Below are 57671 nucleotides of genomic sequence, written 5' to 3'. Positions count from 1 at the left end.
GCACGCTCTCCTCCAGAACGGGGAGGTAGGGATAGCGGCGGATCAGAGCGGGGTCGCGGTAGAGCTCCGCCCGGACAGGGGGCAGCGCCCCCTTGGTGAGGACCTGTCTCTGGACGCGTTCACTCGTCATGTACGCCAGCAGATCGGCGGCGGTCCGCGGATGCCGCGAGTGAGTGTTGACGGCCAGGTCCGACCCGCCGAGAACGCTGACGCCCGCGCCGTGCGGCCCCGGCAGCGGCACGGCCCCGAAGCGGTGGGCCACCTTGGAGCCGGGCGTCGACATCAGCCCGTACATGTAGGGCCAGTTGCGCAGGAACAGCAATTCGCCGTTCTCGAACGCGCGGCGGGATTCCTCCTCCTTGAAGGTCAGCGCCTCCCGGGGGATCCAGCCGCGGCGGACCCCCCGCGCCAGGAAGCCCAGTGCCTCGCGGGCCGCGGGGCTGTCCACCGTGACCCGGGCTCCCTCCGACGCCAGGACGCTGCCGCCCGCCGATTGCACGGCCTCGACCACATTGGCCGTCAGGCCCTCGTACGGCAGGAACTGTCCCGCATACCCGCCGATGTGGTATTTCGGCGCCAGCCGTTCGGCGTCGCTCTCCAGTTCCGCCCAGGTCCGCGGAGGCTTCAGGCCCTCCCGGTCCAGGATGTCCTTGCGGTAATAGAGCAGACCGGCGTTGGTCACGAACGGCGCGGCGTACAGCCGCCCGTGGAACGTGGCGGTGTCCACCACCGACGGCAGCAATTGGCGCAGCGGCAGCCTGCGGCCGTCTACCGGGGCTATCCAGCCCTCTCCGGCGAACTCGGAGGTCCAGGCGACGTCGATATTGAGCACGTCGAAGCGGTCGCTGCCCGAGTGCAGGCTCTCCACCATCTGCGCGTGGACCTCGTCGGCGGCCTCGGGCAGTTCCACCAGGGTGGCCCGCTCCGCGGGATGCGTGCGGTTCCAGGCGTCCAGCACCGGCTGGAGGTAGCCGGTGAGGTCCCTCCCCGTGGCCAACGTGACCGGCCCTCGGCCCTCCCGCTCGGATCGCGTGCCCTCGGACCGCCCGTTCGCGCCGGCGTTCCCGGCCAGTAACAGGGTGAGCAGGAGCAGCCCCCGGCCTGCGGCCCGAGTCCAGCGCATACGAACCTCCAGCAGCACATCGCAAAGCACGACGCCTGCGTCGGCCCCGATCTGTTACGTATACCCGCTGCTCATGCGTGATACTAGAGCATGCGGCCGGGCGTCCCGCCTGCCGGACCGTGGACTGCTGAGCCGGCTGCCGCAGCACCCACCACCGAGCCTCTGGGACCACTGACCGGGGCGGACAACTGACAGGCGGTAGCCGGGAGGAGGCAAGACCACGTGCGCCTCCCTCTCATGGCACTGCTCGCCAACGGACCGGCTCACGGCTATGAGCTCAAGCAGGCCCTTGAAAGGCTCTTCGGGGCAGCCTATCCGCAACCGAACATCGGCCAGATCTACGTCACCTTGGGGAGACTGGAGAAAACGGGCCTGATCCGGGGCGAGGACGTGACACAGTCCGACCGGCCGAACAAGCGCACCTACGAACTCACCGACTCCGGACGTGAAGCGGTCGCCGCCTGGTTCGAGGACCTGTCCCACGAGCCGCGGGTGCGCGACGAGTTCTTCATGAAACTCGCGCTCGCGCCCCAGACCCGTATGGCCGACCAGATCTCCCTGATCAACAAGCAGCGCCGCCACTACCTCAACCTCATGCGGGCCATGTCACGCCTGGCCGCCGAGGAGGACCAGGGAAATCTGATCTCCCAATTGCTCATCGAGGGAGCGATACTGCATCTTCAGGCCGACCTCGATTGGCTTGAGCGATGCCAGGAGGATCTCGAATGACGCAGGGCGACCGCACCCCCGACCGGGAGTCGCACGTGCTGCGCGTCGAGGGCCTGGCCAAGACGTACCGCGCCGACGCCGGTGAGGTGGCCGCCGTGCGGGGCGTGGACCTGAACGTCCGGCACGGGGAGTTCGTGGCGGTCACCGGCCCGTCAGGAGCGGGCAAGTCCACCCTGCTCCATCTGATCGGAGGTCTGGAGCGTCCGGACCGCGGCCGCATATGGCTCGACGGGCGTCGCGTCGAAGGGCTGAGCGAGGCCCGCTGGGCCATGATCCGGCGTCGGAGCATGGGCATCGTCTTCCAGTACTTCAACCTCGTCTCCACCCTCACCGTCGCGGACAACATCGAGCTGCCCGGCCTGCTGGCGCGCCGCGCACCGCGCGAAGTCCGTGCCGCCCGTGAGGAATTACTGGCCGAGCTGCGCCTGGAAGGCAAGGCCGACAACACACCTGGGGATCTGTCAGGCGGCGAGCAGCAGCGTGTCGCCTTGGCCCGTGCCCTCGTCAACCAGCCGGCCCTGCTGCTGGCCGACGAGCCCACCGGCAGCCTGGACAGCAAGGCCACCCGGGAGGTCATGAGACTGCTGACCCGATGCCACCGCCGGGGCCAGACCATCCTGCTGGTCACGCACGACGCCAGGGTGGCCAGTTCCGCGGACCGCGTGATCAGTGTCTTCGACGGTGAGATCGCCGATGACGTCACCCCCGACGGATCGGAGTGCGGGCGCAGCTCCGCGGCCGACATCGTACGGCTGCGAGGCTGACGCCTGTGCGTGCCACCGCTCGTTGGGCCTTCGCCGATCTGCGCACCCACCGGGGCCAGGCGCTGTCCATCGTGCTGGCAACGGCCGGGATCACCGCGGCCCTGCTGCTGTCGGCAGCCCTGCTGGTCTACGCCGCCAACCCCTGGCAGCGGTTGTTCACCTCCACGCAGGGCGCACATGTGTGGCTGCGCACCACCGCGGCCGCCGATGTCGGCGCCTTGCGGAAGCTGGACGGAGTGAGCGCGCTCTCCGGTCCGTACCTCACGGAGAAGGTCACCCTGCGGCACGGCGCCGACAAGGCGGCAGCCGACATCCGCGCCACAGGTTCTACCCCGCCGCAGGTCGGCCGGCCGCGACTGGCCGCCGGGCACTGGCGGGTCGGGCCCGGCGAGATCGTACTGGAGAAGTCCATGGCGACCGCGCTGTGGGCGCAGCCCGGCGACACCCTGAGCATCGGCGCGGGAGGAGCGGAACAGCGGGTGCGGGTCGTGGGCGTGGCACAGACGGCGGAGACGCGCTACGCCCCCGACTCCGGCCCGGGCATCTCATGGGCCTCGCCGTCCGTGGTGCGGTCATCGGCCGGGGCGTCGTTACCCACCGGACAGACCGTGGGGCTGCGGTTGTCCGACCCGGCCGACACCGCCTTCATGGTCCAGCGGGCTGTCACGGCCGTCGGTTCCGACCAGGTCGTGAGCGTGGCGACGTGGCAGGAGGCCCGTGCGGACGCGGAGGGCGACAACCAGCTGCTCGGGCTGCTGCTCGGGCTGTTCGGGGTAGGAGCCCTGCTCGCCGCGGCGATCGCCGTCACCGGCGGCGTCAGCTCCCGTGTGCAGGCCTATGGCCGGGACATCTCCGTCCTCAAGGCGGTGGGCTTCACGCCCGGGCAGATCGTCCAGATGTTCCTGATCCAGCATGCCGCGCTCGCCACGGCCGGGGTCGTGCTGGGAGCCACCGCGACCGAGACCCTTGCCACCAGGAGCCCCGGCCAGCTCAGCGCGGCCATGACGCTGTGGCAGGGGTTGCCCGAGCATACCTGGGCACTGCCCGGCACAGCCGTCACCACCGTGTTGGCGATCGCCGTGGCGACGGTGCTTGCCGCGTGGCGTGCCGGAAGGGTCCCCGCGATACCCGCTGCCCGCATAGCCGCCCCCGGGCGACGGCGGATGTCCGGGGCGGCCCGAGCGGTGCTGCGGCGGCGCGTGCCGCCCGCCCTCGTACTCGGCTGCCGCGGGGTTCTGCACCGGCCATGGCGCTCGGCCGTGGCGGTGGTCCGCCTCGCTCTGCCGCTCATGATGATCGCGGTGGCGCTGGGCGCTTGGGCCACGCTGGACCGAATCCAGCACCACCCCGCCCAGGTGGGCCTCGCCGGACAGCTCACCATCCGGCCCAGCGGGCTGCCGGACGACCGGATCCGCGAGCTGCTGTCCCGCCAGCCGGGGATCGCCGCCGTCGAACCCGGCATCGAACTCGCCGCCCTGGCCCCCGGCCAGACGGAAACAGTCACCCTCCGCGGTATGGGCACCGCTGCCCGCCCCTATCCCTTCGCCGTGGCAGAAGGACGTGCGCCCTCGGGCCCTGCCGAGGCGGTGGCGGGGCAAGGGCTGCTCGATGCCCTCCACGTGACGGTGGGGAGCTGGGTGCGGGTCACCGTCGGCGGCACTCCGCACGTCCTCCACATCGTCGGCCGCAGCATCGAGATGGAGGACGGCGGCCGGGTCCTGTCGACCTCCTACGACACCCTTCGGGTGCAGGACGCCTCGGTCCGGCCCTCCTACTACGCCCCGGTGCTGCGCCCCGGCGCACGTTCCGACGCCGTGCGCCAAGCCCTGACGCACGCCTCGCACGGCACCCTGGAGGTGAGGGACAGCGCCGCCCCGGCTGAGCAATTCACCCCGATGCGCGGGGTCATCGCCGGACTCGTCGCCGTCCTGGCGCTGATCACGCTGGCCGAACTGTCGACGGAGATCGCGGCGGGAATCCGCAACCACGCCGCCGACTTCCGTGCCTACCGGTCCATCGGTCTCTCACCCCGGCAGTCGGTCGCGACGATGGTGACGAGCATCGGTATCCTCGCTTCGGCCGCGGCCGTCACCGGCGCGGCTCTGGGGGCCTGGGCCTCCCGATGGCTCATCGATCTGCAAGCCCGCCACAGCGGTGTGGGCTCGGGTCTCGCCGTTCCTCCCTCCTGGGCCGCGCTCACGCTCCTGGTCGGTACCTGTCTGGCAGCCGCGGTGGCCGCCTGTGTCCTGCCGGTCAGACGAGCCATTCAGGAACAGAGCATGCGGGTCCTGCGCACCGTGCAGTGACACTGGAGCCGGTCCGGCCGGGGATGCGGCGCGCCCCCGACCGGAGTCCGTGAGGGCCAGGTGCCCACGATCCAAGGGGAAGCTTCGGTCGGCAAGGGCCGCTTGCCGGGCGGGCTGCTGTCGCCCGGACGTTGCGAAACCCCCGGCGGACGCGTGCGGGGGTGAGGCGGCGGGGTTCCGCGGGCCGTTCCCAGGGGCGACGGAGGTCCTCGACGAGGGGCCGGGCGAGGCGGAGCTGGCTGTGGGCGGCGATGTGCGGATCGAGTGAGAGGGGTACGGCCGAGTCGATGGTCAGTTTTCGCGTGATGACGATCCGGGCCTACTGTGTTGGTGTTCGATCAGACGGAGGATTTCGTCGCGCAGTTGACGCGTTCTCGCTTCGGTCCGGGACTCCACGTTGAGCCTGACGACCGGCTCGGTGTTGGCGACGCGCAGGCTGAACCAGGACTCGTCCTCGAAGTAGAGGCTTAGCCCGTCCACCCAGTCGCAGGGCCGGTCGTGATAGTGCTCGCGAACCCGCCGCACGACCTGCTCCCCGGACTGGACCTTGATGCTGAGCTCACCCGAGGGGCGGTAGCGAACGAAGGGTTCGAGCACCGCGGACAGCGGGCGGTCCTGAGCACGCAAGCCCGCGAGCACGTGCAGTGCGGCGAGGATGCCGGAGTCGGCGTTCCAGAACTCCCTGAAGTAGTAATGGCCGGCGTGCTCGCCGCCGAACACCGCATCGTGGGTGCTCATCAACTCCTTCATGAAAGAGTGGCCGGCCCGGCCCCGCACCAGGCTGCCGCCTTTCTCCTCGACGGCATCGCGGACCGAGCGGGATGCGATGGCGTTGACCGCCACCACGGCGCCGGGGTGTTTGTCGAGCCGCAGCGACCCGAGCCAGGCCATGAGCGTCGAGGCGGTCACGGGTTCGCCCCGCTCGTCGACCACGAAACAGCGGTCGGCGTCTCCGTCGAAAGCTACGCCCAGGTCCGCACCGGTCTCGACCACCCGCTGTCGCAGGTCCGTGAGGTTCTCCGGTTCGAGGGGGTTGGCCGGATGGTTCGGGAAACCGCCGTCGGGCTCGAAGCAGAGCGGATCCACTGTGATTCCGGCGTCGCGGCGGAGTCTGTCGTCCAGGACGGCTGTGGCGGCCAGACCGCCCACGCCGTTGCCCGCGTCCATTACCACCCGGAGCGGACGGCCAGTGGACAAGGGAACGAGCCGTCGCACGCAGTCGCCGAAGTCGGTGGTGACGTCCAGCCGGCTCGTCGTGCCGGGCTCCTGCCGCCCATCCGGAACGCCCCGGAGCAGGGTTTCGCGCAGTGCGTCCAGGCCACTGTGCGCCCCGAACGGGGCGGCCAGCGCACGGCAGAACTTGATGCCGTTGTATTCTCCGGGATTGTGACTGGCAGTGATCATCGCGCCGGGCAACGCCATGGCGCCGGACGCGTAGTAGACCATGTCGACCGAGACCAGGCCGAGGTCCACCACCTCGGCCCCCTGCTCGCGGACTCCCGCGCTGAAAGCATCGGCCAGCCGCGGCGATGACACACGCATGTCCCGGCCGAGTAGGACCTTTTGTGTATCTAGGAGATGGACGAAGGCGGCGCCGATCCGGCGGACGTCCTCTTCATCCAGTTCGTCGGGAACCAGACCGCGGACGTCGTAGGGCTTGATGTAGGAGAAGGACCTGTGCATGTCTTCCTTAGCGAGGGGATGTACCGAGCGTTGACAGGTTGGTGTCATTCACGAAGTCAGTGCCGCCAGCACGGCGTCACGTCCACGCGGAAGGACCATTCCGGTGTCGATCACGAAGAGACGGCTGTGTGCCGCCAGGTCCCGCAGCGCGGTCTGCATGCGCTGGCAGGCGGCGGCGAAGCGTTCGAGATGGCAGGCGGCGGCGAAGCGTTCGAGATACCGGAGCGGCAAGCCTGGGCGAGAAAGACGCTCTTGCCGGTGCCGCCGGTGTGGTCGACGAAGCCAGCGGCCTTGAGATGGACAGCATCGGTCTCGGCGCTGTGCACTGTGAGCAGATGCTTGACCGCGAACGGCAAGACCACTTTCTCCAGTCGACGGCCGAACAGGCCATAGCCGGTTCGGAATTGCGTCCCGTGGTAGGTCCTGTCCGACAGGGCGTTCAGTTCCTCAGGAGGAATGTTGGCGGAGTCGACCTCTATGCAGTCCACCCGGTAATCGACCGACCCGGACGGTTGCGAGCGTATGAAGTAGTCGCCAGCTGGATGGTTCGGAATGTTGCTATTCAGAGCCAGCTTCATGACGTTCAGATCGATCGTCTGGTAGTGCAGATTGATCTCATCGCTGCATAACGCGGCGTCGATGTCGTCCACTTCTGCCCTCCAGCTTCGCATTACAGCCGTGAGCGATGTTGAAAGCAAGGGCACCAGTTAAAACATGTGCCTGTCAAGACCCAACTCTTTACCAGTTGATGACCGCGACGTCGCGGCCCTTGGCGCCGTGGCACGGCTCGCAGTGCGGCCGCACCTCAAACCGATGAAGAGCCCGGGTGAACGTCGAGTAGCCGCCCTGATAGCCGAGCTCGCGCACCTCGTCGAACAGCGTGGTCGCCCACAGGTGAGGGCCATCGGCCATCCGCTGCCTGCAATAGTCCAGGAACGGTACGAACGCATCCGGCGCCTGGCAACGCTCGCCTGGCACCGTCTTCCCGTTCAGGTAGTCCCGGATCGTCTGGCGATCGTGGCCCAGATGCCGGGCCCGTGCCGCTACCAGGCCCTCAACGAGGAGATCAAGGGCGGAACGCAGGGCGACAGCCCGTGCGAATCTGCCTGGCTGCGGACGGCGTCGCAGAGCGTCAGTTCTGCTGAAGCATGTCCTCCAGAGCTTCGATCGCGTGCATACGGTGCTCCTCAAGCTCGGCGGAGTCGGCGCGATTCGCCTTTCCCACCTGCGGGAGTCCGATGCGGCCGACGCAGAACGGCCCATGTCGGGCCGTCAGCTCCTGGTGCGCCGGGCCGTAATCGAATCGTTGGATGGCACCCGGCTGCGACAGGCCGCGCGATGGCAACGCGCCCCCCTGACGGCCGTGTTCGCTGCTGTCTTGAAGGACGTCGTTCGCCGACGCCGTCTGGCCCTCGGCAGGCGCCCGGACCAGGCCGGCGACGTGGTAATCATGGGCTCGATCAGCAACCGCCACCGCAGTGACCTACTGCACTCGGTCGGCCACTTCGCTACGCCGTACGTCCTGCGTACCGACCTGAGCGGCGCGCCGCCCTTGACCGAACTCGTACGGCGTGGACTGGAACACTCCTCGGCACCCTCCGACACCAGGAGTTGCCGCATGCCCTGATGGCGCGGGAACTCGCCCCCGACCGCTACGGAGTGCGATCCCCGGGCGGTGCCGGAGTACGTCAACTTCGACGTGTCGGAAGCCGTAGCCGGTTGGTCCTTCACCGAGGAGGGTCTCCGGGTGACGATGATCCGAATCCGCGCAACGAGGTACCTCGGGGAGGAGTGCGGTTGCTCGTGCGGGACGAGAGGGGAGCGCATCCTGGTGGAACTGCGCACGGACACCTCCCGGTTCGGGCCGCCCCTGGGCTGTTTTCCTGCGGGGGCGAGTTGCCGGTCGATCAGGCCGTGGTCGCTCACGGTACCGTTCTCGCGGCGTCCGGCGATGTGCCGAACGGTCTCGTCGAGTTCGGTGACCGTCTGCTCGAGCCGTTCCTCCGCGCCGGGCTTCTCAGCCCCCACCTCGATGTCGTGCCATCGCTGCGAGCGTCTGGTGGATAGTGTGCCGGAACTGGTCGCGGATATCGCCTCGCTGAACCGTGTGAGGTCGTTACCGAACACGCAATCACCCACATTGTCCGACGACCAATCGCTCATCTCGTCCCTGACCGACAGTGGCCGGACCGGGTCCTATGAGCCGACCACCCGGCGGGTGTCGCTGGGCGTACACGGTGACCTGACGGAGTGAGAAGCCATGGTGCATCACCGGCCGGGGGCAGCCAGCGTCCCTTGTCCGAGGACCCTTTGCAGGATGCCGAGGACCGAGCACTCCCGCCGCAGGTCGGAGGCCAATTGGCGGATGTGGTGGGCTTGTTGAGCAGGGCGCGCTCCAGCCCTCCATCAACATACTGGACCGTCGGACCGGCCGAGTCCAGTGGTGACATGACGCGGGCACGCTGGACGACGATCTCACCGTGTACGTGTTCGGTACCCCGGGTCAGGATCGTTTCTGGTTCATGTGGGAGCCCATGGCACGCGGCGCGATCAGCGCCATTGTCATGGCGACACTGATGGCGGTCCGGCTCGCCTGCCCCGACATCACCCGGGCCTGCGACGTCGCCCGCGCCTTCGCCGATCTCGTGCGTCACCAGCGCGGACACCTTCTCCAACAGCGGATCTCCGCCAGGCCGAGCAGGACGTGCCCAAGCCGATGAGCGGATTCGCCGGCTTCCTCCGCCCGGACCTCGGCGCCGCCACCGCCGGCCTCACCCTCCCCCGGAGTTCCGGAGCCATCGAAGGACACGTGAATCAGGTTAAAACGCTCAAGCGAGCTATGTACGGCCGGGCCTCATTCGAACTCCTCCGGACCCGCATCCTCACCCAGCCATGACCCTCAGGGAACTTCGGACAGAGCCAGGTTCAAATATCACCATCAATACCCACGACCCCGCTGCCTGCTTCGCCAGCATCGACCTTCGAGCGCCGCCCAATTTCCGTTCCTCGTCGCGGTCAATGCCTTCGACCAGGGCACCCCCTAAACAGCGCCGACCACCCTTGCGAGGCTCCCGAACTCGGATACCCTGATGAAGATCGACACCCAGGACGACCCGGATGCTGGCAACTCCAGGCCCATCTCCTTGATCGACTGTCACCTCCCCCCCCACGACCGCCTGAAGAGGAGAACCACCATGCATGCCCGCCTCATCGCCGGTCCTTGACGACCCGCACCCCACTCGGTGCTGCGGTCGCTGGGCCCGGCGGTCCGCCTCGACGAGCACGGGATCTGGGCCGTGTCGGGCTGCGCGGAGGCGCAGGCCGTACTGAAGGACCCGGACACCTTCAGCTCCGTCAGCGAGATCGCGTTGACTCAACTGGCCAATGCCGAGATCCTTTCCGGATCGGTGCTCGCCTCGGACTGCGAGCAACACTCCCGGCTGCGCCGGGTGCTGTCCCGGCAGCCGGTCAGTGGCCCGGCGACGCCGCGCTGATCGACATCTGTGGTTGCCCCGCCGCGCGGGGGCCGAATCAGGAACTACTACACCGTGGTGGCTCGACGCTGGGTCACCCCCAGAAGAACGGACATTCATGGCTGGGCATATCGAGGATTACGCACTCATCGGCGACTTGGAGACAGCGGCGTTGGTCGGCCGCGACGGGACGATCGACTGGTTGTGCCTGCCCAGGCTCGACTCCCAGGCTGTTTTCGCCGCGCTCCTCGGCACCGAGAACAACGGCTCCTGGAACATCGGCCCGGCCGAGTCCAGCGGCCTGAGCCCAACCGCCGACCGTCGCACCTACCGCGGTGACTCGCTGCTCCTGGAAACAGAGTGGGACACTCCGACCGGTACCCTGCGCGTCACCGACTTCATGCCGCCGCGTGAGGGTGGGGCTCCACGTCTGATCCGGGTCGTCGAAGCCGTCCGCGGCACCGTCACCGCCGCGTCGACCCTGCGCCTGCGGTTCAACTACGGCAAGGTCGTGCCCTGGGCCCACAGGACCGATGACGACCGGATCCGCGCGGTAGCAGGCCCCCACGCGGTGTGGCTGGACACGGAAGCGGAGACGCACAGCGAAGCGCTCACCACCCACTCCCGCGTCACGCTCGCCGAGGGCGAGCGCATGGCGTTCACCTTGAGCTGGCAGCCTTCGTACGCCGTCCCGCCCGACAGCCTCGACACCGATCAGGTCTTCCAGATCCAGGAGGACACGGAGAAGTTTTGGGCGGACTGGGCCTCCCAGTGCACCTACAGCGGCCCCTACCGCGACGCTGTGATCCGCTCCCTGATCACACTGAAGGCCCTGACGAACCCGTTGACCGGAGGGATCGTCGCCGCGGCGACCACCTCGCTGCCCGAGGAGATCGGTGGCGGCCGCAACTGGGATTACCGCTACGTCTGGCTCAGGGACGCCGCGATCACCATGTCGTGCCTCCTGCGGGCGGGCTATGTCGACGAAGCCCGCGCCTGGCGGGACTGGCTCCTGCGCGCGGTCGCCGGTGACCCTGAGAACCTCCAGATCATGTACGGAATCGCCGGAGAACGGGAGATACCCGAGACCACGCTGCCCTGGCTGGTCGGCTACGAGAACTCGACCCCGGTACGCATCGGCAACGGCGCCGCCAACCAGCGCCAGCTCGATGTGTACGGCGAGGTGATCGAGGCCTTACTCCTGGCGGCGCACCTCGGCCTCGAGCGCGACGAGACCAGCAACACCTTGCTGATCAAGCTCGTCCAGTTCGTCGAAGCGAACTGGCGCGAGCCCGACAAGGGCATCTGGGAAGTCCGCGGCCCTGACCGGCACTTCGTGCACTCCAAGGTCATGGCCTGGGTCGCGGTCGACTGCGCGATCAAGCTGATCGAAGACGGCCACGCGGACGGCCTCGTGGATCACTGGAAGGTCCTGCGTGACACGATCCACCAGGAGGTGTGCGAGAACGGATACGATCCCGACCGCAACACCTTCACTCAGTCCTACGGCAGCCGGGAGCTGGACGCCGCTCTGCTGCTGATCCCCCAGTTCGGTTTCCTGCCGGCCGACGACGAGCGCGTCATCGGCACCATCGAGGCAATCCAGCGGGAGCTCTCCACTCCTGACGGGTTTCTCCACCGCTACCCGACCGAGGGGGACAGCGCCGGCAGCGACGGTCTGATCGGGGATGAGGGGGCGTTCCTCGTCTGCGCGTTCTGGCTGGTCGACGATCTGGCGATGATCAACCGTGCCGACGAGGCGCGTAACCTGTTCGAGCGTCTGCTCGCCCTGCGTAACGACGTCGGTCTGCTGGCCGAAGAGTGGGACTCGCACCAGCAGCGGCAAATCGGGAACTACCCGCAGGCTTACTCCCACATCGGCATCGTTGATGCCGCCCTCTCCCTCGAGAATCCGAGCCGGCGGCATCCGCTCGCCCTGAGGAATACGAAGCGATGACCTCCTGCCGACCACGGTTCACCGCAAGCTGCTCGCGATAGCCGAGTAGCCGTCCTCTTCCTCCCCATCCTCCCATCCTCACGTGGCACGGCGCGGTCCATCCGGTCGCCACCTTCCGTGAGGATGGGATCACCATGGTCCCCCAGCGCTGGGCCATGTCGGTTACCTGGGACATGGACACTGCACCGACACCGCGGCGCGTTCTTCATCAGAGAGAGGGATGGAGGCGAGCATGCGGGTCGCCAGGGTCGGCCAGCAGGTCGAGCAGGAGCTGGTAGCCGGCCAGGGTGCCGTCGATTCATGGCTTCGCGACGAACTCGGCGGCCTCGTCGGCCAGGGCGAGTCGTGGGGGGTCGGCGCGGGGCGCGCGGACTGGGAGTCCTCCCAGCCCGTTTCTCCACGCCGCCCTACCGAGTGAAGTAGGCCGCCGACGAGGTGCCCGTGGCCCGGGCCCTTTTCCGGCGGCCCTAACTGAACGGAACGGCGAGTTTCCCCGCATTCCGCTCTCCAGTGATCACGTCGGTGGGCCGTCCAGCATGGAGGTCCTCTGGACCGTGGCGGCAGATTGCGTGACCTGTAAAACGTCGACCTGCCGACCGGTCAGATCCTCGGCGAACCGCAGCACCGTAACCAGCGACAGCACCGCGAGCGGCGACACCGGGGCCCTGCACACCGAAGGCATCAGCGAACGGCCGTCAGCAAAGACCTTCGCCGGTGGTCCCCGGGTGGCAGGCAGTGCCCGGGTGCACAGCAGCCTCGGCAGGAGGGCTGCCAGGGGGGCGCACCTGCCGTCATGGGTATCCCGTCAGGAGGATTCGGGGTGCACAACGATCTTGCCGGGTCCCAGGGCGTCCGGAGTCCGCAGCAGTCCGAGCAGCCCTGGCAGGTCCACTTCGGCGGCCACCAGGGCTTCAGCGCGCAGAGGTGCCACGACGTCGGTGAGGTCGCCGATCGCGGCAGCGAAATCCTGCGGGTCCGTCCCGTAGCTGCCGGCCACCCGAAGCGAGTGGCCCTGCCAGGTGCAGGCGGCGATGGTTCCGGTGCGCCGCACCTGGTCCAGGTCGCATTCCAGCCCCCGGTGCCGGTCACCTGGCGCGGTGCCACCGTACAGCAGCAACAAACCACCGGGCGCGACCAGGCGTAGCGCCTCGTCCAGCACGGCGGGCAGCACGAAACTGGTGGCAATCACCACTACGTCCGCCCTGCCTCCGGTCGGTTCGCCGAAGAGCATCCAGGGTACGTCGAGCAGGTCGGCCTTGCGGGCCGCATCCATCCGGGCGCGGCTCCGGTTGTGGACCGACGTTCGGGCGCCTGCTCGTTCGGCGAGCGCCGCGATAAGAAGCCCGGCGGTCCCGGCACCGACCACCGCGACTTGGGCGCCCTGCAGGCCGCCGACCTGCCGCTTGATGGCGCCCAGACAGTGCTGTGCGCAGGCGATCGGCTCGGCGAAGACCAGGCGCCGGGCCGCCGGGCCGTGCGGCACCGGTTGCAGGGCGTGCCGCAGCAGTTCAGCCGGACCCGCCGCCCACATGTGGTCGGCGAACCCGGTGCCCCGGTTTACCACTACGTTCGGGTCCAGGACGACGCGAGTGCCTTCGGCGAGTGCGGGGACAGTGGACTCGCAGATGGTGCCAACGAGTTCGTGCCCGAACTGGCTGGGACCGTGGCGGATACCAGCCACCTCTTTGAGGTCGGAGCGGCACAGCCCGGCCAGTTCGATGTTGACGAGTACGCCGGGGTCCTCGCGCGGGCACGGCGGTGGCGAACGGCGCAGGCGGGGCTCGCCCTCCTCCAGGGTCACTCTCATGCGATGGCCTCCAGTGCCTCGCCGAACCGATCGGCGACTGTGTGGGCCTCGGCAGGCGTAAGAATGAGAGGCGGGCGAAGTTCGATCGTACTGCCGCTACCGTGCTCGGAGACACGGGTGAGGACGCCGTGGTTTTGGAGCGACTGCTGGTAGGCGTTGGCGCGGGCGGCGGCCTTGGTGCCGTCGGGCTCCACCAGCTCCACCCCGATCATCAGGCCGACCCCTCGGACGTCGCCGATCACGGGGTTGTCCTTCTGGAGGTCTCGCAGTCGGCCGAGGAGCACGTCGCCGCTGGCTCGTACGTTCTCCAGGAAGCCAGGTCGCTGGATGATTTCCAGGGTGGCCAGGGCGGCCGCGGCGGACAGGGTGTGGCTGCCGTAGGTAAAGCTGTGCAGGCTACGGTCCCAGTCGGCCATGCGTTCCTCGGTGAGGATGGCGGCCATCGGAAGGCCGCTGCCGGTGAGCCCCTTGGCGAGGGTCATCATGTGTGGCTGGACACCGAAGTGGTCGGCGGCGAACATCCGTCCGGTGCGGCCCAGCCCGGTCTGGATCTCATCGAAGATGAGCACGATCTCGCGCTCGTCGCAGAATCGGCGCAGCTCCTGGAGGTAGCCGTCGGGTGGGACGATGTTGCCGCCGGCGCCGCTGATCGGCTCGATCACTACGCAGGCCACGCTGCCGGAACTGGCATAGGTGATGAAGTCCTCGATGCGGTCGACACAGAGCATGCCGCAACTCTCGGGAGTCTGCCGGTAGAAGCAGCGGAAACAGTAGGGGTCCGGCACGTGAAGGCCGCCGGGGTAGCGGTATGGGAATGGCGCACGCATTTTGGTGGTGCCGTTGAGGCTCGCCGTCGCAAGGCTCTGGCCAAGGTGGGCGCGGAAGGGCACGATGACGTCGCGGCGGCCGGTATGAAGCTGGGCCATCTTGATGGCGCCTTCGTTGGCGGTGGAGCCACTGGAGCTGCGCAGGTTGACCCGCGTGAGATTGGGCGGGCTGATGGCGGCCAGTTCTTGGATGACCCGGTTGGTGGGTTCGGTCTGGAAGGACGAGCTGGCGAAGACGAGCCGCTCGGTCTGTTCCCGTACGGCGGCCATCACCTCTGGGTGGTTATGCCCGAGCAGCAGGTTGAAGGTGCCGGAGACGCAGTCGAGGAATTCACGTCCCTCGGCATCCCAGGAGCGGATGCCCTCACCGCGCACCAGCGTGATGTCGCCGAGTTGGAACTGCGCCGCCTCCTGCGGCGCAGGGAGGCGTTCTGTCGTTGTCATAGCGCGCTCCGTGGTCATGGCGGTCAGAGGTCCGCTCGTGCCGAGATGGCCGTCGCAGCGTCGAGGCGCCCAGCCGTTGTCGTGCGGGCCGCGTGGTCGGCAGCGAGTCCGTCCAGTTGGGCCTGCACCCACGCTTCGAGCGTCCAGGGGCGGGCAGCGTCGCGACGGCGGCGGGCAGCGTCCTCTGCCTGCTGCGGCCCGGCCGTGAGCGCGGCGGAGATAGCCTCGGCCTGCTCGACGATGTCGAAGGGGTTGACGGTGCGGCAGTACTCGCCCAGGACCTCGGCTGCGCCGCAGGTTTCCGAAAGGATGACGTCGGCGTCGCGTTCGTTGACCAGCGGCGCTTCGAACGTGCTGAGGTTTTGGCCATCGACGGTCGAGTTGAAGATGAGCAGGTCGGCCCGGCGGAAGCACGCGATGGTGTGGTTCACGTCGTTGTCGTTGTTTATGCGCACGGTGTCGGGGCCCAGCTCGGCGTTGGCCTCCGTGACGGCGGTCTCCACCCGGTGGACGTAGTCGGCGTTGGCCGGCACGTACAGTCGGTTGGGATTCATCCGCACCAGCATGCGGGTCTCCTCAAGTCCGCCGTTCCGGGCGGCCAGGACGAAGGCGCGCACCGCGCGTTCGGCGTTCTTGATCGGGTCGGTGCGCCCGCTGTGCACCACCAGCCGGTGGCCGTCCGCCCACTCCTCGATCCCGTCGGGCAGTTGCGGGCTGCGGCCGTCGAGGGTGAGCGGGCTGTAGCCGAGCGGCATGGTGCGCAGTCGGGTGCGGTGGCCGCGCCACTCGACGGTCATCGCCTCGCGGTCGATCCGGGCGTCGGGCAGGAGATCGGCGACGCTTTCCAGGAAGTTGCGGCACCAGCGGTCGGCGAAGAAGCCGATCGTGGTGGCGGCTAACATGCCGTGGAGGATACCGGTGCGGATCTCCTTGGGCAGCACCCTCCAGTAGTCGGCCGACGGCCACGGGATGTGCACGAAGACCAGGATCGGCGCGTCCGGCCGCTGTTCGCGCAGCAGCGTGGGGACCCCGACCAGTTGGTAGTCGTGGACGAGGTAGACGGGGTCCGGCGACTGGGCCGAGCTCTGAAGGATCGCGTCAGCGAAGTCTTGCGTGAAGCGGCCGAAGTCCGCCCAGCCTTCGCGGGTTTCGGAGCCGAACGACGGCTGGGTCCAGCGGTCCCAGCCGTAGTTGTTGGCCGCCCACATCAGGTTGGCGGTCATGAAGTTCTGCACGTTGCGGAAGACAGCGGGGTCGTGCCTGATGAGCCGGACCAGGATCTTCCGGCCGGAGTGCAGCTCCATGGTCACGCCGTCGGGGTCGCGCGCCGAGGCGCGGCGGTCGTCCTCGGAGTCGGCGCTGGCTATCCAGGTGATGTTGAGGACGCCGGCCTGTTCGGCGACGACGTTGCCGGTGCCGCCAGGGGCCAGCCAGGCGCGAGGTTCGCCGGTGGCGGGGTCGGCGTCGTAGGTGATCGCCGCGCGTTTGCTGGCGAGGAAGATCTCAGATCCGGTCACGGGTACCCCATTCATGGGTCGAGGGCTGGAAGCGGGTCGACCAGAGTGGACAGAACGTGCGTATTCGGTTCAGGGGGCTGGTGGTGGCATCAGAGGATCAGGGAGTGGGTGGCTTCGAGGACGTCGACCGGACGGTGGCGCTGGAGTTCGGGCAACCGCGTGGCCACCTCGCTGTGCAGGCAGGCGCTGCGCGGCCTACAGGCATAGGCAGTGCCGACACGCGGTGTCGGCACGATGAGCGCGGGGTCCGCGCCGACCTGCTGGGCGATGTGCCTGGCCCAGTCGACTCGGCCGATGCGGCGCGGCCCGCCGAGGTGCAGCGTCCCGGTGCAGCCGGAATTCACCAGCGTCGCCACCCACGCGGCCACGTCCTCCACGAGAACAGGCGTGTTCCAGTGGTCATCGGGAACCCGCAGCCGTTCCCCGCGCATCAGCGAACGAGCAACGCTGGTGAGGAAGTTGGGTCGCGGGCCGCAGTCCTCCCAACCGTAGACCAGACTCACCCGTAGGACGAGGGCGGAAGAGGTGGCGAGCAGCTCCCGCTCGGCCGCGAGCTTCGCCCGACCGTAGGCGTTGGCCGGGCGGGTCTGTGCTGACTCGCCGTGGCTCTCCGCCTCGCCGGGGAAGACGTTGTCGGTCGACACCAGCAGGACGGGCCGACCGTCCAGCGCGGCTGCGATGTTGCGGGCGCCGCCGTGGTGGGTGGCCCACGCCTCCTCGGGATGTGCCTCGCACCAAGTGATGTCGGACGGGCCATGTACGGCCACAACGGCGTCGGGCTGGATGGCATCCATCAGAGCAGCCACCTGCGGTCCCGACGTGACATCGACGTGGGTCCAGCGCACACCGCGGCTTTCGGGGGTGACCGGGGCACGCCGGGAGCTGATCACCGTCTCGGTGCCGAGCCCGGTGAGGCGGGCGGCGATGTGCCCGGCGATGTAGCCGGAGCCGATGACCAGGACCCGGCCAGGCATGGCGGCGCTCGCCGTCGACTGGGGTGCGAGGGGCGACGGACGAAGATCAGGCATGTACTTCCTCCAGCTGACGCGGCGGGCGGACATGGCGGAGCATGTCCCGGTCGGGTGAGCGGACGTTCGGCACCGTCGCGCCAGCGGCCACGCCGGTTCCCCGGCCGGTGCCGACGTTGAGCGCGCCGAATAGGTTCGTGGTGCCGTGCCGCAGTCGTGGGTACGGCACTGGTTGCGGCGAAGGTTCAGCCCCGGCTGGGTTCGGTCCAGTGCCTGTGCCTGGTTCGCTCGTCGACCGACAAGATGACAGCGCCCCCGGGCGGGTCCAGTTACAGTCCGATGATTTCGGCGGCCCTTCCCGCGAACGCCGGGCCCTTCGACAGCTTGAAGAGGCCCGACCGGTGCGGCTTCACATTCTCCTCCCGCCGGAGAAGCGGGCAACGTAGCAGAGAGAGACCTTGATGCCCTCACGCCGATTCAGGCGATCGGCCGACGCAGGCGCCGGCCAGTGCGAGATGCCTGATTTCGGCGGCCGGGTCATCCTGCCCAGTGCTATCACTTGGCCTGCGGCGACAGCATCTGGTCTTTACTCTTCTCCGCCGCTTCTTTTCCGCAAACCCGCCAGTCCAATTTTCTGAGAAGTCAAAATGTTCGTTCCAGGCGGTTGGCGCTGCGAAATCCGTTCCTGCGCCCAGACCAATTGCCGCCGTCGCGCGCCCGTAACCAGCGTGGCAAGAACCGCGCGCTTCACGTACCACGAGAGCATATTTTCTCCACGCTTTGCCGTGGGTGACTCGTGTGCTTTGCAACTTCACTCATTACAGGTGGTGAACAACTTGCTGTCAAGGATGTAATTTTTTGGCTCGATCAGTCCGGTGGCGTTTCTCGCGCTCACAGGAACCAGGCCTGCCAGATCGCACATGACACCTCTTCACGTGACATATCGATGGCCAGAAAATGGCCCCATTCGACCTCGGTGGCTCAATGTCGGTCAAGCAATTCCAGTCAAGATGGACATAAGGGACTATGCGTCTCTTGACAAGGGTTATGCGCGCCGCCTTAGATCGTTAAGGCATAGGTCACTTACCGCCGACTGGCCCGAAATCGCGGGGGGAATGCCGTACTGGCAGCTCACCGCTTGGTGCAGACGCAGCGCGCAGAAATCCCGACCAGGCAGCAGCGTCGCGTCCCTGGGTGAACGCCCACCCATCACCGCGATCGAACATCCAAACCTCTACCCGACGCCGGCAGTAGTGTGCCGCCCCTGGCACCTGCTGCGGGCCGCCCACCGCCGCTGGTCGCGCCTTCACCGAAGCGCCACCACGCCGTCAAACAGTCGTCTTCACACCGCGCGCTGCGGCCCGCATGTGGTGGCCTGCTCCTGCGGCTGATTCCGCCAGCGCCCACCGCTCCTCCTTTTCGCGCCACGAGAGGATCGATGACCATGACTACAGCTAAGAGCCTTTCCCTCCCCGACGATCGTCTGCACGACTACGCGACGGAGGGTGGCACAGCCTGGCGGGTGAGCGCTCTCAAGGAGGTGAGCTACGACATCATGGTGCAGCCGCGGCTGCTCGAGCCAGCGAACCCAGCGCTCGCCCGCGCCGTCATGCCTGGTGCAGCGCCTGCACGTCGGCTCATCGTGATCGACGCTACGGTGGCCTCCCTCTACGGTGAGCAACTTACCGCCTACCTGGCGAGCCAGGACGTGGAGTTCCACCTGTGCGTCATCGACGCACACGAATCGGTGAAGGTCATGGAGACCGTCTTCGAGGTCGTGGACGCGATGGACACCTTCGGTGTGCCACGGCGCCACGCACCGGTGCTTGCCGTGGGTGGCGGGGTGCTCACGGACATCGTCGGGCTTGCGACCAGCCTATACCGCAGGGCCACACCGTACGTCCGCATACCCACGACCCTGATTGGGATGATCGACGCGGGCATCGGCGTCAAGACGGGCGTCAACTTCCGTGAGCACAAGAATCGGCTAGGCGCCTACCACCCCTCATCGCTGACCCTCATCGACCCCGGTTTCCTCACCACGCTCGATGCCCGGCACTTACGCAACGGCCTCGCGGAAATCCTGAAGATAGCTCTGATCAAGGATGCCGAACTGTTCGATCTGCTGGAGGGGCACGGCGCGAGCCTGGTCGAGCAGCGGATGCAACCGGGCGAGGACGCGGCAGGTGGTGCGGCGCTCACAGTGCTACACCGGGCGGTCCGGGGCATGCTGGAGGAACTCCAGCCCAACCTCTGGGAGGACCAGCTGCGGCGCCTGGTGGACTTCGGGCACTCCTTCTCTCCGACCGTTGAGATGGCGGCGCTGCCCGAGGTGCTGCACGGCGAGGCTGTCTGCGTCGACATGGCACTCAGCTCGGTCCTCGCCCACCACCGGGGGCTCCTGACCGCGGCCGAGCTCGACCGTGTCCTCAATGTCATGCGCGTTCTCCACCTGCCTGTGTTCCACCCGGTGTGCACGCCGGAACTGATGCGCGGGGCGCTCGCGGACACGGTCAAGCATCGGGACGGCCGACAGCACCTGCCTCTTCCACGAGGGATCGGCAACGCCGTGTTCGTGGACGACGTCACCCAACGAGAGGCCGAGGCCGCGCTGTTCACACTCCGCGAGCGTGAACAGGCGCCGCAGCAGCCGGCGCTGGGCGGTCCCGTGGATTTGGGGGTCTGAGAGCATGGATGGAGTGCGTGCCGTACTGCTGGCGGGCGGCGAAGGCCGGCGCATGGGGCCGCTGGGACACGGCAGGCTCAAGCCACTGGTGCCGTTCGGCGGCACCTCCCGTCTGATCGACTTCAGCGTCGCCAACGTCCACCGGTCGGGCCTGCGAGACGTCCTGCTGTTGTCCCAGTACGAGGAGCGCCGCCTCATGGACGACCTGCACCTGGTGTGGAACGGGCGCCATCACGGCTTTCGAATACGCTTCGGCCCCTACGACGCGGTGTACCGGAGCTCACCGGGCAAGCTGCCCGAGCAGGTGCCGGAGCGTACGTGGCCGGCGGAGCGCGGCACAGCCGACGCACTACTCAGCAAGGCCGAGTACGTCTTCGGACAGGGTGACTCAGAGGCCTCGGAGATCCTCGTCCTCCATGCAGACCACGTCTACCGTTTCGATTACGGGAGCATGATCCGCGAGCACCGCGCATCAAAGGCCGCGCTGACAGTCTCGTACCAGCGCATCGAGCGGCGGTACGTGCATCTGTTCGGCATGGTCGAGTTCGACAGAAACGGCCTACTCACATCCTTCGAGGAAAAACCTCACCACCCCACGAGCGACCTGGTGTTCGCCGCCTTCTGCCTCTTTGACGCGACGACGCTGTGGCGTTACCTGGAGCAACTGCGCGGCACGGACTGGCAGCACGACATCAGCAGGGACGTCATCCCGGCGATGCTGGCAGGCGGCGAACTCATCCGTGGGTATGAGGTCAAGGGCTACTGGGAGGACATCGGAACCGTGGACCGCTACCACCGCGCCCACCGCGGACTGCTGCGGGCTGAGCCGACGCTCGCGTTGACCGACATGCCACTGACCGTCGCCCCCGAGGTGCCGCGACGCCTCGTCTTGGACGGGCCCGGCAGGTACGCCAGTATCGTGGCGGCCGACGTGGCGAACGAGGGCGAGATCGTGAACAGCGTGGTCTACCCGGGCGCGCGCATCGGTGCCGGCGCACACGTGGATGACTGCGTCGTGCTGCCAGGTGCCCAGGTACCCGACGGGGCACGCCTGGCGTCGGCCATTGTGCTGGAAGACGGCTCTGTCCAGCAGTGTGAGGCGGCACGGGAAGAGGCCGCGTCATGATGGCACTTGCACCCGCGCCGTGTGACCTGGTGGTGGCCGACATCGGTGGCACGACCCTACGCGTGGGCCGGATCAGGGCGGGCATGTCCGATGTGCATGACGTGCAGCGCGTGCGCACCGACGGGCTCGGCCGGTACGGCACACTCGCCCCGCAGCTGCTCCAGGACCGGGTCATGGAGCAGCTCACGCGGGAGATCGCGGCCCAGCTCGCCCGTCCAGGTCAACCACCTGCTCAGGCCGTGGCAGTGTCCTTCGCCGGGCCGATGACATCCGACGGAGTCGTCATCGCCGGCCCGACACTGTGGGGGGGACCCGCAGCGCCGCTGCCCGTCGCCGACGTGTTGGCAGGGCATCTGGGCCTGCCCGTGTTCGTGGCCAACGACGTGACCGCGGCGGCCTGGCGCTACGCCTCGGTCGAGTCCGAGCCGTTCTGCCTGACCACCGTGAGCTCGGGCATCGGGAACAAGGTGTTCCGCCACGGCGAAATCATCAGCAACGAGCACGGGTACGGCGGGGAGATCGGCCACTGGCTCGTCGACCCGGCCGAGGACGCCGCGCCATGCGAGTGCGGAGGGCGCGGCCACCTCGGGGCGATCGCGTCAGGACGCGGCGCGCTGTTCGCAGTGCGTGCGGCGGCATCAGCCGACACCGATGCCTTCGCTTCCTCGGCGCTGGCCGGGCCCTCGGGCGGCGTGCCTGGCGCCATCACCAACGAGGCGTTCGTGGCGGCGGCCCGAGCAAACGACACGTTCGCGCGGGAGTCGCTGCGCCGCTCACTGCGGCCCCTCGCGTCCGCGGTGAGCCTGCTGTTTACCGCGATCGGCGTGCGCCGCTACCTGTTCGTCGGAGGCTTCGCCCTTGCCTTGGGCGACACCTTCTTGACGCTGCTCGGCGACGAACTGGTGCGGATCGGCTGCTTCGGCTTGGACGAGTGCGCGACGCGCGCCATGCTCGCGCTCGGCGAGAACGACGACGACCACTGCCTCATCGGCATCGGCCAGTTGGCGGCGGCTCGCCTCGACACTCCCCAGGCCATCGAGGCGCCGGCATGACCACGCTGATCGTCGGCAGCGGCTCCGCCGGCGGCGCGCCGGCCACAGACTGGCGCCGGCGAAGGAGCCGTCGTGGTCACTTCCAGGACGCGGCCGAGGTCCGGCACGCTCACCGAGGGTGCCTGGGGGAACGGCTTGACGTGACGCGGCCCGGGGACTTCGCCCGGGTGCTGGCCGGTCTGCCGGGAACTGACGGTGCCGCGGGGCAGCCTTGTCCATGGCCCGGAAGACCTGGCGCCCGCTGGCCGGCTGTATTTCTTCACCCGGTGTGCGCACGCACTGGCCGCGGACCGCGAGAGGTGTGCGCCCCGCGCCCCCCGAACAGCTGTCCTGCAAGCGCCCTGTCGGCCCGCGCCCTCGGCCTCGCGCTTCCCCCCCCAGGTCCGCGGGTTTCGCGAGGGCGCCCGCAACCTGTTGCACGCCCCGCGGTCCGCACAGACAGCTCGCAGCGATCGGCCCATCACCCAGTAGCCTGAGGAGGCAGCCCCGTGCTCTCCCCCGACCGCCCGTGCGCGCCGGCTTCCGCCGCGGCCGGCTTGTCCTCGTGTGGCGACGGCCAAGGGCCACCGCCGCGTGGGGTGCCCGGCGCCCAACGGGTCGACCACCTGGGGTTCACCGTGTCCGACCTGGACGCCGCGATCGACTTCGCCGTAACGGCACTCGGTGGCGAACTCGTCTACCGGCTCGCGCCGTTAGCGCACGCCGACGACTGGATGCGCGTATACCTCGACGTACACCCGCGAGCCAGCGCCGAGATCGCCCTCGTCCGCCTGGGACTCGACACCAACCTCGAGCTGTTCGCCTACGAGTCGCCGGACCACACCGCCGCGCCACGGGCACCGCACGACGCGGGTCACGTGCACCTCGCGCTGCACGTGACCGACGTGGCACGGGCCGCCGTCGAACTCACGCGTCGAGCGGGGGTGAGCCCACTCGGCCCGGTCCGCCGTGTCCCCGACGGGCAGCCCGATGCGGGCACGCACTGGGTGAGACTGTCCTCGCCGTTCGATGCACCCATCGAACTGCGGTCCGTACCTGAGGTGTTGCCGTACGAGACGGGCGGGGGCACACCACGCCGCCGCCCGCCGGGGCCATGGTGCAACCGGGACGACGGCACGGGGAGTCGGCGTGGCCTGCCCGGCGCGCTCGGCGTCGACCACTTCGCCAGGACCGTCGCGGACCTCGACGCGGCCGAGCGGTTCTTCGTGGACGTCCTGGGGGCCGAGCTTCTGTACCGAAACGAGCAGAAGATCCTTCCCGTGGATGTGGCGGAGGCGCTCGGCGTGCCACCGGGTGGTGCCCTGCGGCGGGCCGTGCTCGGCATGGGCCCGACCGACACCATCGAACTGGCCTGCTATGAGGGGACGTCGGGCGGCAATCCACGCGCTCCGCGCAACAGCGACGTCGGCGGCAGCCATCTCGCCCTACACGTCCGCGACGTGGACGTGGCTGCCACCTACCTGGCCGAGCACGGCTGCACCGTGCTCGGCCAGCCGGAGACGATCGATGAGGGGCCGCTCACCGGCGACCGATGGGTGTACACACGCGCCCCCTTCGGCCTGTACGTGGAGGTCGTGCGCATGCCGGACGGCGCACTGCCCTACGAACGCACCACCGCCGCCCGGCGCAGGGCCGCGCATGAGCTGTCATGGACCGACCGTACGCCACCCCGGCCCTGAAGGGCGTCAACATTCCGATCAGGCTGCTGAGCTGGGCATTCCCCGTGGATGAAGCAGTCGAGGAACCACTGTGTGGCGCTTTTCCCGGCGGAACTGCTGCCGCCGGTGCCCCCCGCTCCTGCTTCATCGCGATTCCTCCCCTCTCCGCGATCGGCGGTCGGCGGTCGGCGTCGCTCGGGAAAGACACCAGAACACCGGGACGGCCAGAAGGCTCTGGAGTCGGCCAAGCCCTTGCATGAGGGATCGCCACCTGCTTATATTCGTCGGCCACTTGGTCACGCCGCAGGTGAAAGTACGGTTCCGGCCTCAGAGGTGGAAGGCAGACATCACTGACCCGATTCACGGGGGGACCGCTTCACGGCGGCGCGTAGAGCTTCGGAGCCGGACGGCGGTGACCGGGGAGATCCCGCCCGGCTGTACTCCAGGCGGCGGTCACTCTTCTCCGCTCAGTCGCTGGCCCCGGCCGCATGACCGTCACCGTGGCCCGCCCCACTTGGGCCGAACGCTCACTTCCCAGAGCCGGGCCCCCAAGCGGGGTCCCATCGCCCCTGCCGACTGGCCGGAACCACCAGCCCTCGCCCCTGCCCCGACCCGCAGGACCTCAACGGCGATGGTTTCGTCGGCTACGAAACAACAGATACAAGGTCGCCGCGAGAAATGCGATCAGCCCGACCGCGGCATGCGATCCGGCGTTGTGGCGCCACGGCGCCGAGGCGCCTCACTGCGCCGCCGCCTCGCGGCCATTCTCCGCGTCGGCGAGCCGCAGGACTCCCTTCAGCCCCCGGGGCACGCGCACGTCACGCTCACTCGGCAACAGGTACACCGGCAACCCAGCGCGCGCCGCCGCGCCGTCCTTGACGGGATCGTCACCAACGAACAGCACCCGCTCGGCCGAAAGACTCAGACGCTCGCAGGCGACGCCGAAGACGGCAGGGTCGGGCTTCGCCAGCCCGACCTCGCAAGACAGCACCACCACGTCGAGCTGATCCAATACACCGGTCCGCTTGAAGGTCGGTCGGATATCCCAGCCGATGTTGCTCAGCACACCCGTGCGCACGCCTGCGGCGCTGAGCGCCTCGAGTACCGGAAGCGTGTCGGGATACGGGAGCCAGGCGTCGTTGTCGGTCAGGCAGTCGTAGAGTGCCTCCACCAGCGGTGGCTCGAACGGCCCAGCGTCAGCGATCAGCCCGGTCCAGATTCGCCGGTGCGCGTCGGGCGACAGGTCGCATCCTTCCTTCGCCGCGCTGCGCTCCGGCGCATCCACATACGCCAATGTGCGTCGGATCAGCGTCGCCGCGACCTGCTCGTCAAGCCTGACCCCGCGGTCGCTCGCCTTCGCCACCAGCCGTGGCGCCGTGAGCACGCCCGTGTCGTCGAACAGGGTCCCCGCGAAGTCGAAGAGGACCCCATGGACTCCTCCATCGCCAGGTTCGCTCACTGGTGCACCATCCTCCTGTGTCAATGATCTTGAGTGATACTGATGCGTCTGAGGCACTCCTAGACTGCCGTCAGTTCGCTTGACCGGCGAGGTCCATCATGAGTTCTGCGCAGTCCGGCGGTGTCCTGGGACATCCCGACCGTCGATAAGGCTGAACGCCACCGAGCACCGACTTGCTACCGACCTCATTCGCGACCGCCACACGGTCTCCATTGGAGGAGAACCAGTTGAAGTTGGTGGTTACCCAAACGACGCCGTAGACGAGGCAGCCGTGGCGGCGACCTCGGCGGAGATCCTGCCGTGCACGATCGTCGGCAACTGCGGTGCTTCTTGGGGACGACGGTGCTCCACCACCATGATCCGAGGATCGGCGTCCACGGCACGGCGATGGAGCCCCTGAGGAACATCTGCGAGCCACAGCACCTTGGGGGTACGTGGCACAGTTCCGGATGGTCCGAGAGATGGCGCCTCCCACCAGTTCCTGCAGACAGCCGATCAATACACGAGTGTTCCGGAGGGCTTTGGCATCTTTGCCATCACGCACTGCTGAGCGAGCCATCGCCTCCCCGAACACCTGCCACCGTGGCAAGCCCTTCCAAACTCCATGGCCGCTGCACGCCAGGCAATGTGACGGGACTCATGCACAACCATTTCCGGACACGAAGACTCCAGCGTGCCGTGTACTTCACCTCGCTTCACCGGAAGGCGTTGAGGATGCACGTCACGGCGTGCGACCCGTGTCGCCCTGGGGCTGCTTCCGGTGATGCGGCTTGCCGAGCGTGGTCGGCTGTCTGCGCTGGTCCGCGAGTCGGTAGGCATCTGCGGTGCTGACAACAGCGGCGGGGCGAATCCGGCGGCGAAGAAGGTGACGTCTCTGGTCGCGGCGATGTGCGCGGGGACGGACAGCATCGAGGACACCGGCGGGCTGCGGCACGGGGCCCTGCCGCAGCTCTTCAAGGGGACCCGGGCGCTGTCGACGCTGGGTACGTCCCTGCGTTACTTCACCCACGGGCATGTCCTGCAACTCCACGCGGCGCACCGCAGGTTCCTGCGGGAGCCGGCCGTACACACCACTGCTGCCAGGAGCCGGGCAAGTGGCCTTCATCGACATCGACTCCACCCACAATCGGGTCTTCGGCCCTGCCAAACAGGGTGCCCAGGTCAGCCGGTTCAAGGGCATCCGTACTCTGCACCCGCTGCTGGCCACGATCTGCACCCCGACCGCTCGGCCGGTCATCGCGGCCGTCCGGCTGCGGCAGGGCAAGTCTGCCGACTCCCGCGGAGCCGGACGCTTCGTCACCGAGGCCCTGGCCACCGCCGGCGAGGCCGGTTCGGAGCCTACCCAGGCTCAAAGTCCCAGAGGATTCCCAGAGATGCCGCCGCATTTCCTCCTGGCCCGCTGCCTCGCAGGTCGGACAGGGTGCGGCGGCATTCGCTCCTCAGATGTCGCGGAAGAGACCAGCGAGCGCTGTGACCTGCCGCGATGGGCGCGTGGTGCCCGCTGAGCTGCGCGAACGGCCTTTCGGTTGTTTCACGCTCGTGCCGGTTGATGGGGCCGGAAGTCCCAGGAAAGTCCCAGGGGATTCCCACGGCTGGCGGACCCTGTGGGTGCCGGAAACTGTGTCACCCCTATGCGACCTGCGTGTATTCGTGGATGAGGCCGCCGAGTCGATCACGTCGATGGATGCGAGTGTTGTCGGTGGCGGTGAGTGGTTCGGGCTCGGTGAGTCGGTTCGGTGCCCGTTGTTCGAGGGATCGGTGTGGCCGGTGTCTGTTGTAGTGCTCCGCGTACTCGCGGATGACGAGGCGTAGGTGGCGCTCTCCGGTGATCAGGATGCGGTCGGTTGCCTCGCGTCGGCATGATCCGATCCAGCGCTCGGCGATGGCGTTCATCCGTGGCACGGCGGGCAGGGTGGGGACCACGCGTATGCCGGTCGCATGGAAGACGGCGTCGAAGCTGTCGGTGAAGTAGGCGCCGCGGTCCCGGATGAGGAACTTGATCGACTCGGCGTGGTCGCCGAGGTCCATGAGGTAGTTGCGGGCTTGTTGGGTGATCCAGGGGCCGGTCGGGTGTCGGGTGATACCGGCGATGTGCGCGCTGCGGGTGCCGTGGTCGATGAAGAACAGCACGAACCAGCGCCGTAGGAACACGGTGTCGATGTGGAAGAGATCGGTGGCCACGATTGCGGAGGCCTGGGCTTTGAGGAAGACGGCCCAGGAGCGGTCTGCCCGTTGCGGTGATGGTTCGATCCCGGCCTTCTTCAGAATCTCCCAGACGGTCGAGGCGCCGACTTTGTGCCCCAGGCCCAGCAACTCCCCATGGATTCGTCGGTATCCCCATCCGGGGTTCTCCCGCGCGAGACGCAGGACCAGTTGTCGCAAGGCTTCGGGCGTTGGCGGTCTTCCTGGACTTCGGGATGGGGAGGTCCACTTCCAGGCGATGAGCCGTGTGTGCCAGCGCAGGACCGTTCGCGGAGTGACCAACAGGGGCAGCTGTGAACGCCGCTGGTTGCTGAAGATCCGGAGCGGTGCTGCCATGACGGCCTTCTCGCTCCAGGAGAACCGGGGCCGAGGCCGGTTGCGTTGCGCGATAGCGAGCTGATGCCGAAGCATCAAGATCTCGGCATCTTTCGCCGCACTCGATCGGGCCAGGAGGGCAATCCATCGGAAGGTCTGACAGGCGAGCAGGTAGATCAGCCGTATCACTACGACTCGCATGCTGCCCCAGAACAGTCGGCAGCTACCTGAGATCTGGGAAACTCGAACCAGCAGGTCAGCCCAGGTGACACACTTTCCGGCACCCACAGGCGCCGTCGTCATCGACGACCGGGGCAGCGGCGATGTCGTTCGCGTCCAGCAGGGCGGCGACTTCCTGGAACGGTGTGTCGGGGCGGAAGGTGACGACCTCCTCGGTCATCACGTCACCGACCGTGCGGCGGCGCAGCATGGCATCGGCCTCCTCCGCTTCGCGACGGGGCGGCCGCGGCCGGACCGCCCCGGGCGGGCCACGCGCGGCGCACCGGCCTCCGCGGCCCTGCCGGCTCGTCCACGCTGTCTTCCCTACCCATGACAGCACCGCGCCGCTCCGGCGACCACTGACGTTCGACCTGGCGGGGAACGCCGGCGGTCCTACGGTCAGGAGTGCGACCGAGCGCACGGTAGACGCCGGCACGCTGGGCGCCTGGCCCTTGCGCTTGTCGATGAGGACGGTCAGGCCGCCCTCCTGACCGCTCACTCAGCGTCCGCGCCCACGTCCACGGGCCCGGCCCCCGGAACGGACGAAGGGGCCACGGCCGCCAGACAGTGGCGGGCGTGGCCCCTTCGAGCTATGGAGAGGTTTCAGGCAAGCGGCTTGGTGCCTGATCAGTCGTTGTCGTCGTCCTGGTCGACGTGCTGGTTAAGGACCTTGCCGGTGGCGGCGTCGACGGTGATGTCGTGGCTCTTGTGGTCCTTGCCGAGGACGTCGACCTCCCAGACGGTGGAGCCGGTGCGGTCGTTGGGCGTTCTGGGCAGCGTCGTCGTCGCGCGGCATGCTGCCTCAGAGTGGCTTGGGGCCTGCTGAGGTCTGACAGAGCCGAGCCAGCAGGTCTGCCCGGGTGACATAATTTCCGGCACCCACAGGGTCGTCCACAGTACGGGGGCATCTGACACTAGGCCGGGCTCGCCTGCCGGTTACGACGTTCTGCCATCGGAGTGGTGAGTTCTGGCCGGGGGTGCGCGGACGAGGTCGGTGGCCTCGCGACGGCATGATCGACCTACGGGTTCAGGCGTCAGAGCCGTCTTCTGCCACTGCGACCTGCGACTGACCATGCGCATGAAGACCGTCATGCCGCCCGGCGAAACCGCCGCTCGTAGCGCAGAAACGAATGTGCCCGTGCCCGGGTTCTCGGCCGGACAGAGACACATTCGTCGATTCTGGGCCCGCAGAGACCGCGGAAGCATCGCCGCATTATGTGCCGGCGCCCGTGAAAGAGTCTATCGCTACATCCTCAAAAATGAATTTGTGCAGCAATAGGCCGAGCAATGCGCCCGCTATTGGCTAGGCGCCGCATGCCCGACTCACTCAAACGGTGACGAGGCCGACGCCAGGGGCCTCGATGCTGATGAGGGGGGCGTCGGCGTTGACGTCGGCGTTGACGGCGACGCCGATGCCGCCGGCGACGTTGTCCAGCTCGGCGTCGGAAATCTCGGCGGTCTCGACTCGGGTGAAGTCCATGACTTTCCCTTCCTTTGTAATGGAATGTTTCACAAATGACACGCGGACGATTGAACAAGCGCCCACCAGCCACATGGCTGCCATTTACCGGCCTGAAGTCGATGGGCGTTCACGTAAGCCCGTGCCGACGCGATGAAAACACGCCAAGTACTGACCGAACCAGTCGAGCCATGGTGCGCGCATGGCGCATTTCGCCAGAAAGCACCAAAAGAAACGGGGGGTTTCGCGTGACCCTCACAATCGGCGAACTCGTCGGACGCATCGACCTCGACGCGTCGGGGGGCAGCGCTGCAACTGCTCGACCCGCCGGCCCCCGAGGCCGCGCCCACCCCCGCCGAAACTCCGACCGTCCGGTCGCTGGCGTCCATCAAGCCCGCCAGGGGTCGCGCCCGCCGCGCTGTGGCCCAGGTGTGAGGCGGCAGGCCGTACGGCTGCTCCGGCTCGGCGTCGGCGTTGTAGGTGCCAAGAACTGCGTCCCTGCTAGTCACGCGGCGTGCCGGTACTCGTGCAGGAGGCCGCCGAGGTGATCGCGTCGATGGACGTGGAGATGGGTGAGCTGGTCGGGTTCGGTGATCGGTTCGGGTAGCGGGCGGAGTGGTGCGGCGCTTGCGAGAGTGCGGTGGGGTCTGTGCTCGTTGTAGAACGTCTCGTATTCGCGTAGCGCGTGGAGTAGATGGGTCTGGTTCCGGATGAGGGTGCGGTCGAGGAGCTCGTTTCGGCATGAGCACCCAGCGTTCCATGATCGCGTTCATGCGCGGCATGCGGACGCCGGTCTGGATGACCTTGACGCCTTCGGCTTGCAGGACGGTGTCGAAGGATGCCGGGTACCGTCCGTCTCGGTCCCGGATCAGGATCTTCGCGTTGATGCCTGCGTCTTGGAGGTCCATGATCATGTTGCGGGCGTGCTGGGTGACCCAGATAGCGGTGGGGTGTGCGGTCGCGCCGAGGATCCGCACGCGGCGGGTGGCGTGCTCGATCACCGCGAGGACGTACAGCGTCGCTCCGTTCAGGGTCTTGGTTTCGAAGAAGTCTGCGGCGAGGATTGCCTGGGCCTGGGAGTGCAGGAAGGCGGCCCAGGTGGTGTGGTCGCGTTCGGGTGCTGGGTCTATGCCGTGTTCCTTGAGGATGTTCCACACGGTGGCGGCGGCCACCTTGATCCCGAGGGAGGCGAGTTCGCCATGGATTCGCCGATAGCCCCAGCTGGGATTCTCCCGCGCGAGCCGTAGCACAAGAGCACGGATGGATCGTATGGTGCGGGGTCGTCCAGGCCGTTTGGGGCGGGAAGCCTTTGCGTGGCGGCGGCGCAGCAGTTCACGGTGCCACCGCAGTACCGTGTCAGGCGAGATGATCAGCGGTAGTTGACGAAGGCGTACCCGGGAGAGGCGATGGAGGAGGGCGGCCAGCAGTGCACGGTCTGGCCAGGTGAGCTTCCGTTTGTCGGTCTGCCGCTGTAGTATGGCCAGTTGGTGGCGTAGCGCCAGGATTTCGGCGCCCTTGTCTCTGGCACGTACAGGGCTGCCGGGTGCGGTTCCTGATCCAGGACCGGGACGGGAAGTTCCCCGCCCTGTTCGATGCCGTCCTTGCCGATGCGGGGATCGAGGTCGTCCTCAGTGGTGTCAGGATGCCGAGAATGCCCTCGGTCATGGAGCGATGGGTGCAGACCTGCCGGTGCGAACTACTGGACTGGACCTTGATCTGGAACCACCGGCACCTGCTCTATGCGCTGCGGGAGTTCGAGCGGTTTTACCACACTCATCGGCCACATCAGGGCATCGCCAACGCCCGTCCTCTGTACCCGTTACCCGCGCCGATCATCGATCCGGACCAGATCGCCAGCCTTGACATACGAAGACGCGAGCGCCTCGGTGGCATCCTCCGCGAATACCGACATGCCGCATGACCTGGGTGGATGAGATTTCCGGCAAGCGCAACGTGTGCTCGGAGCCGTCGATCGGGAGCGACTGGTCGAGTACATCACGGGCGGCATTCTCGCCATCCTTCCGGCCAAGAACACCACTTCGTGAGGCGGTGGCCGTGGCTTCCCTTCTCCGACGTGCGGCTCTGTCTCAGACGAGATGCGCTCTGTTGCAGAGGCAGACGCACAGAATGGGATGCCGCCTCGCGATACCTGCTGGCCTCCGCCCGGTGCGGAGACCGACAGTTCGGCCGGGGCCGCCCGGCGCTGCGGTGTCACGCCGCCGCCCAGTCCAGTCCGAGGTTGGCGAGTTGTTGGAGTTCTTCTTCGGCGAGTTCGGCGCGCCGGGTCTTGGGGTTCGAAGCAGGGCGTGCGGGGGTACTGCGGGCGGGGCAGCCTCGGACGCGCGCCGCGTTGTGCAACTCCACCTGAGGGGTGAGGGGTCGAGAGTGTAGGGGCTACGCGGTGCCGTAGAGTTCCTTCCCGATGTCGCGGGCCAGCATCGCCGCCCAGGCGAGCACCTTGTCCTTATCGTCGTCGGCGCCGACCCTGAGAATCACACCTCCGACGCGGGCCTCGACTGTGTAGCGCCGAGGGGCGTCGTACTCGTCCCCTCCGGTCATCGAAGACGACTCCAAGAGAGCCTCATCGCCCAGGCCCTTCAGCTTCGTGACCTCGTGGTGCTCGTAAGCGACGCCCGCCTCCATGTCATGCAGGACAGTTTTGCAGTGAGAGTAGAGGTCGTGCTGGAGCGCGAGATAGCGCTTGGCGTCCTCGGCGGGCATCGACAGCAGGGACTGGTCCACGGATATCTCGGGCACCGTCTCCGGCTCCCTCTCGTCATCCGGTATGCCCCACTTGACCGCCGAACGCTCGGCACTGGCCGCCCGGAATGTTTCGAGTTCCCGAACATACCCCTTGAGCGGTTCGCTGCCACCTTCCGGCATGCAGTCCTGCCACGGGCCCCGGCTACCCGGGTACCCGTTGAAGATTCCCACCGTTGCGCCCGTGGAGCGAAGCCCCTCACCGAAGGCACCCGGCGGCGCCAGCGCCTTCTTCAATTCGGCATCGGCGAAGACACGTCCGGGATCGGCGGTGCCGTCCATGCCGGGCGCCGAGGTGCTCCCGGGGGACGCCGAGGATTTCCCCCCGGAGCCCGCGCCGCCGCCTTCACCCCCTGCCGCCCCGCACCCCACCGTCAGCACGGCGGCTGCCGCGGCACAAGCCAAGCGTGGTTGCCAGCTCGCCACTTATTTCTCCCCCTGAGATCCCTTGCTCATCAATGCGCCGGTCCGAGGACGCGGAAGTCCGATGGTACGAGGGAGCAGTTCAGGAGCGCGCCTCGGCACGGCCACCGCCCGCCGCCCCAGCCTCCGTCCGGTTGCTCTCGCGCATGCCGCGACCAGCACATCGCTGTGGCGAGGACAAGGACTCAGCAGGCCTCAGGGGAACTCACGGAATGTTGCACACTGGATCGAAGACGGCCCGCTGGGAGAAGCCCCGGTCGTCCGTGCTCTCACCCGCCCCGGTACATGAGAGCGAGCACGACCGGCTGGACCAGCGGTTGTTGTGGTAGGCGATGATCCCGCCGGCCACCAGGCCGCGGCCGCAGGCGGTCCGGAAGTCCTCCAGCCGCTTGGTGTTGGTGTACTGCTCAGGCGCTCAACCCGATCCCGCCACGCCTGACTGACACGGAGGATGGCAGCCCCACGGCGGACTTGGCCGACCGTTACCGGCGTGCCTCAACCGGCTCCCGGCCGCCGGGAGATCGACCAGTTCTAGAAGTTCAGCCTCCTTCGAGGTGTCCCGCCATAGAAGCACGGCCGGGACGGCGAGGAGACGTCGAGTCATCTGGTACAAAAGCGACACGATCACCGAACATGGTGGCAGCTCCACGCGCTGTGCCGTAGCGTTTTGACCAGCAGCGATGAATAACCGAGCCCCACAGGTTGTGCCCACCGGGCTCGGTGGCAGGAAGATCGACGGCGAAGGTCCAGGTCCCGTGAGCGGGATCGGACATCAGCTGGAGGCAGTGAGCACCGAGCTGGCGGCGCTGCTCGTCGCGGCAGCCGCAGCGCCGGTAGACGCGCCCCACGTTCTCGTGGACGCGCATGACGATCACCTTCTACGGCGACATGAAATTGTTGCGGCTTTTTCATTGTGAATCGCGGTTAAGGAGGAATGAAAATTCCTTACGACCACAATCCGACCACAATGGTCCTGAGATCACCGGGAAATAGTGTGTCAAGCATGCTATCGAAGGGGACTGAGTGAGGCCGACGACAGCTTCCTCGGGCGGATTCCGGAAGCGGCCAGTGTCGCTGGCTGCCCGTATGGTCGCGCGCACGCGTGCATGTGACACTCTGGCCGCATGACGTGGAACGGTGATGAGTACCAGTCGCGGTTCGACCGCATCGCCGCCGATGGAGGGGATGTCCACGGTGAGGCGGCGCTGGTCCGCTCCTTCCGGCCCACCACGGTCCTCGATGCGGGGTGCGGCACCGGCCGGGTGGCCATCGAGCTGGCTCGTCACGGGATCGACGTGGCGGGTGTGGACACCGATGAGTCGATGCTCGCCACTGCCCGGCGGCTGGCCCCGGAGATCCGCTGGTACCTGCAGGATCTGATCAACCTCGACCTGGGGTTGTCATTCGATGTCGTGGTGCTGGCGGGCAACGTCCCTCTGTTCACCCCACCGGGAACGGAACCGGCCCTCGTGGCTGGGGCGGCGGCCCACGTGCGTCCGGCCGGGCGCCTCGTCGCGGGTTTCGCCCTGGACCGCGGTTACACCCTGGACGACTACGACGCGCACTGCCGTGCGGTGGGACTCACCATGGAAGCCAGGTACGCGACGTGGGCTCGCGACCCTTACACCGACGGAACGTATGCCGTTTCCGTGCATAGCAAGCCCTAAAGGCCGCCACCGACTGGTCACCCCGGGCACCCTGCTGACCTGACACCGCCGTCTGATGCGCTGGAAATTGCGTCAACCCCGACCGGACCCGGCCGGCCACCGCTGGCGGAAGAATTCGTTGCCTTCGGGGTCCGCGAGGACGGCCCAGCCCGTGCCGTCGGGTTCCTGGCGGTCGGTGACCAGGGTGGCACCGAGGCCGAGCAGCCGCTCGACCTCTTCCTCGCACGTGGTCTTCGGGCGCAGGCACAGGTGGATCCTGTTCGGACTACCGAGCACCTCGCTCCAGAATCGGGCCAGCTCATAGGCGTCCGCGCAGTCGATCGCCACGTTCTGCAATACCGAGACCATGCGCATGAGCATGCCCCGATCAACGCTCGGTCTGCCACCACATGGCACGGAGCACCTGGGGACCCCTGGCAGGATCGAGGCATGGATGAACAGATCATCGCCGCGTGTGACGGCGCGTCCAAAGGGAATCCCGGGCCCGCGGCCTGGGCGTGGGCCATCGCGGACGCGAGTGGCGAGGTGGGGCGCTGGGAGGCCGGGCCGCTCGGTGCCGCGACGAACAACGTGGCGGAACTGACCGCGTTGCAGAAGCTGTTGGAGGCCACCGACCCGGACGTGCCGCTGCAGGTGCGGATGGACTCCCAGTATGCGATGAAGGCGGTCACCACCTGGCTGCCGGGGTGGCGGCGGAAGGGATGGAAGACGGCTTCGGGCTCACCGGTGGCCAACCAGGGCCTCGTGATGCGTATCGACTAGCTGCTGACGGGCCGCACCGTCGATTTCGTCTACGTGCCCGCCCACCAGGTCGACGGCGACCCGTACAACGCGGCCGCGGACCGGGCCGCCAGCCATACGGCCCGTACGCAGCAGGCCGCCGGGACCTCGCTCGGTTCCGTCCTGCCGCCGCCGGAGCCCCAGACGGCTTCCCGCTCGGCCGGTCGCGGCCAGGCGGGTGCCAAGGGGCGAACGAAGAGCGCCCGTTCAAGCGGTGGCGGTTCGATCAAGGCGAAGTTCCCCGGCCGCTGCCGCTGCGGTCAGCCGTACGCGAAGGGCGAGTCCATCACGAAGAACCCCGACGGTTGGGGTCACCCTGCCTGCAAGGCGGCCGGATAGGGCTCGGCCCGCCGTTGACTACCTCACGCCGGGGTCTCTCGCGTCCGCGCCTGGTGACGGCGGGCTTTGAGCCGGTTCCCGCAGGTCTTCAGCGAGCACCACCGTGCGGTGTTCGCACGGCTGCGGTCCAATAGGAAGACCTAACGGAGTCCTATTGGACTCTTCACCAGCGGCCGTTCTTTCACGCGACGTTGCTCGACACCTCGAAGCGTGAAGAACGGCCGTCCTGCTGTCTCAGGAACTAACCAAGATCAGCAGGTCGGGTGACCGGCGAGGTTAAAGATCAAGCTCAGGCGGTGTCTGCGTGCGCGTCGCACGCTCCTGAGTCCGGCACGCGCTGTCAGAGCTGGGGCTGGAGGTCGATGACGACCTTGCCGCGGACGTGCCGGGCCGCCTGGAGCTCGACGGCCGTGCGGATGTCCTCGACGGGGTAGGTCGCTGCGAGGGGTATACGCAGGCGGCCTGCCGCGACAAGGCGCGCGATGTTCTCAAGGGCGTCGGGCGCGGCGTTGGCGCCGTTGGCGGCGGGAACGCCGTCGACCTGGCCCGCGATGGTGCAGATGCGGTCGTCCGGGACTTCCAGCTCGCGCGCGACGTGCACCGTGTCCATGCCGTGCAGGTCCAGGGCTGCGGTGACGGCGCCCGCACCGAGGTCGCGGACCCTGTCGGCCAGGCCCTCGCCGTACGCGACCGGCTCGGCGCCGAGGCTTCGCAGGTACTCCGCTGACGACGGCGAGCCGGTCCCGATGACGCGCGCGCCTGCGATCCGTGCCAGCTGGACTGCGAACACGCCGACTCCGCCGCCGGCGCCGCCGATCAGCACCGTGTCGTCTGGACCGAGGTCAAGGACGTCGAGAGCGGCGGACGCGGTGCTGCCCGCGATCGCAAGCGTGGCGGCGGTGCGGTCGTCGACGCCGTCCGGGGTGTGGCGGGCGATGCCGTTGGCGATGTTCCCGTTCGCGTCGAGGACGACGTGGTCGGCGACCGCCCGGGACAGGGCCGCCCCGAACACGCGGTCACCGACCGCGTAGCCGCTCGCGTCGCCACCGACCTGGTCCACGGCTCCGGCGTAATCGGTCCCGAACCCGCAGGGCAGGCTCAGACCGAACCGTGCCGCGGTCTCGGCGTCGGAGGTCATGAACCAGTCCATCGGGTTCAGCCCGGCTGCTGACACGCGGACGCGGATCTGCCCGTCGCCCGCCCGGGGTTCAGGCACGTCCTTGAGGGCCAAGACCTCCGGGCCGCCGAACGAGTCGAGCAGAACGGCCCTGCTCGCGCCGTCTCGGCGTGTGTTGCCGTGTTGCTGCATGTCCTACTCGTTTCCTCGTGTTCGTGGAGCCACCCGAAACGGACTATGCTCCGCTTATGGAATCCAGCATAACCGGAGCGTGATCCGTTTGACGAGTTCGAAGTCGAGAGCGACGCGAGCCGACGCCGCCCGCAACCACGATCAGCTGCTTGAGGTCGCGACACGCGTGCTCGCCTCGCCCGACGCCGAGACGTCCCTGCGCGCTATCGCTCGCGAGGCCGGTGTGGGCATCGGGACGCTCTATCGCCACTTCCCGACGCGAGAGTCCCTTGTGGAGGCCGTCTACCGCGACCAAGTCGTCCGCCTCACGAACGGCGCCCACGACTTGCTCGCCAACGAGGCCCCGGCCGTTGCGATGCGACGCTGGATGGACCTCTTCGGTCACTGGGTCGCGACGAAGAACGGCATGCTCGACACCCTGCCGGCCCTGATCGAGTCGGGCGCGGTCGGCCACGCACAAACCAGGGACGCGCTCCTGAACGCGATATCGACGATTCTCGACGCAGGCCGCACAGCTGGAGACCTCCGGCCCGACGTCACCGCCGACGAGATCGCAGCCAGCCTGATCGGAATCTTCACCGTCGCGCACCAGTCCGGCCACGCGGTCACAGCCGATCGGCTCCTGGACATCCTCCTGGATGGCCTTCGCCCTCAGAGGCACCCGTGAGGACCAGCCGAATAAGAAGTCATCTCAGTTGGTGAGTCTGCGGTAGCAGATCAAGGTGCAGGCGATGCTGGTGAAGGCGAGGAAGTGGTCGGCTTTGCGCTCGTAGCGGCGGTGCAGACGTAGCGGCGGATGACCTGTCCGGTGGGCCGGTCCAGGAAGGCCAGGCGGTTCAGGCTGTGGCGGACCAGGACTCGGTGCACGGTCGAGGCGGGCAGGCCCAGGATGGGGCCGAGGCGGGCGGGGCCGAGTTTGCGGTCCTGACGCAGGCGACACACCTGAGCCTCCACCGCCGCTGGTGTCCGGTGCGGTGTCGTCCGGGGCCGGCTGAGCCGGTCGTGCAGCCCCTGCTCCCCCTCGGAGTGCCAGCGGCGGAGCCACTTGTGAGCCGTGGCGCGTGAGATACCCATCTCCGCCGCGACATGCGCGACAGGGCGGCCTGCGCGGACACGTTCGACCAGCAGCCGCCTGCCATGAACGGTGAGCCGGGCATTACGGTGGGACACGAAGACCTCCGTGCGGTGCAGTCCTAGACAGCTCCACCACACCGGAGGTCTTCGCCATGATCAAGCCCGTCCACTGTCAACAACGCTCGTGATCAATACACCTAGAGCGCTGAGGTGCATGGCACGTCAGCATGCGCGCTGCGTCAGCCTCATCAGGGCAGCCAACAGAGCACAACCCGTGATTCCCGGTACCCGCTTCAACTGCGGTCGGCGCGGATGATCCATGGGCGCGACCGTGTAGCTGTCAGTGGCGTTGTACGGCTCTTCACTCCACTCGAGTGGATGGTTACAGTGCGGTACGGATCGTTGCAGTGAGTTGCCACGCCGCTGGGGGTCAAGGGGTCGCAGGTTCAAATCCTGTCGTCCCGACCAGCGTTTTCGCAGGTCGGAGGCCGTTTCCGCGGGTAGCGGAAGCGGCCTTAACCATGTCCGGGCTGGGAGCAAGTGGGAGCCCTCGTGCTCCCAACTCGCAGACGTGTCAACGGTGCCCGATTCGTCCGTCACCCGATCCGGTAGATCTACAGCGCCGTACCACGCCCCTGTGCGCCGTCGTCAACCACATGCCCCCGACGTCACCCGATCGATCCGGATGTCTTCTGCATCGAGGGGTATAAGTGCCTGTTTCTGAACCTTTGGAACGTGCGGCTCGGCGGCCGCCAAGGCGCTATGTCTGCTGAGGCTATCTGCGTGTGGTGTCAGGAGTGCCGGTGAGGAGTCCGAGGCCCAGCGGTGTGCAGGAGTGCCAGACCGTCTTGCCGTCGCGCTGGGCGGTGATGAGATGGGCGTCGCGGAGGGCTTTGGTGTGTTCGGACACCGAGGACTTGGCCACGCCGAGATCACGGGCGAGGTCGGTGGTGGTGCGCGGTCGGGTGAGCCGTTCCAGGATGGTGGCGCGGGTCCGACCCAGCAGCGTGGCCAGCGCGTTGGCGGTGGGGTCGTCGAGTAGGGGGAGAGGGGTTACGGCCGGGTAGACCAGGAACACTCCCTGGGCGTGTCTGCCGACTAAAGGCCGTCCGGTCCAGAAGACGGATGGCAGCAGGGTGATGCCGTGCCCGTTGAGTGTGAACTCGACTTCGTCGGTGCTGTCGAACTCGAGGGTGGTGCCGTGCCAGCGCGCCCCTGGGACGAGGCCGGCCAGCGTCGTGCGGATGCCCTGGGCGGCCAGAAGCTGGACACGCCAGGCGCGTTCGGCGTCGAATCCGGCGCGGATGCGGTCCCATGCCGGGGCCAGCACGCATGCCTGTGCTGCCCGTACGGCGTGTTCGAGGATCTGCCAGGCTTCCCGGTCCCGGTCGGCCAGGAGACGGGTCCACGGGACCGGGCGGCGGCCAGCAGCGTGCACGCGGCGCAGCTCGGTGCGGACGAACGGGATGGGGGACGACAGGACCTGGTCGAGCCCGTCATCGAATCCCAGGCTCAGCGGGTCCAGGAACAACGGCCCCTTGGCCGTGGCGGGCACCAGTTCCAGCAGCGGCCCCGCGGAACGCGGCAGGGTGCTGAGCGTCCGCCGCCGCCAGAGGGCGAACAGCGGATCCGCCCGCTGAAGCGCCGCGATGGCGAGTGTCAGCTCCACCATCGGCGCTGGCTCGTCAGCGAACGTCACTTGCAGCAAGTCCTCAGCGGCGAAACACACCCGCAGCACGGCTCCCCCTTGCCATGGTGACTCAGCCCAGGCCCTTCACAGTTCGGTCAGGACCGAATCGAATGCGTGAACCGCGGTCGACTCCGATGGTGGGACCGCGGCTTCCGAGTGTGGGCCGTTCCGTGGGGGGTGCGGAAGCGGCTAACCGGCCACGAACAGGGTTCCTGCCGCAGTAAACCCGTGCGCGCTTGATGGGCTATCTGACCGACACCCCATTGGATCTGAAGGAAGCACTAACAGTTAGCCACGACGTCCTCGCTAAGCGCTGAGTTGTTGGCACAGGACAGGGCAGTCATCTTTGCCCTGCAGTACGTGGACCGATATCGGCTCAGGGGCGAAGCGCGGAATCTCTGACTGAAAGGATCTTTACAATGTCCCGACTGTCCCGCTTAGAAGGCGTATCTCAACCGATCAGGGGTCGCATGCGCGGGAAGATCGCAGCACCGGTCATGACACGAGGACGAAGGGTGGCGTACGCGCTCGCCACCCTGGCGTCGGCTACGGCGCTGGCGCTGTCACCGTCCGCAGCTGGCGCGCAAGTAGCAAGCGACATCGGGGGGCGAAGCTACAAGGATTGCTACACCGCCGACGGCTGGTACGAGTACGAAACCGACGGGAAGGGCGGCGATTACCCGAAGTATGACACCAAGGGTGACCTCACGGTCGAACAGTTCTTGGACTGCGACAGTTGGGTGGACAAGGGGATCGTCCAGTACTCAGGCAAAAAGTGGCAAGGCGGAGCGTGGGCCACAATCAGCTGGAGGCAGCCGGAATCTTGGAAACCCGTCCCCGGGAAGATCGACTACTTCCTCGAGTTCAATGATGTGCGTGACATTCGCTTCCGTGTCTGCAACGTCCACGACGGTACCGTGGACGGATGCGGCTCCATATCCTGATCTAGCGTTTGGCCTGGAGTGAGAAGCCGTACTCAACCGATCACTGCGGACCGTACTGAGCGACAGTCCGAGGTCATCTGCGTAGATCTGCAACGAGACGTCGACGCCGAATGGCTCCTCGCCGGGAGCCGGGGGAGCGCCGCCGACCTGCTGCATCGGCTCGATCTCCAGCGCGTGATCTCCGATGGTGAACTGGATGCGCCGCATCTGGGGGTTCCGGTAAGCTACCTCGGGAATGTTGTGATCACGTTGCCTGCGCTGGCGAGGGCGGTGCCGTCGGCTTCACCTGACGGCGCCGCGTGAGGCGCCTGGTCATGAGGGTGATGGCGGCCCAGGTGATCAAGGTCTCGGAGTGCTGGACGAGTCGTTCGTAGTCGCGGGCGTGACGGCGGGCGTGCATGATCCAGGCCAGCGATCTTTCGACGACCCACCTGCGGGGCAGGACGACAAATCCGGTGGTGTCCTTGGGGCGGCTGACGGTCTTGATCGTGATGTTGAGGTGTTGTTTGGCCCAGGTCACGAGCTTGCCCGCGTAGGCACGGTCGGCCCAGACGATGGTGATCTCGGGGTGCATCAGCCGGAGGCGGAAGAGGACTTCCTTCGCTGCGGCGGAATCGTGCAGATCGGCCGGGGTAACCATGACCAGCAGGGGTAGCCCGCGTGTGTCCACGACCAGGTGGCGCTTGCGACCGTTGATTTTCTTTCCTGCGTCGTAGCCGCGGCTGTCCTTTCCGACGGTCTCGGCGGCCTTGACGCTCTGGGAGTCGATGACCGTGGCGACCGCGCGGGGGCCTTTGCCCAGCTCGCGGCGGATCCGGCCGGCGAGCTGGTCGCGGATCTGTCCGATGATCCCGGCGGCGGCCCAGCGCGCCATGAACCCCCAAACCGTGCGCCACGGCGGGAAATCCGCAGGCAGAGCCCTCCACTTGCATCCGGTATCGACCACGTAGCGGATCGCGTCGACGATCTCGCGCCGGGGGTGCTTCTCCGGCCGACCACCGCGGCGGGTGTCGCAGGCCGGGGTCGGTAGCAGCGGTTCGATCAGGGCCCACTCGGCATTGGTGGTGTCAGAGGGATAGCGGCGGCGGCGCACGGCGGCTTGGCTCCCTCCGCGCGGTCGAGGAGGGGGCGCCCGACCTCTGACCGGGCGCCCCCTCGTGGTGGTCAGGAAGAGACGACGAGATCGAGGGTGGATTCGATGGAGTTGAGCTGGGCGATGATGTGCTTGACCCACTTGTCACGCGGGTGGGCGGCGGCGTGCGGGGCGACGGTGCCGGTGAGGAACCGCCGGAACTCAGTGAGTTTCTCGGCGAGCACGGCCCGCTCGTATGCCTGGAGAGCGGCCGGTTCGGCGCCGAGCTGGTAGCCGTCGGTCCTGGTCCAGATCAGTGGCGGCCAGCCGTTCTCCGCGATGATGTCGCGCAGGCAAGCCAGCCCCGCCCGCACCTGGCTGGGAGACAGGTCGCTGGCGCGTACCAGTTGCTGGAAGAGCAGCCCCGCGGGTCTGGCTTCGAAGAGCACGAACCGGAGAGTGTCGGCATGCCGCCGTGCGGCTTCGCCCCGGCGCCGTGAGGCGCGGGGCACGGCTACTCGCCTCGCAGCAGGCGGGCCAGTTCGTCGTCCATATCGACCTTGCCCGTGTCGACCGCGGTCTCGATCCAGTCGAGCGTCGCCCGCATTTTCGCTACGTTCTCGTGGACGATCGTGCGCTCGTCCTCGCCGAGGGTGCGGCCCCGCAGTCCGGGGACCACCCGGCCGACCGCGGCCACGAACGAATGGCAGGCGGTGATCAGGTCCAAGAACTCCACCGTCCGGTCGATGTGGCGGACCGCCGGGGCGACTGGGCTGGTGCGGTCGAAGTCATCGCGGGCCTGCCGGCCCCGTTCGACCTGGGCGCTGTTGACCTGGTGGCGGGCGGTGTCGTCGCTCATCGCCTTGAACGCGACGTCCGGCCGGCGCAGCAGACCGGTGACCGCCGTGACCGCCGCACCCTCATCCCGAGTGAACTCCTCAACCACCCGGGCCTTGTCCTGGGCGGGGACCTTGGCCGCCACCGTCGGACGCTTGAGGAAGTCGGTGGTCACCGCCGCAGCGACTTCCTCGTCCCGGGCCAGGGTGTGGATCGCGGTAATCTTCTCTTTCGGCGACGCCGGACGCTCGACTTGGCGGCCCAGCCTCCGGTTGGCCTCGTCCACCGTCCACCGCGTCCCGCCCGCGGGAGGTTTGGCGATGACCTCGAACCGTTCGGCTTCGTCCTCGATCTGCCCCAGGATCCGGTGGACGCGGAACGACACACCAGCCTGCCGCTTGTCCTTCGGCCACCGAGACGCCGCCCACCTGGCACTTTCCACCGTCTTGTAGGCCAGACCGATGTCCTCGGCGAGACGGAACAGCGTCTCGCGGACCGTGAACAACTCCTGACCCGGCGCGGCATGCTGGCCGCCCCGCTCGCGCATCGGCTCGATCTCCAGCGCGCGGTCCCCGATCGTGAACGAGCCCCTGGTCTGCTGCTCGACCACTTCACGCAGCTCGGCCACGATCTGCTCGTAGCGGTGCTGGCTGACGCTTCCGATCTTCTCGATCTCCTCCGGCAAGGTGTTCACCACCCATGCGGGCCGGGGCACGGAGCTGAAGTCCGTGACGTGGACACGACCCGCTCACCACCGAGCGTCAAACCGCAAATCAGATCATCACAACACGTGACCACAAACGACCGACTCTGACCGGAACGAGACTCAGGATGCGTTCGCGATGCGGTCACTGTGCCCGTTCGCCGAACGTTTCCTTCCGGCGCCTCCAAGCTCTCACCACACACCGACGCGAGCAGTAGACGGCGTTCGAGCGCCGGTCCACGCCGACCACCCAGCGGGCCCCGCACTCGGGACACTCGGTCTCACCCGCCCCGTCCTGCACGGCCGCCAGGCGCTTGCGCAACCGGCGTTCCGTACGCCACTGCCTGGCACGACACACCGAGGAGCAGAACACGGCATCAGGCCGGGCCCCCGGCCTCAACCGATCGCCACAAGCCCGACAGTCCCTCTCCCCGGCCCGCCCGGCGCCCTCGGACACCACGCCATCGTAGAAGCCCAGGCTACTCAGACCTGGGGATCAGAAACAGCCTCTAAGGACTGCCCTTGCCGGAGACCTCATCCGTGCAGGTCACGCCGCATTCCGGTACTCGTGAAGGATGCCGCCGAGGCGATCGCGCCGACGTATGTTGAGGCGGGCTAACGGGTCCGGATCGTCGATTGGCGGGGGCAAGGGGTGCAGCGGTCTGGCGTTGGCGATGCCCTGGTGTGGTCGGTGTCTGTTGTAGAACTGCTCGAACTCGCGCAGGGTGTGGAGGAGGTGTCGCTGGTTCCAGATCAGCGTCTGGTCCAGGAGCTCGCGGCGACAGGTCTGTATCCACCTTTCAGCGATCGAGTTCATCCTTGGCATCTGGATGCCGCTGAGGACGACTTCGATCCCCGCGTCCTTGAGGACGGCATCGAAGAGGTCGGGGAACTTCCCGTCTCTGTCCCGGATCATGAACCGTGCCTGGCAGCCAAGGTCTTCGAGGTCCATGACGAGGTTTTTCGCCGCTTGGGCTACCCAGGAGGCGGTGGGATGCGTGGTGGCGCCCAGGACGCGGATCCGGCGACTGCCGTGTTCGATCACCACGAGCACGTACATCCGCATCCCCGAGAGGGTGACTGTTTCCATGAAGTCGCAGGCCAGCAGGGCATCAGCCTGGCCGCGAAGGAAGGTGGCCCAGGTACTGGAGTTCCGCTCGGGCGCCGGGTCGATGCCTGCGTCCTTCAGGATTTCCCAGACAGTGGAGGCGCCCACCTTCACTCCCAGCACGAGCAGCTCGCCGTGCAGGCGTCTGTACCCCCAGCTCGGGTTCTCTTTCGCCAGGCGCAGCACCAGGAGGCGGATCGAGTGCACCGTGCGTGGTCGTCCCGGGCGTTTGGGCCGGCAGGAGGCGGCATGGCGGCGTGTGGCGAGGTTGCGGTGCCAACGCAGTACCGTGTCGGGGCGTACGAGCAGCCGTAACAGTCGCAGGACGTGCAGTGGCAGCCGGTGCAGCAGCGCCGCCAGGTACGCTCGATCGCTGGGCGTGAACCGGATCTTTTCCTTGCCGAGTTGGCGTTCCAGCACGGTGATCTGGTGGCGCAGGGCGAGGATCTCCGCGTCCTTATCTCGATCGGCCATCGGCAGCAGGCGAAGCATCGCGAACGCGTTCGTCACACCCAGGTAAGTCAGTCGCAGCAGCACGATCGATCATCATGACGCGCTGACGGCAACTGCGCGAGAGCGTGAGCTCGAGCGACCGCGGCCAGATTTCGGGAAACCCGAAGAACCGTTCCCACCAGGGTGGATGAGGTTTCCGGCAAGGGCAATCGCGCTGGCCGAGGGCGTGCTGGACCACGGTCCGCAGGTCCGTGAACCGGTACGAGGGGCGCTTCTGGGCATCGCCGCGGTCTCGCCTACGTGGTGTATCTCCACTGACCCAGCTGTGAGGTCAGCGCGCGCCGCGCCACATCGCGACACAGGTATGCGTCTCCACCGCCACGGCGGCCGTCACCTCCGGTCTCATCGCTGCGCTGACCACCGGACTGCCGCTCGCGATCCCCGCCGTGTCATGGATGGATCACCGCCTTGGCTCTGCTGGGCCAGGTCGCCGCGTGGTTGCTGATCAGCAAGGGGAGTTCCCGCCTCGCGCCGGACCTCTCCGCCGCGCTGTTGCTGCTGCCGCCCGTGATGGCGATCGGATTCGGTGTTCGTCCTCCACGAGATCCCCACCGTAATCCAACTGGCGGGCTGCGCCGTGGTGATCGGCTCGGTGTGGTCCGCCAACCGCTCCAGGGGGCGGTCGGCCGGCAGCTAGCCGCGGCCCCTCCCTGCCCGCGGGCACGGCCGGGGATTAGGATTTCCGCTCTCGGCTACACCATGGGGGAGCGAATGGAGCCGCTGCGGCAGGACGACCCGGGACAGCTCGGTGTCTACAGACCCCTCGGCCGGATCGACGCGGCGGATAGCGGAGTTCCCGTACCGGTGCGGCGTTTCATCGCGCGCACGCCAGGTGGCGACCATACGGTCCTCCTCAGCTCGCCCCGGCTGGAGTTCGCCCGGGAGGGCGAGCACGGGCAGCGGTTCGGGGCCGAGGCCGAGCAGGCCCGGCGCCTGAGCGGTCACAGCAGCCCCATCCTGGAGCAGATCGTGGAGGTCTCCTGGGGCACCGGCGGCCAACTGCCGTGGTGCGTCTCGCCCTATTCGCCCGCGCTGCCGCTACCCGGAGCGCTGGCCGCGCAGGGCGGAGGCCTCGGTGAGCGTACGGTGCGCGCGCTCGGCTTGGCGCTGGCCGAGGCCCTCGCCGCGCTGCACGAGCAGGGCTTCGCCCACGCCGGTGTGGCGCCCGGCACCGTCCTGCTGGGCGCGGACGGACCGAGGCTCACCGGGTTCGGATGCGTACGGTCCCTCGCTCCGGAGGGCGAGGAGCGTGTGGCCGTGCCCGGTCTGCCGCCGGAGGCGCTGCCGCCCGAGCAGCTTTCGGGTGGACGGCCGCGTCCGCCCGGCGATGTGTTCGGGCTCGGCGCCGTGCTCTCGTACGCGGCGACCGGGCGCCTGGCACCGGATGCGTCAGGACTGCCCGAGGGGCTGCGCGAGGCGGTCAGCGCATGTCTGGCCCCCGACCCGGCACACAGACCGCGCGCCGCGGCCGTACGGGATGCGCTGGGCGCCGGCTTCGTCCCTCCCGCCCCGGCCCTTCCGCCTTCTCCCGCGCCGGGCTGGGCACCGGCCACGGCGATGGATGGCGGGGCCGGGGCGTTCGGCCCCGGCTGGTTGCCGGGCCGGGTGATCGCGGCGCTCGTCCGGCAGTCCGGGCGGGCCCTGGGCGCTCAGGGCCCTCCGGGCGCGGCCGGGGCGGTGCGAGCAGCCGGTGCCGACACTGTCACCAGCGAGTCCGACGTGCCCCTGGCACCCGGCGCTCCCGCCCTTCACCCGGGAGCCTCCCCGAGGCCGTGACCGCCGCCCCTTCACCGCCCCTCCGCCGATCCCCTCCCCGTGGACTGACGACCCGATGCTCTCTTCGCCCACCCTCCTGGGATTCCCGCTCGCCTACGACGATCCGCAGGTGCTCGGCCCGTACCGGCTGATCGCCAGAATCGGCGGTGGGGGTATGGGCACTGTTTACCTCGGACGGGACGAGGGCGGCCGTACCGTGGCGATCAAGAGCATGCACGCGCGGATCGCCACCGACCCCGAGTTCCGTATCCGCTTCCGTCTGGAGACGGACGCGGCGCGTGTCATCGGGGGCCGGCACGGGGCCGAGGTCATCGACGCCGATCCGCTCGCGCCCACGCCGTGGCTGGCGACCGAGTATCTGCTCGGCCCGCCGCTGGACGAGGCCGTCGAGCAGGGCGGGCCGCTGCCCGAGGCGTCCGTCCGGGCGATCGGTGCCGCACTGTGCGAGGCGCTGGGGCAGTTGCACAGCTGCGACGTCGTGCACCGCGACCTCAAGCCGTCCAACATCCTCCTCACCGCCTTCGGTCCGAAGGTCATCGACTTCGGCATCGCACGCGCGATCGGCGACGACCGGCTGACGCGTACGGGAACCGCGGCCGGAACTCCCGCTTATATGTCCCCAGAGCAGGCGACGGGCGGCGAGCACACCGCGGCCGGCGATGTGTTCGCACTCGCGGGGGTGCTGGTCTTCGCGACGACGGGGCGCGGCCCGTTCGGCGGCGGCCACGCGGCCGACCTGCTCTACCGGGTGCGGTACGGGGAGCCGGACCTCACCGGCGTACCGGACGCGCTGCGGCCCGTGCTGGAACGGTGCCTGCTCAAGGAGGCGCGGCACCGGCCGGGTACGGCGGAGCTGCGCGCCCAACTGCACGACGGCGGCGGAGAGTTCACGGACCACCTGCCGGACGGGGTGCTGGCCCGGATCGCGTGGCGCGCCGGCGCGGTATGGCAGATCACCCCGCGGCGAGAGCCTCCGCCGCCGGGTGGATTCGCGTACCACGACGGGGCGGGCTCGGGTTCCGGCTCGGGCGAGGCATCGTTCTGGTCGCCGTACGGACCGCAGCCGCCCTCACGGCGCAGGATGCTGGCGATGGTGGGCGGTTCCGCCGTCGGGGTGGCCGCCGCCGTGGCCGGGGGTGCCTGGGCCTGGTCCACCATCGGCCCGGGCGGCGAGCAGGGCCCCGCCGCATCACCGTCGCGCGGGCCGGGTGGCGCGCCGCTGCCCGTGTGGAAGGCCCCGACCCTGAGCGTCAACGAAAACTACGACCTGCCGCCGATCGCGGTGGGCGGCCTGATCCTGAGTATGAACACGAAGGGGCTCGTGGCGTTCGACGCGAAGAGCGGCGAACGACGCTGGGGCAATCCGGACATCCATACGAAGCAGATCAGCATCGACGGGCAGCGGATCTACGCGATCCTCCCCGAGTCCCGGGAGCCGAGGCGGGAAGGCCGGAAAATGGACCGGGACGGGGGCAGCGGCAAGGGGCTGACGATCTGCACGCTCGACCCGGGTTCGGGCGCCGTACAGAACACTCTCGGCACCCTCCCCGACTTCGACGGCAGAGAGATCAAGAGGGAGTCCGACGACGTCGACCCCACCGTCCAGCCGCTCCGGACGGCCGGAAACGTGCTCTATCTGGCGGCGAGAACACGTAAGACGAACGTCGCGTTCAAGGAGGCGACGGCCGGCTGGAACGTCGTCGCCTTCGATCTGCGAGCGGGCCGGGAGCTATGGCGCGAACCGCTCGAGAACTACCAGTTCGGGGGGATGAACCGCCAGACCACCGGCTGTTTGACGACGTGCAGGGGAAACCGGCTGCTGCTGACCACCGTCGACGACAGGGACGGCGCCGACGCACTCGACTCGTTCGTGACGCTCACCAGAGCCGCCCGTACGGGCGGCGAGCTGTGGGACGGCGCGCGGGTCCCGTTGGGCAGGCACAACGATCGTGGTGCCTCGCTTCTGCCCCTCCCCACGGACAGCACACACATCTATTTCGGCGCCCGGCAGGTGGTCGCGCATCGCCTCTCCGACGGGGGCAGGGCCTGGGCCTACGTCAACTCCCGGCTCGACCAGGAGGACGAGATCAACGGGGTGCCGCGGGCGTTCTACGGCCCGCCGGCCCTGCGGGACGGCGTGGTGTACGCGACGGAGGGCGGGCACGGTCTCATCGCGCTGGACGCCTCGGACGGCCGGCTGCTGTGGCGGCAGAAGGGGCGGCCCGAAAGTGGCCGCCACCCCTCCCTCGCCTGCGTGCCGCTCGTCGGCGAGAAGTACGTCTACGTCATATTTGTCGAGAAGGCAGGCCGCACGCACCTCGACGCGGTCAACCGCACCACCCACCGCTCCGACTGGACCTTCACGCTGAGCGGCCCTGAGGGCGCGGGCATCAGCCCCGTCCTGGACGAGGACTCGGGACGGATCGTCGGCTCCACCATCGAGGGCACCTACGCCATCCCGCTGGAATGATCTCCGGAGTGAGCGGACGGGACCTACGGCAGACAGCGCTCGGCAGCGACGGCAGGAGAAACACACCTCATGAACCCCCTCGGCTACGGTGACCCGCTCCGCATCGGCCCCTACCGCCTGATCGGCGTGCTCGGGGAAGGCGGCATGGGGAAGGTGTACCTCGGACGCGACAGCTCAGGCCATACGGCCGCCGTCAAGGTGTTGCGGACCGAACTGGCCCACGACACACAGATGGCGCAGCGCTTCCTGCGGGAGGCGGAGGCCGCGCAGGCCGTGAAGAGCAAGGGCGTGGCGCGCGTACTGACGGTGCAGACCGAGAGCGGACGGCCGTTCATCGCCACCGAGTTCCTGGCCGGGCCCACGCTCGATACGGCGGTCCAGCGCTACGGAGCGCTCCAGGAGCCGTACGTACGGGCGCTCGGGGCAGCGCTCGCCCGCACGCTCGGCGACATCCACACCACGGGCCTGGTGCACCGCGACCTCAAACCGTCCAACATCGTGCTGACGTCCACCGGACCGCGAGTCATCGACTTCGGCATCGCGCGGCCCGAGCACGGGCTGACCCTGACCACCACGGGACAGATACCCGTCACCCCGGGCTACGGTGCGCCCGAGCAGGTGCTCGGGCAGCGCACGGGTCCGCCCGGTGACGTCTTCGCGCTGGGCGCGGTGCTCGTCTTCGCGTCGACCGGGACACCCGCGTACCAGGGCGGGCATGTGGCCGCCGTGCAGTACGAGGTGGTGCACGGGCAGCCCCGGCTGGACACGGTCCCGCCCGGGCTGCGGCAGCTCATCGAGCCATGCCTGGCGAAGGACCCCGCGCTGCGTCCCCTCCCCGCACAAATCACCGCGGTCATGGCTCCTCCGCGTGGCGCGGGCAAGCTGTGGAAGCAGGGCCCGGTGGCCACGGAGATCGGCCAGTCCGAGGAGTGGGTACGCCAGTTGGCGACCTTCCCCGACCTGGCCACCCGCACGAGCACCACGGCGACGGGCCGCCCGTCCCGCAGACGCTTCATCACAGGGCTGGCCGCGGCCGGAACCGTGCTCGCAGCGGCGGGCGGAGGCGGTGCCTGGTGGATGCTGCGCGACGAGGCGGTCCCGCGTGAGCACCCTTGGGACGCGGACCCGCTCGCCGAGGGTGACTACGAGAAGGGGAAGGCGCCCGACCCGCTGTGGGGCCCGAAGGAGACCCCGGAAACCGACCGCGTCGACATGCTCACCATCCGGGACCTGGTCGTCCTGGACACCAGGATGCCCGACCTCCTGGCCTACTCGGGCACCACCGGGAAGCGGAAGTGGACGGCGAAGAGCGTCGGGGAGGCGTTCTACTCCCCGTCGCTCGACCTCATCCTGGCCCATAGCACAGACGTCCTCTACGGAATCTCACCCAAGACCGGGGACAAGCTGTGGGACTACGACCTGGGCATTGTGAGCCCGATCGCGCTGGATGAGGACGTGTACTACTACAACGATCTCTCGAGTAATTGGGCAACCGGGGACCCCGGCAACGTCATGGCCCTCCGCCTCACCAAGAGCGGCGTGAAGCCGCTGTGGCGTAAGCGCATGCCGTTCGTCTTCGATGCCGACGACATCGACGGCGCCGCGGGCGGTGGCCGCCTGGTGCTGACGGCGGGAAAGTACGGAGCGGTCGCCATGGACGCGGCGGATGGCGGCAAGGTCTGGACGGTGCCCGCGAAGTCCGGCAGCGCGTGGACCCCGCACATCTCCGGCGGCACCCTGTATCTCGGCGGCCAGTCGCTGCGCAGCTTCCGGCTCAGCGACGGTGACCGCGGCTGGTCCACGCCCGCCTCGACCAACAGTGGCCTGTCCATGGGAGCGGTCGACGGCGATCGTCTCTATGCCTTCGCCAACAACGAACTGCGGTGCCACAGCGCCAAGGACGGCTCCGAGATCTGGGTGCGTGAGCTGAACTACACCGTCTCCGGAAAGCCCGTCGTCTCGGGCAACACCGTCTGGGTCTCGTCCGACCACGGCTCCGAAGGGGTCAAGGCCTTCCGTAAGGACACTGGGGAACCGCTGTGGACGTTCCACGACAAGGGAGGGGACACGAAGGGCGGCTGGTCGATGGCGGGGGCGGGCAACCGCGTGTTCACGGTGCGCGATCGGAAGCTGACCGCGATGCCGGTCGTCTGACGGCCGCCCTCCGCCGTGCGGTGTGACCCTGCCTTGCCGGAAACTTCATCCGTTGCAGGTCATGCTGCATTGGTGGTAGTCGTGGAGGATGCCTGAAGGGTGTCTTTATTGCCGTACGGCGGATGACCTGGGGCTTTGCGATCGCCCAAGTATGGGCATGATCACTGATCGTGGGTACGCGACTGCTCTACCTGATCTTCTGCCGACTGCTGGGCTCCTTCCTTTTGCTGGGCCAATCGACCGCCGCGAGCAACGCCGAGATCCTCGCTCTCCGCCACGAGGTCGCGGTGCTGCGTCGGCAGATCGACCGTGCGCTTGCCGAATATCTCGTCCGTGCCGGCAGCCGGCGTCCTCAAGGTCCATGACCAGGTTCTTCGCAGCTTGGGTTACCCTGTGCCGCTCGAAAAGTCATCGCTGCAGGTGAGCGGGGTGTGGACGGCCCGCTGGGATCATGCCCCACGTGATCGTGTCCTTGCTGTACAAGGTGACTCGGAAGCTGCTGACCGTACCAACAGTGCTCCTCCGTCGCGAGACGGTGAAGGACGCGGAACTGCTGGTACTGCGGCACGAGAACACGGTCCTGCGCCGCCAGTTGACCAGGCCGGTGCGCTATGAGCCCGCCGACCGGTTCTGGTTCGCAGTCCTGTCCAGGCTGATACCCCGACGCCACTGGCTCAAGACCTTCCCGATGACCCCCGGCACCCTGCTCGCCTGGCACCGCAGGTTCATCGCCGCGAAGTGGGACTACACCGCGCGCCGACGTACCGGACGCCCACCCATTACGGCAGCGATCAAGGCACTCGTTGTGCGGCTGGCCCGGGAGAATCCGCGGTGGGGGCACCGGCGGATCCAAGGTGAACTGACCCGACTCGGGTATCGGATCGCCGCCTCCACGGTCTGGGAGATACTCAACGCAGCCGGCATCGACCTCGCGCCACGTCGCTCAGGCCCCACCTGGCGCGAGTTCCTGACCGCGCAAGCCGAGGGGATCATCGCGGCAGACTTCTTCCACATCGACACCGCCCTCGGCAAGCGTTTGTACACATTGGCGTTCCTCGAGCACGGCACCCGGCGGCTGCGCATCACCGGGGTCACCTCCCGCCCGACCCGGGACTGGGCAGTGCAGCAGGCCAGGAACCTCACCGCCGATTTGGGCATACGCATTGAGACCCTGCGCTTCTTGCTGCGCGACCGCGATGGCAAGTACGGCGAGGCGTTCGACGCCGTCTTCCAGTCCGAGGAGATGGAGATCCTCAAAAGTGCGCCACAAGCTCCCCGCACGAACGCGCACTGTGAACGCATCATCGGCAGCATCCGACGCGAAGCCCTCGACCACGTCCTGATCATGAACGAGGCCCACGCTCGCCACGTCCTCGCCGCCTACGAGCGGCACTACAACGAGCACCGACCCCATCAGGCCCGCTGCCAGCGCGAAGACGGACGCCCGCTGCACTCGGAGTACGCCCTGAACCACTTCCCCTACCTAGCCCGCCAGGCAGGCGTTCCGCGCACCAGCGTCGACGACCTGCGCCACCTCGCCGCAATGCTGGCACTGACCCACGGCGTCGAGCTGACAACCGTGTCAAAAACCCTGCGCCACCCCACGATCTCCACCACGGCAAACATCTACGGGCATCTCACCAAGCCCGCGGCCCGTTAAGCCGTCGGCGCCATCGCCAAGCACACTGCCGGCGCGCCTGGCGTTGTACCCAACTTCGGCTGTGCCGGTGCTGGAGCGGCTGTCGCGGGAGCACAAGGCAGCTCTGGAGGGGCGTTCGAAGATCGTCTCCCATGTGGCTCCCAGAAGGCAGCCAGCATGACCCAGGGGCCCATCTCCGTGATGGAGATGGGCCCCTGACCTGCGTATGCACCGTCGGGACGACAGGATTTGAACCTGCGACCCCTTGACCCCCAGCCGCGCGGCAACTCTCCGCAACGAGCCGTATCGCTCTGTAGCAGGGCGTTCGGGGTCGTACACCGCTGTACGGAGCAAGAGAACACCGCTCCCAGCGCCCCTCCCGAGCAGGCCCACCCTGCTGCCACACTCCGATATTCTGGCTCCGGTCGATTCCGGTGCCCGACAGCGCTAAGGGCGTGCAGATCTTTAACTCGTCTTTTTGACCTTGGTCTGGGTGGGGTCGGGAGCGAGGAACGTCGCGACGTCGGCTGGTGTGCGAAGGCGGGCGGTAGAAGCGTTGATGTGGTGGCCGTGTGCTTCCAGGAGTGGGCGGACCTCCTGTTTCGCGCGGCTGATGGTCATGGCGGTGACGCCGAAGAGCTGGCCCAGGAGGTCCATGGTCGCGAGTTTGCGCAGGTGGAGCACGGTGACCAGGATCCGGTCGGCTGGGGTGAGCTTGGCTTTGGCACCTGTGCCAGGGGCCACCAGGCGCTCGTGACCGCGACGTGTGCGGAGTACTTGCTCGCGTTGAACCTCCAGCGCTGGAGTCAGCGCGTCGATGAGTTCACCGAGCTGCTGGCGGGTCATCCCGGTCAGTTCCGGGTCCTGCAGTGAACGCCGGGCGAGGCGAGGCGGTCTGCCCGCCGGGGCCTGGTCTGACGCGCTGTCGGTCGTTGCCTCGTCCATCGGAGGCTGTGGGTGGAGGGTGTAGTTCCAGTCGCCGTGGAAGCGGTGCCGGGTGATGGGCAGGGCGGCGATCTCGTCGTCGCTGACCTGGATGCCGGTGGGGTAGGGGTTGGTGTCGAGTTCCGCGTGCACGGTCAGGCCGGTCTTGGTAGTGGTCGCCGCGATGCTCTCGACGATGACTTCATGGCTGGTCAGGGGCCTGCCGCGCCAGTTCATGGTGATGTGGGAGAACAGCCGGTGCTCGATCCGGTTCCACTTCGACGTGCCGGGAGGCAGGTGGCAGACGGTGATGGCCAGACCAGTCTCAGCGGCGAACCGGGCGAGTTCGGTCTTCCAGGTGCGGGTGCGATACCCGTTGGAGCCGCCGGCATCGGCGGTGATCAGCAGTCGGCCGGCCGTCGGGTAGGTGGCCCGTCCGGCTCCGTTCCACCAGCGGCGGATCGACTCGACGGCGAACGCGGCGGTGTCGTGGTCGGTGCCCACGTTGACCCAGCCGGTGTCCGCGGCCACGTCGTAGATGCCGTAGGGCACCGCTCTGCCCAGCACACGGTCGGGGAAGTCGTGGGTGTCGACCCGCACCGGCTCGCCTCTCGGCTCCCATTCACGGCCGTTGTTCTTGAACGGGCCTACCAATTCCTTCTTCTTCGTGTCCACACTGATCACCGGACCACCGCCGTCCTGGTGGTCGCGGGCCTGCTCGTTGAGGTAATGGAACTGCGCGTCCCGATCGGGGTGCTGCTTGCCTTCCAGCGTCTTGGCGTTGCTCTGCAGGCTGAAGCCCTCCTCGCGCAGGAGGTCGCCCACCGTGTCCGCGGAGATCCTGTGGCCCTGCCGGGTCAGCTGCGCGGCGAGCTTGCGGGTGGATTTGGTGGTCCAGCGCAGCGGCGACGTGGGATCTCCGCGGACGTCGGGCTCGACCAGCATGAGGAGTGCCTCCCGAACGGCCGGGTCCCGGTCGACGACGCGTTTGCGGCCGGCGCCGGGCCGGCGAACGCGTCCCAACGGAGCCTCTCCGGAGTCGAGTTCCCGCACTCCGACAGACACAGTGGCCTCACGGACACCGGCGGCACGGGCGACCGCTCTGATCCCACCGTGGCCGAGGGACTGGGCCTCCGCCCCTATCAGCAGGCGACGCTGCCGCTCGTCGAGGTGCGGCAGAATCACCTCGAACTTGGCTGCCAACACGGCCCGTTGCCCATCCAACCCGCTCATGCCAGACCAACGAACCACCAAGCAGAAAGCCACGAGTTAAAGATCTGCACGCCCTAAGGACTCCTAACAAAAAGTGGTGGGCTTACCCTCGTCAGAGATCGGTGTCGTGCACGAGGCAGCTGGGTAGCGGGACGCGGTCAGCCGCGTAATCGCACGCGATAAACCTGGCGACGTCGGCGATCATCCCCGGGATACTGGTCGCCCATGGATGAGGTCAAAGTCGTCGTCGCCCATTCCGAGCGCGCGACTCTGCGCGTCGGCGACGTGTTCTTGAAGGTGGACGCCGATCAAGGGCGCATCGACGTCGAGGTCGAGGCGATGTCCCTCGCGCCGGTCCCGACCCCGGAAGTCCTGTGGCGCAAGCCGCCCGTGCTCACGATCGCCGCACTCCCGGGGACGACGCTTGGGCGCCTCGGCGGGCCGTCGACCGGGTCGCCAGCGGCGTGGGCCGCGGCAGGCGCCGCCATCCGGAAGCTGCACGAAGCGCCCCTGCCGCCCCGGCCGGGCCGGGCCGGGCCGGGCGGAGCATCGTCACGCTGGCGCGGGAACTCGACGACGAGTGCGAGTTACTCGTGACGAACGCCCTCCTGCCCGCCGACCTGGTCACCCGCAACCGCCAAGTCGCCGAGGCCGCGCTCCGGCCGTGGACTCCGGCGTTCACACACGGCGACCTGCAGATCGCGCACGTCTTCGTCGACGACGACGAGGTCACCGGCATCATCGACTGGTCCGAGGCGGGCCAGGGTGACGCCCTGCACGACCTCGCCACCTTCACGCTCGGACACGAGGAGCACCTCAACGACGTCATCGCCGGCTATGGCACCGACATCGACCTCGACGTGATCCACGCGTGGTGGTCATTGCGAAGCCTGCTGGCAGTTCGCTGGCTGATCGAGCACGGCTTCGCCCCGTCCGCACCGGGCTGTGAGGTCGACGTTCTGAGATCCCGGATGTGAGGTTGCGCGGGCCCGACTGCCACGAATGCGATCTGACGTATCGAGCAGGCCATCCCCTGGGGCGCATCGCCTGCTCTCAACACAGTGCGGTGCGCAATCGTCGCCAGCAGATGTTGTCCTCATCGATCCGGGCGAGGAGCGCGTTCAGCAGAGGCATCTGGAGCAGTCCTTCGCCGACTCCTTGCAGGAGCAGGCAGGGCAGGTGATCCACAGACAGGTGATCGCCGTCGAGCAAGCCCACCGCGATGGTGGCGGCGAAGCCGACCGTCGTGAGGGCGCCGCCGCGCGGCGCCGAGGCGCAGGAAGAAAGATCCTTCGCCTGGCTGCTACACAGCCGGCGCCTGATCCGCGACTACGAGCGACGCACCGACACCAGCGAGACCGTCATCCCGTGGTCGCGGCGCGGGTGCCGGAGACAGTGCGGCAGCAGTAACGCAGATGTGCGAACGAGCGGTGGGCGATCGCCCTCGCGGCTGGACGTACACTCCACACATGGGTCGCACATGCGCAGTGAGGGAGTGCCTGTTCCAGGCCGCTCATGACGTGTGCCCGTCCGCCGTGTGCGCGACGGTCGTCGCCCCGGTGAACGCGTCGGCGATCTACTGTCGCGCGCTGCACGGCCACGGCTAGCGATTCCGGGTAATTCTCGGCATTTCCGAGATCATTCCGCCCCTGCGGGCGGACCATTTTCTGCGCGGCAGCCCTTCCCCGCCTCCGTAACCGTACGGCGACGGCCCTCCCCATAATTTCCTGCTTTGCCATCCCCTGGCGCCCTGGCGCCGCCTGCGCGCCGACCGCCGGACGACCGGCAACCGGTGCATCTTCGAGAGGACCCTTGTGAAGCTGAGCGAGCTGCTCGCCGGGCACGACCATGAAGTCATCGAGGGCGATCCGGAGACGAAGATCACCGGAGGCACCGGCTTCGACGCCCACCGCGCCGCTCCGGGATCCCTGTTCATCGCGGTGCCCGGCCATCGCGAGGGCGGCCCCGAGTCCATCGGACCGGCTCTCGCACGCGGCGCGGTGGCGATTCTCATCGACTCCGCGACGGCGCACCTCCCGGTCGCGACCTGGGCGTCGGCAGCTGGTGTATGCGTCGTAGCCGTCGCGGACACGCGCAAGGCGGCCGCGGTCGTCGCCTCCCGCTACCACGGGGAGCCAGGCCGGCAGATGAAGATGGTGGCCGTCACGGGCACCAACGGGAAGACGTCGGTTTCCTCCATGGTGGAGTCGGTGCTGAGGGTCGCCGAGCACGCCAGGGTGGGGGTCATCGGGACGGGCGGCAGCCGGATCGGCGACGAACTGATCCCGATGCCGAGGTCGGTACTGACCACACCGGAGTCGCCGGACTTCCAGTATCTGCTCGGGTGCATGCGCGACCGCGGTGTCGGCACCGTGGCGCTCGAAGCCACGTCGATGGGCCTGCTGACTCACCGCCTCGACCACTCGTTCATCGATGTAGGGGTGTTCACCAACCTGACGCAGGATCACCTGGACGACCACGGCACCATGGAAAACTACCGGGA

Annotated in this window: 47 protein-coding genes and 7 pseudogenes (1 of these 54 running past the window's edge); 25 read left to right on the top strand and 29 right to left on the bottom strand. The window is 68.0% G+C overall.

The window, feature by feature from the left end; translation table 11 throughout:
- Window positions 1-1123: the 5' portion of an ABC transporter substrate-binding protein gene (locus ABZ370_RS35310; RefSeq protein WP_358629603.1), read on the bottom strand. It extends 155 nt beyond the left edge of the window; 1123 of the gene's 1278 nt are visible here — the first part of the coding sequence; its start codon is at window positions 1121-1123; its stop codon lies beyond the left edge, outside the window.
- A gap of 222 nt (window positions 1124-1345) precedes the next feature.
- Between ABZ370_RS35310 and ABZ370_RS35305 the strand changes: the two genes are divergently transcribed.
- From ABZ370_RS35305 to ABZ370_RS35295, 3 genes are read left to right on the top strand one after another with little or no spacing between them, the layout of a single operon-like run.
- Complete coding sequence (locus ABZ370_RS35305; protein ID WP_358629600.1) at window positions 1346-1852, top strand: PadR family transcriptional regulator; 507 nt, start codon at window positions 1346-1348, stop codon at window positions 1850-1852.
- Window positions 1849-2616 carry an ABC transporter ATP-binding protein gene (locus ABZ370_RS35300; RefSeq protein WP_358629597.1) on the top strand — a complete coding sequence of 256 codons (768 nt, stop codon included), beginning with the start codon at window positions 1849-1851 and terminating at the stop codon, window positions 2614-2616. The genes ABZ370_RS35305 and ABZ370_RS35300 overlap by 4 nt, the downstream gene beginning before the upstream one ends.
- Window positions 2617-2621: 5 nt before the next feature.
- Complete coding sequence (locus tag ABZ370_RS35295) at window positions 2622-4922, top strand: FtsX-like permease family protein (RefSeq protein WP_358629594.1); 2301 nt, start codon at window positions 2622-2624, stop codon at window positions 4920-4922.
- A gap of 291 nt (window positions 4923-5213) precedes the next feature.
- On the opposite strand, the gene manB is transcribed toward ABZ370_RS35295, so the two are convergent.
- The 4 genes from manB to ABZ370_RS35275 all read right to left on the bottom strand — a co-directional run bounded on the left by manB (window position 5214) and on the right by ABZ370_RS35275 (window position 8079).
- Entirely contained in the window at window positions 5214-6605 is a 1392-nt protein-coding gene (gene manB, locus ABZ370_RS35290; RefSeq protein WP_358629591.1) for a phosphomannomutase/phosphoglucomutase, read from the bottom strand.
- 110 nt (window positions 6606-6715) lie between these two features.
- A complete protein-coding gene (locus tag ABZ370_RS35285; RefSeq protein ID WP_358629588.1) occupies window positions 6716-7255 on the bottom strand; it encodes a hypothetical protein in 540 nt (179 codons plus the stop codon).
- 88 nt (window positions 7256-7343) lie between these two features.
- Window positions 7344-7517: a hypothetical protein gene (locus ABZ370_RS35280; RefSeq protein ID WP_358629585.1), complete on the bottom strand. Its 174-nt coding sequence runs from the start codon at window positions 7515-7517 to the stop codon at window positions 7344-7346.
- A 220-nt stretch (window positions 7518-7737) separates the two neighbouring features.
- Window positions 7738-8079, bottom strand: a complete 342-nt coding sequence (locus tag ABZ370_RS35275; protein WP_358629582.1) for a hypothetical protein — start codon at window positions 8077-8079, stop codon at window positions 7738-7740.
- A gap of 985 nt (window positions 8080-9064) precedes the next feature.
- Here ABZ370_RS35275 and ABZ370_RS35270 point away from each other — a divergent pair.
- From ABZ370_RS35270 to ABZ370_RS35255, 4 genes and pseudogenes are all read left to right on the top strand, one after another.
- Window positions 9065-9175 (top strand): annotated as a pseudogene (locus ABZ370_RS35270) (ATP/GTP-binding protein); the annotation flags it as partial.
- A gap of 672 nt (window positions 9176-9847) precedes the next feature.
- The gene (locus ABZ370_RS35265; RefSeq protein WP_358629579.1) at window positions 9848-10099 is read left to right on the top strand and encodes a hypothetical protein; all 252 of its coding nucleotides are present in this window, start codon (window positions 9848-9850) and stop codon (window positions 10097-10099) included.
- Between the two features lie 97 nt (window positions 10100-10196).
- Window positions 10197-12035 (top strand): glycoside hydrolase family 15 protein, encoded by a 1839-nt coding sequence (locus ABZ370_RS35260; RefSeq protein ID WP_358629758.1) that lies wholly within the window; start codon window positions 10197-10199, stop codon window positions 12033-12035.
- 232 nt (window positions 12036-12267) lie between these two features.
- A complete protein-coding gene (locus tag ABZ370_RS35255) occupies window positions 12268-12453 on the top strand; it encodes a hypothetical protein (RefSeq protein ID WP_358629576.1) in 186 nt (61 codons plus the stop codon).
- 387 nt (window positions 12454-12840) lie between these two features.
- Here ABZ370_RS35255 and ABZ370_RS35250 read toward each other — a convergent pair whose 3' ends face one another.
- The 4 genes from ABZ370_RS35250 to ABZ370_RS35235 all read right to left on the bottom strand — a co-directional run bounded on the left by ABZ370_RS35250 (window position 12841) and on the right by ABZ370_RS35235 (window position 17658).
- Window positions 12841-13842: a medium chain dehydrogenase/reductase family protein gene (locus ABZ370_RS35250; protein ID WP_358629573.1), complete on the bottom strand. Its 1002-nt coding sequence runs from the start codon at window positions 13840-13842 to the stop codon at window positions 12841-12843.
- On the bottom strand, window positions 13839-15113 hold the full coding sequence (locus ABZ370_RS35245; protein WP_358629570.1) for an aspartate aminotransferase family protein: 1275 nt from the start codon (window positions 15111-15113) through the stop codon (window positions 13839-13841). The genes ABZ370_RS35250 and ABZ370_RS35245 overlap by 4 nt, the downstream gene beginning before the upstream one ends.
- A gap of 23 nt (window positions 15114-15136) precedes the next feature.
- Window positions 15137-16630, bottom strand: a complete 1494-nt coding sequence (locus ABZ370_RS35240) for a trehalose-6-phosphate synthase (RefSeq protein ID WP_358629567.1) — start codon at window positions 16628-16630, stop codon at window positions 15137-15139.
- 89 nt (window positions 16631-16719) lie between these two features.
- Complete coding sequence (locus tag ABZ370_RS35235) at window positions 16720-17658, bottom strand: sugar nucleotide-binding protein (protein ID WP_358629564.1); 939 nt, start codon at window positions 17656-17658, stop codon at window positions 16720-16722.
- A gap of 1480 nt (window positions 17659-19138) precedes the next feature.
- On the opposite strand from ABZ370_RS35235, the gene ABZ370_RS35230 reads away from it, so the two are divergent.
- From ABZ370_RS35230 to ABZ370_RS35215, 4 genes are all read left to right on the top strand, one after another.
- Window positions 19139-20284, top strand: coding sequence for a sedoheptulose 7-phosphate cyclase (locus ABZ370_RS35230; protein WP_358629561.1), 1146 nt, complete (start codon window positions 19139-19141; stop codon window positions 20282-20284).
- Between the two features lie 4 nt (window positions 20285-20288).
- A complete protein-coding gene (locus ABZ370_RS35225; RefSeq protein ID WP_358629558.1) occupies window positions 20289-21410 on the top strand; it encodes a sugar phosphate nucleotidyltransferase in 1122 nt (373 codons plus the stop codon).
- Window positions 21407-22462 carry an ROK family protein gene (locus tag ABZ370_RS35220; protein ID WP_358629556.1) on the top strand — a complete coding sequence of 352 codons (1056 nt, stop codon included), beginning with the start codon at window positions 21407-21409 and terminating at the stop codon, window positions 22460-22462. Before ABZ370_RS35225 ends, ABZ370_RS35220 begins: the two co-directional genes overlap by 4 nt.
- A 578-nt stretch (window positions 22463-23040) precedes the next feature.
- Window positions 23041-24141, top strand: a complete 1101-nt coding sequence (locus ABZ370_RS35215; RefSeq protein WP_358629553.1) for a VOC family protein — start codon at window positions 23041-23043, stop codon at window positions 24139-24141.
- Window positions 24142-24859: 718 nt separating this feature from the next.
- Here ABZ370_RS35215 and ABZ370_RS35210 read toward each other — a convergent pair.
- The gene (locus ABZ370_RS35210; RefSeq protein ID WP_358629550.1) at window positions 24860-25579 is read right to left on the bottom strand and encodes an HAD-IA family hydrolase; all 720 of its coding nucleotides are present in this window, start codon (window positions 25577-25579) and stop codon (window positions 24860-24862) included.
- Window positions 25580-26673: 1094 nt separating this feature from the next.
- Here ABZ370_RS35210 and ABZ370_RS35205 point away from each other — a divergent pair.
- Window positions 26674-27084, top strand: coding sequence for a hypothetical protein (locus ABZ370_RS35205; protein WP_358629547.1), 411 nt, complete (start codon window positions 26674-26676; stop codon window positions 27082-27084).
- Window positions 27085-27208: 124 nt separating this feature from the next.
- Here the strand turns inward: ABZ370_RS35205 and ABZ370_RS35200 are convergent, their stop codons facing one another.
- The 5 genes and pseudogenes from ABZ370_RS35200 to ABZ370_RS35180 form a co-directional block, all read right to left on the bottom strand.
- Complete coding sequence (locus ABZ370_RS35200) at window positions 27209-28285, bottom strand: integrase core domain-containing protein (RefSeq protein WP_358629545.1); 1077 nt, start codon at window positions 28283-28285, stop codon at window positions 27209-27211.
- A 67-nt stretch (window positions 28286-28352) separates the two neighbouring features.
- Window positions 28353-28526, bottom strand: a complete 174-nt coding sequence (locus ABZ370_RS35195; protein WP_358629542.1) for a CBS domain-containing protein — start codon at window positions 28524-28526, stop codon at window positions 28353-28355.
- 416 nt (window positions 28527-28942) lie between these two features.
- On the bottom strand, window positions 28943-29182 hold the full coding sequence (locus ABZ370_RS35190) for a PepSY domain-containing protein (RefSeq protein WP_358629540.1): 240 nt from the start codon (window positions 29180-29182) through the stop codon (window positions 28943-28945).
- A gap of 460 nt (window positions 29183-29642) precedes the next feature.
- The gene (locus tag ABZ370_RS35185) at window positions 29643-29795 is read right to left on the bottom strand and encodes a hypothetical protein (RefSeq protein ID WP_358629537.1); all 153 of its coding nucleotides are present in this window, start codon (window positions 29793-29795) and stop codon (window positions 29643-29645) included.
- 484 nt (window positions 29796-30279) lie between these two features.
- Window positions 30280-31279: pseudogene (locus ABZ370_RS35180) on the bottom strand (integrase core domain-containing protein).
- Window positions 31280-31317: 38 nt separating this feature from the next.
- On the opposite strand from ABZ370_RS35180, the gene ABZ370_RS35175 reads away from it, so the two are divergent.
- Entirely contained in the window at window positions 31318-31695 is a 378-nt protein-coding gene (locus ABZ370_RS35175; protein WP_358629535.1) for a transposase, read from the top strand.
- 473 nt (window positions 31696-32168) lie between these two features.
- On the opposite strand, the gene ABZ370_RS35170 is transcribed toward ABZ370_RS35175, so the two are convergent.
- The gene (locus ABZ370_RS35170) at window positions 32169-32816 is read right to left on the bottom strand and encodes a hypothetical protein (protein WP_358629532.1); all 648 of its coding nucleotides are present in this window, start codon (window positions 32814-32816) and stop codon (window positions 32169-32171) included.
- A 680-nt stretch (window positions 32817-33496) separates the two neighbouring features.
- Entirely contained in the window at window positions 33497-33823 is a 327-nt protein-coding gene (locus tag ABZ370_RS35165; protein WP_358629529.1) for a hypothetical protein, read from the bottom strand.
- A gap of 258 nt (window positions 33824-34081) precedes the next feature.
- On the opposite strand from ABZ370_RS35165, the gene ABZ370_RS35160 reads away from it, so the two are divergent.
- Entirely contained in the window at window positions 34082-34624 is a 543-nt protein-coding gene (locus ABZ370_RS35160) for a class I SAM-dependent methyltransferase (RefSeq protein ID WP_358629526.1), read from the top strand.
- A gap of 72 nt (window positions 34625-34696) precedes the next feature.
- Here the strand turns inward: ABZ370_RS35160 and ABZ370_RS35155 are convergent, their stop codons facing one another.
- Window positions 34697-34972, bottom strand: a complete 276-nt coding sequence (locus ABZ370_RS35155) for a VOC family protein (RefSeq protein ID WP_358629523.1) — start codon at window positions 34970-34972, stop codon at window positions 34697-34699.
- Between the two features lie 81 nt (window positions 34973-35053).
- Between ABZ370_RS35155 and ABZ370_RS35150 the strand changes: the two are divergent.
- Window positions 35054-35743 (top strand): annotated as a pseudogene (locus tag ABZ370_RS35150) (ribonuclease H).
- A 23-nt stretch (window positions 35744-35766) separates the two neighbouring features.
- Here ABZ370_RS35150 and ABZ370_RS35145 read toward each other — a convergent pair.
- Together ABZ370_RS35145 and ABZ370_RS35140 are read right to left on the bottom strand one after the other, a co-directional pair.
- Window positions 35767-35880 (bottom strand): annotated as a pseudogene (locus ABZ370_RS35145) (CGNR zinc finger domain-containing protein); the annotation flags it as partial.
- A gap of 203 nt (window positions 35881-36083) precedes the next feature.
- A complete protein-coding gene (locus ABZ370_RS35140) occupies window positions 36084-37052 on the bottom strand; it encodes an NADP-dependent oxidoreductase (protein WP_358629520.1) in 969 nt (322 codons plus the stop codon).
- A gap of 79 nt (window positions 37053-37131) precedes the next feature.
- Here ABZ370_RS35140 and ABZ370_RS35135 point away from each other — a divergent pair, with 79 nt between their 5' ends.
- Window positions 37132-37719, top strand: a complete 588-nt coding sequence (locus ABZ370_RS35135; protein ID WP_358629517.1) for a helix-turn-helix domain-containing protein — start codon at window positions 37132-37134, stop codon at window positions 37717-37719.
- Window positions 37720-37743: 24 nt separating this feature from the next.
- Here ABZ370_RS35135 and ABZ370_RS35130 read toward each other — a convergent pair.
- The 3 genes and pseudogenes from ABZ370_RS35130 to ABZ370_RS35120 form a co-directional block, all read right to left on the bottom strand.
- Window positions 37744-37839: pseudogene (locus ABZ370_RS35130) on the bottom strand (IS5/IS1182 family transposase); the annotation flags it as partial.
- A pseudogene (locus tag ABZ370_RS35125) lies at window positions 37839-38222 on the bottom strand (leucine zipper domain-containing protein); the annotation flags it as partial. The pseudogenes ABZ370_RS35125 and ABZ370_RS35130, both read right to left, overlap by 1 nt.
- 679 nt (window positions 38223-38901) lie before the next feature.
- Entirely contained in the window at window positions 38902-39825 is a 924-nt protein-coding gene (locus ABZ370_RS35120) for a winged helix-turn-helix domain-containing protein (RefSeq protein WP_358629514.1), read from the bottom strand.
- Window positions 39826-40331: 506 nt separating this feature from the next.
- Between ABZ370_RS35120 and ABZ370_RS35115 the strand changes: the two genes are divergently transcribed.
- Window positions 40332-40760, top strand: a complete 429-nt coding sequence (locus ABZ370_RS35115; protein ID WP_358629512.1) for a hypothetical protein — start codon at window positions 40332-40334, stop codon at window positions 40758-40760.
- Between the two features lie 244 nt (window positions 40761-41004).
- Here the strand turns inward: ABZ370_RS35115 and ABZ370_RS35110 are convergent, their stop codons facing one another.
- The 4 genes from ABZ370_RS35110 to ABZ370_RS35095 form a co-directional block, all read right to left on the bottom strand.
- Window positions 41005-41853 (bottom strand): IS5 family transposase, encoded by an 849-nt coding sequence (locus ABZ370_RS35110; protein ID WP_358629509.1) that lies wholly within the window; start codon window positions 41851-41853, stop codon window positions 41005-41007.
- A 71-nt stretch (window positions 41854-41924) separates the two neighbouring features.
- A complete protein-coding gene (locus tag ABZ370_RS35105; RefSeq protein ID WP_358629506.1) occupies window positions 41925-42344 on the bottom strand; it encodes a RacP protein in 420 nt (139 codons plus the stop codon).
- Window positions 42345-42346: 2 nt separating this feature from the next.
- Window positions 42347-43354 carry a DUF6192 family protein gene (locus tag ABZ370_RS35100; protein ID WP_358629755.1) on the bottom strand — a complete coding sequence of 336 codons (1008 nt, stop codon included), beginning with the start codon at window positions 43352-43354 and terminating at the stop codon, window positions 42347-42349.
- A gap of 565 nt (window positions 43355-43919) precedes the next feature.
- Complete coding sequence (locus ABZ370_RS35095; protein WP_358629503.1) at window positions 43920-45017, bottom strand: integrase core domain-containing protein; 1098 nt, start codon at window positions 45015-45017, stop codon at window positions 43920-43922.
- Window positions 45018-45704: 687 nt separating this feature from the next.
- Here ABZ370_RS35095 and ABZ370_RS35090 point away from each other — a divergent pair.
- From ABZ370_RS35090 to ABZ370_RS35070, 5 genes are all read left to right on the top strand, one after another.
- Window positions 45705-46769 (top strand): serine/threonine protein kinase, encoded by a 1065-nt coding sequence (locus tag ABZ370_RS35090; RefSeq protein ID WP_358629501.1) that lies wholly within the window; start codon window positions 45705-45707, stop codon window positions 46767-46769.
- 55 nt (window positions 46770-46824) lie between these two features.
- Window positions 46825-49239: a protein kinase gene (locus ABZ370_RS35085; RefSeq protein WP_358629498.1), complete on the top strand. Its 2415-nt coding sequence runs from the start codon at window positions 46825-46827 to the stop codon at window positions 49237-49239.
- 69 nt (window positions 49240-49308) lie between these two features.
- Window positions 49309-51393, top strand: a complete 2085-nt coding sequence (locus ABZ370_RS35080) for a serine/threonine-protein kinase (protein ID WP_358629495.1) — start codon at window positions 49309-49311, stop codon at window positions 51391-51393.
- 170 nt (window positions 51394-51563) lie between these two features.
- Window positions 51564-51758 carry a hypothetical protein gene (locus ABZ370_RS35075; protein ID WP_358629492.1) on the top strand — a complete coding sequence of 65 codons (195 nt, stop codon included), beginning with the start codon at window positions 51564-51566 and terminating at the stop codon, window positions 51756-51758.
- 95 nt (window positions 51759-51853) lie between these two features.
- On the top strand, window positions 51854-53053 hold the full coding sequence (locus tag ABZ370_RS35070; RefSeq protein ID WP_358629489.1) for an integrase core domain-containing protein: 1200 nt from the start codon (window positions 51854-51856) through the stop codon (window positions 53051-53053).
- Window positions 53054-53497: 444 nt separating this feature from the next.
- On the opposite strand, the gene ABZ370_RS35065 is transcribed toward ABZ370_RS35070, so the two are convergent.
- A complete protein-coding gene (locus ABZ370_RS35065; protein WP_358629486.1) occupies window positions 53498-55189 on the bottom strand; it encodes an ISAzo13 family transposase in 1692 nt (563 codons plus the stop codon).
- Between the two features lie 204 nt (window positions 55190-55393).
- On the opposite strand from ABZ370_RS35065, the pseudogene ABZ370_RS35060 reads away from it, so the two are divergent.
- Window positions 55394-56145: pseudogene (locus ABZ370_RS35060) on the top strand (phosphotransferase).
- Between the two features lie 76 nt (window positions 56146-56221).
- On the opposite strand, the gene ABZ370_RS35055 reads toward ABZ370_RS35060, so the two are convergent.
- Window positions 56222-56386, bottom strand: a complete 165-nt coding sequence (locus ABZ370_RS35055) for a hypothetical protein (protein ID WP_358629483.1) — start codon at window positions 56384-56386, stop codon at window positions 56222-56224.
- 251 nt (window positions 56387-56637) lie between these two features.
- Between ABZ370_RS35055 and ABZ370_RS35050 the strand changes: the two genes are divergently transcribed.
- Both ABZ370_RS35050 and ABZ370_RS35045 read left to right on the top strand, forming a co-directional pair.
- Window positions 56638-56775, top strand: coding sequence for a hypothetical protein (locus ABZ370_RS35050; RefSeq protein WP_358629480.1), 138 nt, complete (start codon window positions 56638-56640; stop codon window positions 56773-56775).
- Between the two features lie 207 nt (window positions 56776-56982).
- On the top strand, window positions 56983-57671 hold a 689-nt coding region (locus ABZ370_RS35045), incomplete at its 3' end, for a Mur ligase family protein (protein WP_358629477.1).

Source organism: Streptomyces sp. NPDC005962, assembly GCF_040629205.1.
Lineage (GTDB): Bacteria > Actinomycetota > Actinomycetes > Streptomycetales > Streptomycetaceae > Streptomyces.
Note: the sequence above shows the minus strand (reverse complement) of the source record. Positions and strands in the feature narration are given on the sequence as shown.

Bases quoted from the DNA above. Each gene is read 5' to 3' on its own strand.
- ABZ370_RS35190 (WP_358629540.1), bottom strand. From the start codon at position 29,182: ATGTCACCCGGGCAGACCTGCTGGCTCGGCTCTGTCAGACCTCAGCAG.
- ABZ370_RS35050 (WP_358629480.1), top strand. From the start codon at position 56,638: ATGGGTCGCACATGCGCAGTGAGGGAGTGCCTGTTCCAGGCCGCTCAT.
- ABZ370_RS35220 (WP_358629556.1), top strand. From the start codon at position 21,407: ATGATGGCACTTGCACCCGCGCCGTGTGACCTGGTGGTGGCCGACATC.
- ABZ370_RS35260 (WP_358629758.1), top strand. From the start codon at position 10,197: ATGGCTGGGCATATCGAGGATTACGCACTCATCGGCGACTTGGAGACA.
- manB (WP_358629591.1), bottom strand. From the start codon at position 6,605: ATGCACAGGTCCTTCTCCTACATCAAGCCCTACGACGTCCGCGGTCTG.
- ABZ370_RS35235 (WP_358629564.1), bottom strand. From the start codon at position 17,658: ATGCCTGATCTTCGTCCGTCGCCCCTCGCACCCCAGTCGACGGCGAGC.
- ABZ370_RS35300 (WP_358629597.1), top strand. From the start codon at position 1,849: ATGACGCAGGGCGACCGCACCCCCGACCGGGAGTCGCACGTGCTGCGC.
- ABZ370_RS35245 (WP_358629570.1), bottom strand. From the start codon at position 15,113: ATGACAACGACAGAACGCCTCCCTGCGCCGCAGGAGGCGGCGCAGTTC.
- ABZ370_RS35090 (WP_358629501.1), top strand. From the start codon at position 45,705: ATGGAGCCGCTGCGGCAGGACGACCCGGGACAGCTCGGTGTCTACAGA.
- ABZ370_RS35185 (WP_358629537.1), bottom strand. From the start codon at position 29,795: ATGGACTTCACCCGAGTCGAGACCGCCGAGATTTCCGACGCCGAGCTG.
- ABZ370_RS35225 (WP_358629558.1), top strand. From the start codon at position 20,289: ATGGATGGAGTGCGTGCCGTACTGCTGGCGGGCGGCGAAGGCCGGCGC.
- ABZ370_RS35195 (WP_358629542.1), bottom strand. From the start codon at position 28,526: ATGCTGCGCCGCCGCACGGTCGGTGACGTGATGACCGAGGAGGTCGTC.
- ABZ370_RS35165 (WP_358629529.1), bottom strand. From the start codon at position 33,823: ATGCGCGTCCACGAGAACGTGGGGCGCGTCTACCGGCGCTGCGGCTGC.
- ABZ370_RS35160 (WP_358629526.1), top strand. From the start codon at position 34,082: ATGACGTGGAACGGTGATGAGTACCAGTCGCGGTTCGACCGCATCGCC.
- ABZ370_RS35155 (WP_358629523.1), bottom strand. From the start codon at position 34,972: ATGGTCTCGGTATTGCAGAACGTGGCGATCGACTGCGCGGACGCCTAT.
- ABZ370_RS35250 (WP_358629573.1), bottom strand. From the start codon at position 13,842: ATGAGAGTGACCCTGGAGGAGGGCGAGCCCCGCCTGCGCCGTTCGCCA.
- ABZ370_RS35170 (WP_358629532.1), bottom strand. From the start codon at position 32,816: ATGGACGGCACCGCCGATCCCGGACGTGTCTTCGCCGATGCCGAATTG.
- ABZ370_RS35065 (WP_358629486.1), bottom strand. From the start codon at position 55,189: ATGAGCGGGTTGGATGGGCAACGGGCCGTGTTGGCAGCCAAGTTCGAG.
- ABZ370_RS35080 (WP_358629495.1), top strand. From the start codon at position 49,309: ATGAACCCCCTCGGCTACGGTGACCCGCTCCGCATCGGCCCCTACCGC.
- ABZ370_RS35280 (WP_358629585.1), bottom strand. From the start codon at position 7,517: ATGGCCGATGGCCCTCACCTGTGGGCGACCACGCTGTTCGACGAGGTG.
- ABZ370_RS35140 (WP_358629520.1), bottom strand. From the start codon at position 37,052: ATGCAGCAACACGGCAACACACGCCGAGACGGCGCGAGCAGGGCCGTT.
- ABZ370_RS35085 (WP_358629498.1), top strand. From the start codon at position 46,825: ATGCTCTCTTCGCCCACCCTCCTGGGATTCCCGCTCGCCTACGACGAT.
- ABZ370_RS35255 (WP_358629576.1), top strand. From the start codon at position 12,268: ATGCGGGTCGCCAGGGTCGGCCAGCAGGTCGAGCAGGAGCTGGTAGCC.